Annotated in this window: 52 protein-coding genes, 4 tRNA genes, 1 other RNA gene and 1 riboswitch (2 of these 58 only partly in view); of the genes, 33 read left to right on the top strand and 24 right to left on the bottom strand. The window is 70.4% G+C overall.

Annotated features, from left to right (window positions below; translation table 11 throughout):
• The 3 genes from C7456_RS06915 to C7456_RS06905 all read left to right on the top strand — a co-directional run.
• On the top strand, positions 1-242 hold the 3' portion of the coding sequence (locus tag C7456_RS06915) for a LysR substrate-binding domain-containing protein (protein WP_109723004.1). The gene continues 727 nt to the left of window position 1, outside the view; 242 of the gene's 969 nt are visible here — the last part of the coding sequence; its start codon lies beyond the left edge, outside the window; the stop codon is at positions 240-242.
• 64 nt (positions 243-306) lie between these two features.
• Positions 307-1,452, top strand: a complete 1,146-nt coding sequence (locus tag C7456_RS06910) for a pyridoxal phosphate-dependent aminotransferase (RefSeq protein ID WP_109723003.1) — start codon at positions 307-309, stop codon at positions 1,450-1,452.
• Positions 1,453-1,454: 2 nt separating this feature from the next.
• Complete coding sequence (locus C7456_RS06905; protein ID WP_109723002.1) at positions 1,455-2,252, top strand: amidohydrolase; 798 nt, start codon at positions 1,455-1,457, stop codon at positions 2,250-2,252.
• A gap of 184 nt (positions 2,253-2,436) precedes the next feature.
• Here C7456_RS06905 and arsC read toward each other — a convergent pair whose 3' ends face one another.
• From arsC to C7456_RS06885, 4 genes are read right to left on the bottom strand one after another with little or no spacing between them, the layout of a single operon-like run.
• Complete coding sequence (arsC, locus tag C7456_RS06900) at positions 2,437-2,784, bottom strand: arsenate reductase (glutaredoxin) (RefSeq protein ID WP_109723001.1); 348 nt, start codon at positions 2,782-2,784, stop codon at positions 2,437-2,439.
• A gap of 6 nt (positions 2,785-2,790) precedes the next feature.
• Entirely contained in the window at positions 2,791-4,131 is a 1,341-nt protein-coding gene (locus C7456_RS06895) for a pseudouridine synthase (RefSeq protein ID WP_109723000.1), read from the bottom strand.
• Positions 4,128-5,081, bottom strand: coding sequence for an SMC-Scp complex subunit ScpB (gene scpB / locus C7456_RS06890; RefSeq protein ID WP_109722999.1), 954 nt, complete (start codon positions 5,079-5,081; stop codon positions 4,128-4,130). The genes C7456_RS06895 and scpB overlap by 4 nt, the downstream gene beginning before the upstream one ends.
• A 38-nt stretch (positions 5,082-5,119) precedes the next feature.
• Positions 5,120-6,025, bottom strand: coding sequence for a segregation and condensation protein A (locus C7456_RS06885; protein WP_109722998.1), 906 nt, complete (start codon positions 6,023-6,025; stop codon positions 5,120-5,122).
• Between the two features lie 743 nt (positions 6,026-6,768).
• Between C7456_RS06885 and C7456_RS06880 the strand changes: the two genes are divergently transcribed.
• Positions 6,769-7,134 (top strand): PilZ domain-containing protein, encoded by a 366-nt coding sequence (locus C7456_RS06880; protein WP_109722997.1) that lies wholly within the window; start codon positions 6,769-6,771, stop codon positions 7,132-7,134.
• A 91-nt stretch (positions 7,135-7,225) separates the two neighbouring features.
• On the opposite strand, the gene C7456_RS06875 is transcribed toward C7456_RS06880, so the two are convergent.
• Entirely contained in the window at positions 7,226-8,917 is a 1,692-nt protein-coding gene (locus C7456_RS06875; protein WP_109722996.1) for an AMP-binding protein, read from the bottom strand.
• 140 nt (positions 8,918-9,057) lie between these two features.
• On the opposite strand from C7456_RS06875, the gene C7456_RS06870 reads away from it, so the two are divergent.
• Complete coding sequence (locus C7456_RS06870) at positions 9,058-9,474, top strand: hypothetical protein (protein ID WP_245889795.1); 417 nt, start codon at positions 9,058-9,060, stop codon at positions 9,472-9,474.
• A 164-nt stretch (positions 9,475-9,638) separates the two neighbouring features.
• On the opposite strand, the gene acnA is transcribed toward C7456_RS06870, so the two are convergent.
• Positions 9,639-12,389 (bottom strand): aconitate hydratase AcnA, encoded by a 2,751-nt coding sequence (gene acnA / locus C7456_RS06865; protein ID WP_109722994.1) that lies wholly within the window; start codon positions 12,387-12,389, stop codon positions 9,639-9,641.
• 253 nt (positions 12,390-12,642) lie between these two features.
• On the opposite strand from acnA, the gene C7456_RS06860 reads away from it, so the two are divergent.
• Positions 12,643-13,554, top strand: a complete 912-nt coding sequence (locus C7456_RS06860; RefSeq protein WP_109722993.1) for a LysR family transcriptional regulator — start codon at positions 12,643-12,645, stop codon at positions 13,552-13,554.
• On the opposite strand, the gene hflD is transcribed toward C7456_RS06860, so the two are convergent.
• The 3 genes from hflD to C7456_RS06845 are packed head-to-tail and all read right to left on the bottom strand — an operon-like array spanning position 13,551 to position 15,790.
• Positions 13,551-14,174 (bottom strand): high frequency lysogenization protein HflD, encoded by a 624-nt coding sequence (gene hflD / locus C7456_RS06855; RefSeq protein WP_109722992.1) that lies wholly within the window; start codon positions 14,172-14,174, stop codon positions 13,551-13,553. The genes C7456_RS06860 and hflD overlap by 4 nt on opposite strands.
• 21 nt (positions 14,175-14,195) lie before the next feature.
• Entirely contained in the window at positions 14,196-15,308 is a 1,113-nt protein-coding gene (gene mnmA / locus C7456_RS06850; RefSeq protein WP_109722991.1) for a tRNA 2-thiouridine(34) synthase MnmA, read from the bottom strand.
• Complete coding sequence (locus tag C7456_RS06845; protein ID WP_109722990.1) at positions 15,305-15,790, bottom strand: NUDIX hydrolase; 486 nt, start codon at positions 15,788-15,790, stop codon at positions 15,305-15,307. Before C7456_RS06845 ends, mnmA begins: the two co-directional genes overlap by 4 nt.
• A gap of 129 nt (positions 15,791-15,919) precedes the next feature.
• Here C7456_RS06845 and clpS point away from each other — a divergent pair, with 129 nt between their 5' ends.
• Together clpS and clpA are read left to right on the top strand one after the other, a co-directional pair.
• Complete coding sequence (clpS, locus tag C7456_RS06840) at positions 15,920-16,246, top strand: ATP-dependent Clp protease adapter ClpS (RefSeq protein ID WP_109722989.1); 327 nt, start codon at positions 15,920-15,922, stop codon at positions 16,244-16,246.
• 63 nt (positions 16,247-16,309) lie between these two features.
• Entirely contained in the window at positions 16,310-18,580 is a 2,271-nt protein-coding gene (gene clpA / locus C7456_RS06835; protein ID WP_109722988.1) for an ATP-dependent Clp protease ATP-binding subunit ClpA, read from the top strand.
• A 245-nt stretch (positions 18,581-18,825) separates the two neighbouring features.
• Here the strand turns inward: clpA and infA are convergent, their stop codons facing one another.
• On the bottom strand, positions 18,826-19,044 hold the full coding sequence (gene infA, locus C7456_RS06830; RefSeq protein ID WP_072323067.1) for a translation initiation factor IF-1: 219 nt from the start codon (positions 19,042-19,044) through the stop codon (positions 18,826-18,828).
• A gap of 84 nt (positions 19,045-19,128) precedes the next feature.
• A complete protein-coding gene (locus tag C7456_RS06825) occupies positions 19,129-19,413 on the bottom strand; it encodes a polyhydroxyalkanoic acid system family protein (protein WP_109722987.1) in 285 nt (94 codons plus the stop codon).
• 488 nt (positions 19,414-19,901) lie between these two features.
• Here C7456_RS06825 and C7456_RS06820 point away from each other — a divergent pair, with 488 nt between their 5' ends.
• From C7456_RS06820 to C7456_RS06770, 11 genes are all read left to right on the top strand, one after another.
• Positions 19,902-20,672 (top strand): FHA domain-containing protein, encoded by a 771-nt coding sequence (locus C7456_RS06820; RefSeq protein WP_109722986.1) that lies wholly within the window; start codon positions 19,902-19,904, stop codon positions 20,670-20,672.
• 68 nt (positions 20,673-20,740) lie between these two features.
• Entirely contained in the window at positions 20,741-21,826 is a 1,086-nt protein-coding gene (serC, locus tag C7456_RS06815) for a 3-phosphoserine/phosphohydroxythreonine transaminase (RefSeq protein ID WP_109722985.1), read from the top strand.
• A gap of 79 nt (positions 21,827-21,905) precedes the next feature.
• Positions 21,906-22,994 carry a prephenate dehydratase gene (gene pheA, locus C7456_RS06810; RefSeq protein ID WP_109722984.1) on the top strand — a complete coding sequence of 363 codons (1,089 nt, stop codon included), beginning with the start codon at positions 21,906-21,908 and terminating at the stop codon, positions 22,992-22,994.
• Positions 22,991-24,316, top strand: coding sequence for a 3-phosphoshikimate 1-carboxyvinyltransferase (aroA, locus tag C7456_RS06805; protein ID WP_109722983.1), 1,326 nt, complete (start codon positions 22,991-22,993; stop codon positions 24,314-24,316). Before pheA ends, aroA begins: the two co-directional genes overlap by 4 nt.
• A 170-nt stretch (positions 24,317-24,486) precedes the next feature.
• On the top strand, positions 24,487-25,269 hold the full coding sequence (gene kdsB / locus C7456_RS06800) for a 3-deoxy-manno-octulosonate cytidylyltransferase (RefSeq protein ID WP_109722982.1): 783 nt from the start codon (positions 24,487-24,489) through the stop codon (positions 25,267-25,269).
• Positions 25,270-25,395: 126 nt separating this feature from the next.
• Positions 25,396-25,866, top strand: coding sequence for a low molecular weight protein-tyrosine-phosphatase (locus C7456_RS06795; RefSeq protein WP_109722981.1), 471 nt, complete (start codon positions 25,396-25,398; stop codon positions 25,864-25,866).
• A gap of 53 nt (positions 25,867-25,919) precedes the next feature.
• Complete coding sequence (gene uvrC / locus C7456_RS06790) at positions 25,920-27,746, top strand: excinuclease ABC subunit UvrC (RefSeq protein ID WP_109722980.1); 1,827 nt, start codon at positions 25,920-25,922, stop codon at positions 27,744-27,746.
• Positions 27,747-27,793: 47 nt separating this feature from the next.
• Positions 27,794-28,390, top strand: coding sequence for a CDP-diacylglycerol--glycerol-3-phosphate 3-phosphatidyltransferase (gene pgsA, locus C7456_RS06785; protein ID WP_109722979.1), 597 nt, complete (start codon positions 27,794-27,796; stop codon positions 28,388-28,390).
• A gap of 51 nt (positions 28,391-28,441) precedes the next feature.
• Positions 28,442-28,517, top strand: a tRNA-Gly gene (locus tag C7456_RS06780).
• Between the two features lie 153 nt (positions 28,518-28,670).
• Positions 28,671-28,746: transfer RNA gene (locus C7456_RS06775), tRNA-Gly, on the top strand.
• Positions 28,747-28,826: 80 nt separating this feature from the next.
• A tRNA-Cys gene (locus tag C7456_RS06770) sits at positions 28,827-28,900 on the top strand.
• Between the two features lie 138 nt (positions 28,901-29,038).
• On the opposite strand, the gene C7456_RS06765 is transcribed toward C7456_RS06770, so the two are convergent.
• A tRNA-Leu gene (locus C7456_RS06765) sits at positions 29,039-29,125 on the bottom strand.
• Between the two features lie 159 nt (positions 29,126-29,284).
• Between C7456_RS06765 and C7456_RS16820 the strand changes: the two genes are divergently transcribed.
• Entirely contained in the window at positions 29,285-30,232 is a 948-nt protein-coding gene (locus tag C7456_RS16820) for a hypothetical protein (RefSeq protein WP_139942804.1), read from the top strand.
• On the opposite strand, the gene C7456_RS16815 is transcribed toward C7456_RS16820, so the two are convergent.
• The 6 genes from C7456_RS16815 to smpB all read right to left on the bottom strand — a co-directional run bounded on the left by C7456_RS16815 (position 30,229) and on the right by smpB (position 35,194).
• Complete coding sequence (locus tag C7456_RS16815; RefSeq protein ID WP_139942805.1) at positions 30,229-30,426, bottom strand: hypothetical protein; 198 nt, start codon at positions 30,424-30,426, stop codon at positions 30,229-30,231. The genes C7456_RS16820 and C7456_RS16815 overlap by 4 nt on opposite strands.
• On the bottom strand, positions 30,423-31,133 hold the full coding sequence (locus C7456_RS06750) for an RHS repeat-associated core domain-containing protein (protein WP_245889794.1): 711 nt from the start codon (positions 31,131-31,133) through the stop codon (positions 30,423-30,425). Before C7456_RS06750 ends, C7456_RS16815 begins: the two co-directional genes overlap by 4 nt.
• A complete protein-coding gene (locus tag C7456_RS17185; RefSeq protein WP_170120191.1) occupies positions 31,090-31,437 on the bottom strand; it encodes a hypothetical protein in 348 nt (115 codons plus the stop codon). Before C7456_RS17185 ends, C7456_RS06750 begins: the two co-directional genes overlap by 44 nt.
• Positions 31,438-32,632: 1,195 nt before the next feature.
• The gene (locus C7456_RS06745) at positions 32,633-34,174 is read right to left on the bottom strand and encodes a site-specific integrase (protein WP_109722975.1); all 1,542 of its coding nucleotides are present in this window, start codon (positions 34,172-34,174) and stop codon (positions 32,633-32,635) included.
• 117 nt (positions 34,175-34,291) lie between these two features.
• Positions 34,292-34,643: a transfer-messenger RNA gene (gene ssrA, locus C7456_RS06740) on the bottom strand.
• A gap of 59 nt (positions 34,644-34,702) precedes the next feature.
• Positions 34,703-35,194, bottom strand: coding sequence for an SsrA-binding protein SmpB (smpB, locus tag C7456_RS06735; protein WP_109722974.1), 492 nt, complete (start codon positions 35,192-35,194; stop codon positions 34,703-34,705).
• A gap of 77 nt (positions 35,195-35,271) precedes the next feature.
• Between smpB and C7456_RS06730 the strand changes: the two genes are divergently transcribed.
• Both C7456_RS06730 and C7456_RS06725 read left to right on the top strand, forming a co-directional pair.
• Complete coding sequence (locus C7456_RS06730; RefSeq protein ID WP_109722973.1) at positions 35,272-35,700, top strand: type II toxin-antitoxin system RatA family toxin; 429 nt, start codon at positions 35,272-35,274, stop codon at positions 35,698-35,700.
• Positions 35,693-35,962 carry an RnfH family protein gene (locus C7456_RS06725; RefSeq protein WP_109722972.1) on the top strand — a complete coding sequence of 90 codons (270 nt, stop codon included), beginning with the start codon at positions 35,693-35,695 and terminating at the stop codon, positions 35,960-35,962. Before C7456_RS06730 ends, C7456_RS06725 begins: the two co-directional genes overlap by 8 nt.
• Before the next feature lie 8 nt (positions 35,963-35,970).
• Here the strand turns inward: C7456_RS06725 and C7456_RS06720 are convergent, their stop codons facing one another.
• Positions 35,971-36,414 (bottom strand): outer membrane protein assembly factor BamE, encoded by a 444-nt coding sequence (locus C7456_RS06720; RefSeq protein WP_109722971.1) that lies wholly within the window; start codon positions 36,412-36,414, stop codon positions 35,971-35,973.
• A 79-nt stretch (positions 36,415-36,493) separates the two neighbouring features.
• Here C7456_RS06720 and fur point away from each other — a divergent pair, with 79 nt between their 5' ends.
• Positions 36,494-36,898 carry a ferric iron uptake transcriptional regulator gene (gene fur, locus C7456_RS06715; protein ID WP_109722970.1) on the top strand — a complete coding sequence of 135 codons (405 nt, stop codon included), beginning with the start codon at positions 36,494-36,496 and terminating at the stop codon, positions 36,896-36,898.
• Between the two features lie 288 nt (positions 36,899-37,186).
• Here the strand turns inward: fur and C7456_RS06710 are convergent, their stop codons facing one another.
• A complete protein-coding gene (locus C7456_RS06710; protein ID WP_109722969.1) occupies positions 37,187-38,785 on the bottom strand; it encodes an MASE1 domain-containing sensor histidine kinase in 1,599 nt (532 codons plus the stop codon).
• 64 nt (positions 38,786-38,849) lie between these two features.
• On the opposite strand from C7456_RS06710, the gene C7456_RS06705 reads away from it, so the two are divergent.
• Positions 38,850-39,488 (top strand): response regulator, encoded by a 639-nt coding sequence (locus C7456_RS06705; RefSeq protein WP_109722968.1) that lies wholly within the window; start codon positions 38,850-38,852, stop codon positions 39,486-39,488.
• A 9-nt stretch (positions 39,489-39,497) separates the two neighbouring features.
• On the opposite strand, the gene recN is transcribed toward C7456_RS06705, so the two are convergent.
• On the bottom strand, positions 39,498-41,171 hold the full coding sequence (recN, locus tag C7456_RS06700; protein ID WP_109722967.1) for a DNA repair protein RecN: 1,674 nt from the start codon (positions 41,169-41,171) through the stop codon (positions 39,498-39,500).
• A 127-nt stretch (positions 41,172-41,298) separates the two neighbouring features.
• Between recN and hrcA the strand changes: the two genes are divergently transcribed.
• From hrcA to C7456_RS06670, 6 genes are all read left to right on the top strand, one after another.
• Positions 41,299-42,360 carry a heat-inducible transcriptional repressor HrcA gene (gene hrcA / locus C7456_RS06695; protein ID WP_109722966.1) on the top strand — a complete coding sequence of 354 codons (1,062 nt, stop codon included), beginning with the start codon at positions 41,299-41,301 and terminating at the stop codon, positions 42,358-42,360.
• Between the two features lie 90 nt (positions 42,361-42,450).
• Complete coding sequence (gene grpE / locus C7456_RS06690; RefSeq protein WP_109722965.1) at positions 42,451-42,987, top strand: nucleotide exchange factor GrpE; 537 nt, start codon at positions 42,451-42,453, stop codon at positions 42,985-42,987.
• A 114-nt stretch (positions 42,988-43,101) separates the two neighbouring features.
• On the top strand, positions 43,102-45,015 hold the full coding sequence (gene dnaK / locus C7456_RS06685; protein ID WP_109722964.1) for a molecular chaperone DnaK: 1,914 nt from the start codon (positions 43,102-43,104) through the stop codon (positions 45,013-45,015).
• Positions 45,016-45,145: 130 nt separating this feature from the next.
• Complete coding sequence (gene dnaJ / locus C7456_RS06680; RefSeq protein ID WP_109722963.1) at positions 45,146-46,270, top strand: molecular chaperone DnaJ; 1,125 nt, start codon at positions 45,146-45,148, stop codon at positions 46,268-46,270.
• Between the two features lie 267 nt (positions 46,271-46,537).
• Entirely contained in the window at positions 46,538-47,341 is an 804-nt protein-coding gene (gene dapB, locus C7456_RS06675) for a 4-hydroxy-tetrahydrodipicolinate reductase (protein WP_109722962.1), read from the top strand.
• A gap of 69 nt (positions 47,342-47,410) precedes the next feature.
• Positions 47,411-47,584, top strand: a riboswitch (yybP-ykoY riboswitch).
• 57 nt (positions 47,585-47,641) lie between these two features.
• Complete coding sequence (locus C7456_RS06670; RefSeq protein ID WP_109723093.1) at positions 47,642-48,646, top strand: sodium:calcium antiporter; 1,005 nt, start codon at positions 47,642-47,644, stop codon at positions 48,644-48,646.
• 9 nt (positions 48,647-48,655) lie between these two features.
• Here the strand turns inward: C7456_RS06670 and C7456_RS06665 are convergent, their stop codons facing one another.
• The gene (locus tag C7456_RS06665; protein ID WP_109722961.1) at positions 48,656-49,351 is read right to left on the bottom strand and encodes a 2OG-Fe(II) oxygenase; all 696 of its coding nucleotides are present in this window, start codon (positions 49,349-49,351) and stop codon (positions 48,656-48,658) included.
• A gap of 217 nt (positions 49,352-49,568) precedes the next feature.
• Between C7456_RS06665 and carA the strand changes: the two genes are divergently transcribed.
• Genes carA through greA form a run of 3 tightly spaced genes read left to right on the top strand, consistent with a single transcriptional unit; the run spans position 49,569 to position 54,398 of the window.
• Positions 49,569-50,705, top strand: coding sequence for a glutamine-hydrolyzing carbamoyl-phosphate synthase small subunit (carA, locus tag C7456_RS06660; protein WP_109722960.1), 1,137 nt, complete (start codon positions 49,569-49,571; stop codon positions 50,703-50,705).
• Complete coding sequence (gene carB, locus C7456_RS06655) at positions 50,698-53,925, top strand: carbamoyl-phosphate synthase large subunit (RefSeq protein ID WP_109722959.1); 3,228 nt, start codon at positions 50,698-50,700, stop codon at positions 53,923-53,925. Before carA ends, carB begins: the two co-directional genes overlap by 8 nt.
• Positions 53,922-54,398 carry a transcription elongation factor GreA gene (gene greA, locus C7456_RS06650; protein ID WP_109722958.1) on the top strand — a complete coding sequence of 159 codons (477 nt, stop codon included), beginning with the start codon at positions 53,922-53,924 and terminating at the stop codon, positions 54,396-54,398. Before carB ends, greA begins: the two co-directional genes overlap by 4 nt.
• Positions 54,399-54,611: 213 nt before the next feature.
• On the opposite strand, the gene ykgO is transcribed toward greA, so the two are convergent.
• On the bottom strand, positions 54,612-54,737 hold the full coding sequence (ykgO, locus tag C7456_RS06645) for a type B 50S ribosomal protein L36 (protein ID WP_008215056.1): 126 nt from the start codon (positions 54,735-54,737) through the stop codon (positions 54,612-54,614).
• A gap of 63 nt (positions 54,738-54,800) precedes the next feature.
• Positions 54,801-55,212, bottom strand: partial view of a LysR substrate-binding domain-containing protein gene (locus tag C7456_RS06640; RefSeq protein ID WP_109722957.1) — the final stretch only. Its footprint extends 500 nt past the window's final position; 412 of the gene's 912 nt are visible here — the last part of the coding sequence; its start codon lies off the right edge, out of view; it ends in the stop codon at positions 54,801-54,803.

Raw genomic sequence — 55,212 nt, 5'->3', positions numbered from 1 at the left:
GCATGGGCGTGACGCTGCTGCCGGAGTTCGTCTGCGCGCCGGCGATCACCGCCGGCGAGCTGGAGGTGGTACTGCCGGACTGGAGCGTGCCCGACGGCACCATGCACTTCGTCTACCCCAGCCGGCGCGGCATGCTGCCGGGCGTGCGCGCGCTGGTGGACTTCCTGGCCGAGCGCCTACCCGATGCCGCGCGCCGCAAGCACGAGGAGTGCAAGACGCGGCCGCTGGCGGCGATCGCCTAGCGGCGTGTCGGTCGGCGCGGCGCGCGTGCTAGGCTTCGCATTTGGACATCCATACGGCCACTCGATGAACCTCGAAACCAAGCTGCCCAAGGTGGGCACCACCATCTTCAGCGTGATGAGCCAGCTGGCGCTGGAGCACAAGGCGGTCAACCTGGGGCAGGGCTTCCCCGACTTCGAGCCGCCCGAGGCGCTGCGCGAGGCGCTGGCCCGCGCGATGGCCGAAGGGAAGAACCAGTACGCGCCGGGCATCGGCACCGCGCCGCTGCGCGAGCAGATCGCGCTCAAGACCGGGCGGCTGTACGGCCGCGAGCTCGACCCCGCCGCCGAGGTCACGGTGACCTCCGGCGCCACCGAGGCGCTGTTCGCCGCGATCGCCGCCACGGTGCGCGCGGGCGAGGAGGTGATCGTGTTCGACCCGGCCTACGACAGCTACGAGCCGGCGATCGAGCTGCAGGGTGCGCGCGCGGTGCACATCCCGCTGACCCTGCCGGACTTCGCCATCGACTGGCAGTGCGTGCGCGACGCCGTCACGCCGCGCACGCGGATGATCCTGGTCAACAGCCCGCACAATCCCTCGGGCGCGGTGCTGTCGGCGGCGGACCTGGACGAGCTGGCGGCGGTGGTGCGCGGCACGGACATCGTGGTGCTGTCCGACGAGGTGTACGAGCACATCGTCTACGACGGCGCGCCGCACCAGAGCGTGCTGCGCCACCCGGAGCTGGCCGCGCGCAGCATCGTGGTGTCCAGCTTCGGCAAGACCTACCACTGCACCGGCTGGAAGGTCGGCTACGCGGTGGCGCCGGCGGCGCTGTCGGCGGAGTTCCGCAAGGTGCACCAGTACCTCACCTTCTGCACCTTCCATCCCGCGCAGGCGGCGTTCGCCGAGTTCCTCGCCAGCGCGCCGGAGCACTACCTGGAGCTGCCGGCGTTCTACCAGGCCAAGCGCGACCGCTTCCGCGCGCTGCTGGCGCCTTCGCGGCTGAAGCTGCTGGACGTGCCGGGCGGCTATTTCCAGCTGGTGGACTACTCGGCCATCAGCGACAAGGACGACCTCGCCTTCAGCGAGTGGCTGGTGAAGGAGGGCGGCGTGGCGGCGATCCCGCTCGCCCCGTTCTACGAGACGCCGCCGGGCGCGCGCCTGCTGCGGCTGTGCTTCGCCAAGAGCGACGCCACCATGGAGGCCGCCGCGGAGCGGCTGTGCCGGCTGTGAGCATGGCGCCGCTGACCGTCTCGCTGGTGCAGGGCGCGACCCGCTGGCACGACGCGCCGGCCAACCGCGACTACTACGGCGCGCTGGTGCGCGGCGCCGGGCGCAGCGACCTGGTCGTGCTGCCGGAGACCTTCCTGTCCGGCTTCAGCAACGACACCCGCGCCAGCGCCGAGACGATGGACGGCGAGGGCGTGGCGTGGATGCGCGCGCTGGCGCGGGAAACCGGCGCGGTGCTGTGCGGCAGCCTGGCCATCCGCGAGGGCGGCACGGTGTACAACCGGCTGGTCTGGGCGCGCCCGGACGGCGGCCTGGCGCAGTACGACAAGCGCCACCTGTTCCGCATGGCCGGCGAGCACACGCGCTACGGCGGCGGCCGCGAGCGGCTGGTGGCGGAGCTGAGGGGCTGGCGCATCCTGCCGCAGGTCTGTTACGACCTGCGCTTCCCGGTGTGGCTGCGCAACCGCCGGCTGGAAGGCGCGGCGGGCGGCATGGACTACGACCTGGCCATCTTCGTGGCCAACTGGCCGGCGCCGCGCCGGCAGCCCTGGCGCACGCTGCTGCGCGCGCGGGCGATCGAGAACCTGAGCTACGTGATCGGCGTGAACCGCGTCGGCGTCGACGGCAACCAGTTGCCCTACGCGGGCGACAGCGCCGTGCTCGACCCGGTGGGCGAGCCGCTGGTGGAGCTGGGGCCGCAGGAGCAGGTGGTGACGGTGACGCTCGACCCCGCGCCGCTGCTGGCGCACCGCGAGCGCTTCCCGGCGTGGATGGACGCGGACGATTTCACCCTGGTCGATTGATCCCGCGACCTTGATTCCCTCTCCCCTTCGGGGAGAGGGTTAGGGTGAGGGGCCGGGGCTTGCGGTGGAGCCCGGGGCAGTGGCCTTCCGCGCGCTGATGACAACGACCGGGCGCAGATGGGACAGGGTGTCGCAAGAGCGACCCCTCACCCCGACCCTCTCCCCGGAGGGGAGAGGGAGAAGGTCAGAGGATCGCCAGCACGTTCTCGGGCGGCCGGCCGATCGCGGCCTTGCCGTTGGCGACCACGATGGGGCGCTCGATCAGGCGCGGGTGGGCGGCCATCGCCGCGATGATCGCCTCGTCGTCCAGCGCGGGATCGTCCAGGCCCAGCGCCTCGTACTCGTCCTCGCCGGTACGCAGCAGCCGGCGCGGCGCCATGCCGAGCAGGCCCAGCAGCTCCCTGAGCTCGGCCGCGCCGGGCGGCGTCTCCAGGTAGTGGACCACCTCGCAGGCGACGCCGCGCGCCTGCAGCAGCTCCAGCGTGGCGCGCGACTTCGAGCAGCGGCTGTTGTGGTAGATGCGGACGGCCATGGCCGTTCAGCCCTGGCGGTTGCCGCCGCGTCCGCCGCCGTGCGGGCGTCCGCCGCCGTGGCCCTGCGGACGGCTGCCCCCGCGGTTCTGCGGCCGCCCGCCCTGGCCCTGGCCGGGGCGGTTGCCGCGCGCGCGGTTGCCGCCGGGGTTGCCGCCGCCGAACGGCTTGCCGCCCTGGGGACGGCGGTTGCCGGCCGGCGCCGGGCCGCCGCGTCCACCCTCGCGGGTCTCGCCGGCGAACCAGGTGCGCACCGACGGCAGTTCCTGGCCCGGCGCCACGCCGCGCTTGTTCTTGCGGCGCTTGGGCGCGTGCTCCGGGCGGATCAGGTTGCCGTTGACTTCCTTGCCGGGTCGGCGCGGCTTGCTGCCGCGTCCGCGCGCCGGTTCCTCGTGGATGCGGTCGAACGCGCGCAGCTCGCGCGCCTCGTCGTGGTAGGTGCCGCTCCAGGCCGTGCCGGCGCCGCGCTCGGGGCGGTACTCGACCACGCCGCGGGGCGCGCGGCGCTGGTGCAGCACCGGGCTCAGCGTGAGCACCGGCTGCGGCGCGCCGAGGCCGGCGGTGCGGCGCAGCTCCTTCACCGCTTCCTCCCCGAGCGTCTCGCAGTCGCCGCGGCGCAGCGTGCGCGGCAGCTCCACGCTGCCGTAGCGGATGCGCTTGAGGCGGCTGACCAGGAAGCCCTGCGAATCCCACAGCCGGCGCACCTCGCGGTTGCGGCCCTCGCGGATCACCACGCGGAACCAGCTGTGGCTGCCGCCGCGGCTGATCACCGCGATCTCGTCGAAGCGGGCGGGGCCGTCCTCCAGCTCCACGCCGGCCTTGAGCTGCTCGATCACCTCGTCGGGCACCTCGCCGTGCACGCGGCACAGGTACTCGCGCTCCAGCCCGCTGCGCGGGTGCATCAGCGCGTTGGCCAGCTCGCCGTCGGTGGTGAGCAGCAGCAGGCCGGTGGTGTTGATGTCCAGCCGGCCCACCGCGACCCAGCGCGCGCCCTTCAGGCGCGGCAGCTGCTCGAACACGGTGGGGCGGCCCTCGGGGTCCTCGCGGGTGGTCACCACGCCCTCGGGCTTGTGGTAGACCAGCACCTCGGTGTCGTCGCGGCTGTCGGTGGCGACGACGAACTGCTTGCCGTCGATGGTCACGCGGTCGCCCGCGTGCACGCTGGCGCCGATGCCGGCGGGCGCTCCGTTCACCTCGACCTCGCCGGCCTGGATGCGCTGCTCCAGCATGCGGCGCGAGCCCAGGCCCGCGTTGGCGAGCACCTTGTGCAGGCGTTCCTCCAGCGTCGGGCCGGCGTCGTTGCGCGGTTCGCGTTTCAGGGTCAAGACGGCTTTCTGCGGCGCAGTCATGCGCGGTACTCCTCGGTGTCCTGCTCGGCGGCGCCGGGGTCGGCGTCCGCTGGGGTCGCTGCCTCGTCGGCAGTGGGGTGGTCGGGTTCGGCGCCGGCCTCGGGGGCGGGCGCCGCATCGGTGTCATGGGCGGCCGGGTCGGCCGCGGAGGGGTCGGCGTTGGCCTCGGCCAGTTCGTCGACTGCCGCGGCGAGCGCGGCGGCGTCGGGCTCGATTTCGCTGGCGGAAGGCGCCTCGCCGTCGTCGTTGCCCGCTCCCGCTTGTGCCGTTCCGGCGGCCGCATCCGCGGCTTCCGTGGCTGCGGCCGCGTCGTCCGTGGCCGCGGCGCCGGCATCGTCCGCGGCGTCCCCGTCGGGGTCGATCGGCAGGTCGCGCGCCACGCGGGCGGGCAGGGGCTCCTCGTCCAGCCGCAGCTGCGGGTCTTCCATCTCGCGGATTTCCGACAGCGGCGGCAGTTCGTCCAGCGACTTCAGGTTGAAGTAGTCGAGGAAGGCGCGGGTGGTGCCGAACAGCGCCGGCCGGCCGGGCACGTCGCGGTGGCCCACCACGCGGATCCACTCGCGCTCCTCCAGCGTCTTGATGATGTTGGAGGACACCACCACGCCGCGGATCTGCTCGATCTCGGGGCGGGTGATCGGCTGGCGGTAGGCGATCAGCGCCAGCGTCTCCAGCAGCGCGCGCGAATAGCGGCTGGGCTTCTCGGTCCACATCCGCGACACCCACGGGTGCACCGCCTGGCGGACCTGGTAGCGGAAGCCGGAGGCGACTTCCTTCAGCTCCACGCCGCGGCCCTCGCAGTCGGCGGCCAGCGCCTCCAGCGCGCGGGCGACGTCGTCGCGGCCGACCTCGTCCTCCTCGGCGAACAGCTCGCACAGCTGCACCACGCTGAGCGGCTGGCTGGCGGCGAGCAGGGCGGCCTCGACTATCGGTTTGAGTTGTTCGATCTGCATGACCCTGGTGGCTGCGGATGGAATTCGGTGGCGGGCGTTCAGTCGCCCGCGGAGGCGGAGAGCGGCGGCGCCTCGTCCGTCTCCGTGGCTTCCTCGGCCGTGCCGGCCTTGGCTTTCAGGTAGATCGGCGCCAGCGGCTCTTCCTGCACGATCTCGATCAGCATCTCCTTGGCCAGCTCCAGCATGGCCAGGAAGGTCACCACCACGCCGAGCCGACCCTCGCTGACGTCGAACAGGCTCTCGAAGCGGCGGAACTGGCGCTCGTCGAGCTTCTCCAGGAGCTCGCCCATGCGCTGGCGCACGCTCAGCGCCTCGCGCCTGATCGCGTGGTGGCCGAACAGCTCGGCGCGGTGCAGCACGTCCTTGAGCGCCAGCAGCATTTCCTTCAGGTCCAGCGGCGGCGGCAGCCGGACCACGGTGCGCTCGCCCACGTCGGCCTGCGCGACCACGGTGTCGCGCTCCAGGCGCGGCAGCGCGTCGATGTCCTCGGCGGCCTTCTTGAAGCGCTCGTACTCCTGCAGGCGGCGCACCAGCTCCGCGCGCGGGTCCTCCTCCACGCCTTCCTCGGCCGGCGGCCGCGGCAGCAGCAGCCGCGACTTGATCTCGCCGAGGATGGCGGCCATGAGCAGGTACTCGGCGGCCAGCTCCAGCCGCATCACGTCCCGCATCATGTCGATGTATTCCATGTATTGCCGGGTGATCTCGGCAATCGGGATGTCCAGGATGTCCAGGTTCTGCCGGCGGATCAGGTACAGCAGCAGGTCCAGCGGGCCCTCGAACGCCTCCAGGATGACCTCCAGCGCGTCCGGCGGGATGTACAGGTCCTGCGGCATCTGCAGCAGCGGTTCGCCGCGCACGATCGCCAGCGGCATCTCCTGCTGCTGGGGCACTGCCGCGAAGGCGTCCGGTTTGTCTGCGGGCTGAGGCGCTTGCTCAGTGGTCATCACTGCATGTCGTGGGGCCGCGCAGGGCGGCCGCAATGCTGCAACGTATCGTCGTCGCGGTGATGCTGCCCCCGTGACGGACTGCTGTCCCCCGTGTTCCGACCGCGAAGCGGCTTCGCGGCCTGCGAACCTTCCTCGTCGTGCGGCCCGGCCAGGCCCGGCGGGCATCGCCGCGGCGGCGAGACGAAACCTCTCGGACGAAGGTCACGGTCTGGCTGGCCGACGGCTGCGGGCGGGTTGCACCCGGACCCAGGTTTCGGCGCTGGCGCAATGCACGACGGGCGGCGCGCTCGCCGCCAGCACTGCAAGGGTCTGCCGGGTCCATCGCGGATGGTGGCGGCTGCCGGATTCTCCGGTGGGGCGCCACGCCGCGGTCCTGTGTCGGAGGCACAGGTTAGCGGCTGCGCTGCGGCAAGTCCAGCGCGGCCGGGCGCCGCGCCTGAACGCCGGACGGCCGCGATCGCCGTGGCGGGTGGTACGGTGCGGGGCAGATTGTGACCCTGGCCGTCGCCATGCACGCATGGGCGCCCGGCCGTTCGCGCGCGCGGGCGCATCGGCGCGTGCCCGGGGCTTGGCACGGCGGTTGCTAAAATGTTTCTCGATCCCGCCGGGCACCGTGCCGGTCGGGGAGAAACGTGGCGGCGGGGCTGGACAAACGGATCGTCCGAACGAGAATCGGCGGCTTGGCGTGGCGACGTGCAAGCCGGCCTGGCGGCAGCAGCGACGGAGGGCCGGGGAGACCCATGAGCATCGACGAAAAGGGCAGGGACGGCCTGTCCAGCGAATACCTTCGGCCGGCGCGCATGCGCATCGAAACCACGGTGCTGATGAGCCAGGGCGAACGGTCGCACCCCACCGAGCTGGTCGACATCTCGGCCACCGGCGTGCTGCTGCGGCGGCCGCGCGACTGGCAGGGGCGGCAGGGCGAGACCTGGGTGCTGGACATGATCTTCGCGCGCGACCTGCACATCCACCTGGAGGCGGTGGTGGCGCGCGTGTCGGAGCGGCACATCGGGCTGGCCTACTCGCGCATCCCGGAGGACAAGCAGGTGCCGCTGTGGAACCTGCTCGGCGGCTACGCCGACATCCTGGAGCACTGGCACGACTGACCGCGGCGTTTCCGGGATCGCGGCCGGAGGCCGCGAAAGAAAAACGCCCGCTGCGCAGCGGGCGTTTTCGTCTGGCGCGGCGCGCGGCCGGTCAGCCGGCGGCGGGCGCCGCCTTCTTCTCGTCGCGCAGCTCGCGGCGCAGGATCTTGCCCACGTTGGACTTGGGCAGCGCGTCGCGGAACTCGATGACCTTCGGCCGCTTGTAGCCGGTGAGGTTGTCGTGGCAGAACGCCTTGAGCGCCTCGACGGTGAGGCCGGGGTCCTTGCGCACCACGAACAGCTTGACCACCTCGCCGGAGTGCTCGTCCGGCACGCCCACCGCGGCCACCTCGGCCACGCCGGGATGCTGCATCACCACGTCCTCGACCTCGTTCGGATAGACGTTGAAGCCGGACACCAGGATCATGTCCTTCTTGCGGTCGACGATGTAGAAGTAGCCGTTCTCGTCCATCCGCGCGATGTCGCCGGTGTGCAGCCAGCCGTCGGGGCCGAGCACCTTGGCGGTCTCGTCGGGGCGGTTCCAGTAGCCCTTCATCACCTGCGGGCCGCGGATCATCAGCTCGCCCACCTCGCCGGGCGGCAGCGGCCGGTTGTCCTCCGACCAGATCGCCGCGTCGGTGGAGGAGATCGGCAGGCCGATCGAGCCGTTGTAGTCCTTGAGGTCGAGCGGGTTGATGCAGGCCGCGGGCGAGGTCTCGGTGAGGCCGTAGGCCTCGACCAGGGTACAGCCGGTGACCTTCTTCCAGCGCTCGGCCACCGCGCGCTGCACCGCCATGCCGCCGCCCAGGCTCAGGCGCAGCCGGGAGAAGTCCAGGTCGGCGAAGCCGGGCGTGTTGAGCAGGCCGTTGAACAGCGTGTTGACGCCGGTGATCGCGGTGAAGCCGGAGGCGCGCAGCTCCTTGACGAAGCCGGGCATGTCGCGCGGGTTGGTGATCAGCCAGCTCAGGCCGCCCAGGCGCATGAACACGAGGCCGTTCGCGGTGAGCGAGAAGATGTGGTACAGCGGCAGCGCGGTGATCACCACCTCCTGGCCCTGCTTGAGGTTGGCGCCGATCCAGGCGCCGGCCTGCAGCATGTTGGCGATCATGTTGCCGTGGGTGAGCATGGCGCCCTTGGCCACGCCGGTGGTGCCGCCGGTGTACTGCAGGAAGGCGATGTCGTCGTGGCTCTGCGCCACCTTCGGCAGCGGGTGCCGCGCGCCGCGCGCCAGCGCGTCGCGGAAGCGCACCGCCTGCGGCAGGCGGTAGGGCGGCACCATCTTCTTGACGTGCCTGACCGCGAAGTTGACCAGCGCGCCCTTGGGGAAGCCCAGCAGGTCGCCGATGCCGGTGGTGACGACGTGCCTCACCCCGGTCTCGGCGATCACTTCCTCCAGCGTGGCGGCGAAGTTGTCCAGCACCACGATCGCCTTGGCGCCGGAGTCCTCGAGCTGGTGGCGCAGCTCGCGCGCGGTGTACATCGGGTTGGTGTTGACCACCACCAGGCCGGCGCGCAGTGCGCCGAACAGCGCGATCGGGTACTGCAGCACGTTCGGCATCATGATCGCGATGCGGTCGCCCTTGGCCAGCCCGAGCTCGCCGGTGAGGTAGCCGGCGAACCGGCGGCTCATCGCGTCGATCTGGCCGTAGCTGAGCTTCCTGCCGAAGTTGGCGAACGCCGGGCGGTCGCGGAAGCGCTCGAAGGCTTCTTCCAGCACCGCGGTGACCGAGGCATATTCGTTGATGTCGATCTGCGCGGGGACACCAGCCGGATAATGGGCCAGCCACGGACGCTCATTGCTCATGTTCGATCCTGTTCCTGGAGAAAGTGCGGTGCGCCGCACGATGTGCGCGCCGCATTGGAGCATACGCTCGCGTATAGCGGCAAGCCGCGCCGCAGCGAGGTTTCCGGGTGATGGACAGGCGATGGAAAGGACGGTTCGCGGTGGCGTGCATCGTCGCCCTGCTGGCGCTCGCGGGCTGCCACCGCGCGCCGGCCGAGTCGCGCATCCGCGAGGCGATCCAGCGGATGGCGCAGGCTGCCGAGCGTGACGATGCCGGCGCGCTGGTCGAGCCGCTGACCGCCGATTTCGACGGCAACGGCGGCGAGCTCGACCGCCAGCGCCTGGGCGGCCTGCTGCGCCTGCTGCGGCTGCGCGGCGAGCATGCCGGCGTCGCGCCGGGGCCGATCGATCTGGAACCGCGCGGCTCGCGCTGGGTGGCCACGGTGACGGTGACGCTGACCGGCCACGGCAGCGGACTGCTGCCGGAGGAGGCCGGCGTGTACCGCGTCGAGTCGGCCTGGCGCGAGGAGGGCGGCGAGTGGCGGTGCTATTCGGCCAGTTGGCGGCGTGAGCTGTAGGCGAGGTCCAGGCCAGCGCGGCCGGAGGCCGCTCCCACAAGGTTGCCGCAGGCCCGTGGAAGCGGCCTCCGGCCGCGATGGACGGACGGGGACGGGCATGGCCCACCACGAAAAAGCCGCCCCGGTCGCCCGGAGCGGCTTGTCTTTCCGCGATGCAGGGGCGCTCAGGCCGCCTTCTTGCCCGCCAGCTGGCGCAGCACGTACTGCAGGATGCCGCCGTGGCGGAAGAACTCGCGCTCCTTCGGCGTGAGCAGCAGCACCTTCACGGTGAATTCCTTCTTGCTGCCGTCCGCCGCGGTGGCGACCACCTTGGCCTCCTTCGACTCGCCGCCCTCGAGGCCGGTGATCTCGAAGCTCTCCTTGCCGGTCAGGCCCAGCGACCTGGCGTTCTGGCCGTCCTGGAACTGCAGCGGCAGCACGCCCATGCCGACCAGGTTGGAGCGGTGGATGCGCTCGAAGCTCTCGGCGACCACCGCCTTCACGCCCAGCAGCAGCGTGCCCTTGGCCGCCCAGTCGCGGCTGGAGCCGGTGCCGTACTCCTTGCCGGCGATCACGATCAGCGGGGTCTTCTCCGCCTTGTACTTCATCGCCGCGTCGTAGATCGCCATCTGCTCGCCGCTCGGCACGTGCAGGGTGTAGCCGCCCTCGACGCCGTCCAGCATCAGGTTCTTGATGCGGATGTTGGCGAAGGTGCCGCGCACCATCACGTCGTCGTTGCCGCGGCGCGAGCCGTAGGAGTTGAAGTCCTTCGGGTCCACGCCCTTGGAGATCAGGAAGCGACCCGCCGGGCTGTCCTTCTTGATCGAGCCGGCCGGCGAGATGTGGTCGGTGGTGATGGAGTCGCCGAACAGGCCCAGCACGCGGGCGCCGTGGATGTCCTCCACCGTGCCCAGCTCCATGCTCATGCCGTCGAAGTAGGGCGGGTTCTTGATGTAGGTGGAATCGCCCCACTGGTACACCGCGCCGTCCGGCGAGGCGATCCGGTTCCAGCGGCTGTCGCCCTTGAACACGTCGGCGTAGTTCTTGTTGAACATCTCCGGGCTGATCGCGCCGGCGATGGTGTCGGAGATTTCCTTGTTGCTGGGCCAGATGTCCTTCAGGTACACCGGCTGGCCGTCGCTGCCGGTGCCGATCGGGTCCTTGGTGAGGTCGATGTCCAGCGTGCCGGCCAGCGCGTAGGCGACCACCAGCGGCGGCGAGGCCAGGTAGTTCATCTTCACCTCGGGATGCACGCGGCCCTCGAAGTTGCGGTTGCCGGAGAGCACCGAGGCCACGGCCAGGTCGCCCTCGGCGATGGCCTTGCTGATCTCGACCGGCAGCGGGCCGGAGTTGCCGATGCAGGTGGTGCAGCCGTAGCCGACGATGTAGAAGCCGACCTTCTCCAGCTCCTTCAGCAGGCCGGTCTTCTCCAGGTAGTCGGTGACCACCAGCGAGCCGGGGCCGATCGAGGTCTTCACCCACGGCTTGGCCTTCAGGCCCCTGGCGGCGGCCTTCTTGGCGACCAGGCCGGCGCCCAGCATCACCGCCGGGTTGGAGGTGTTGGTGCAGGAGGTGATCGCGGCGATCACCACCGAGCCGTCGCCGAGCGTGAAGCTCTGGCCGTCCTTCTCCACCCGCACGCCGCCGTTGGTGATCGAGTTGGCCGGGTTGCCGACCGCGGCCGAGCCGCCCTCGTTGATGAAGTCGGCGGTGGCCTGCGAGCGCGGCTGGCGGTTGGCGGTGAGCGGGCCGACGGCGTCCTTGAAGCTCTTCTGCACGCCTTCCAGCAGCACGCGGTCCTGCGGGCGCTTGGGGCCGGCCAGCGAGGGCTTCACGTCGGCCAGGTCCAGCTCCAGCACGGTGGTGAACTCGGGATGCGGGGTATGCTCGTCGTGCCACAGGCCCTGCGCCTTGGCGTAGGCCTCCACCAGCCGGATCTGCGCCTCGTCGCGGCCGGACAGGCGCAGGTAGTTCAGCGCCTCCTGGTCGATCGGGAAGATGCCGCAGGTGGCGCCGTATTCGGGCGCCATGTTGCCGATGGTGGCGCGGTCGGCCAGCGCCAGGTCCTTCAGGCCCGGGCCGAAGAACTCCACGAACTTGCCCACCACGCCGAGCTTGCGCAGCATCTGGGTGACGGTGAGCACCAGGTCGGTGGCGGTGACGCCCTCGGACAGCTTGCCGGAGAGCTTGAAGCCCACCACCTGCGGGATCAGCATCGAGGACGGCTGGCCCAGCATCGCGGCCTCGGCCTCGATGCCGCCCACGCCCCAGCCCAGCACGCCGATGCCGTTGATCATGGTGGTGTGGCTGTCGGTGCCGAACACGGTGTCCGGGTAGGCCCAGGCCTCGCCGTTCTTCTCCTTGGTGAACACCACGCGCGCCAGGTGCTCCAGGTTCACCTGGTGCACGATGCCGGTGCGCGGCGGCACCACCTTGAAGTTGTTGAACGCCTTCTGGCCCCAGCGCAGGAAGGCGTAGCGCTCCTGGTTGCGCTCGAACTCGATCTCGACGTTCTTCTCCAGCGCCGCCTCGCTGCCGTACACGTCGACCTGCACCGAGTGGTCGATCACCAGCTCGGCCGGCGCCAGCGGGTTGATCTGGGTGGCGTCGCCGCCCAGCTTCACCACCGCGTCGCGCATCGCGGCCAGGTCGACCACGCACGGCACGCCGGTGAAGTCCTGCAGCACCACGCGCGCGGGCATGAAGGCAATCTCGGTGTCCGGCTCCTTCCTGGCGTCCCAGTTGGCGACCGCCTCGATCTCCTTGGCCGTGACGTTGACGCCGTCCTCGTGGCGCAGCAGGTTCTCCAGCAGGATCTTCATCGAGTAGGGCAGGCGCTTGAGGTCGAAGCGCTCGCCCAGCTTGGTCAGGCTGGCGAACTGGTAGCGCTTGCCGTTGACCTCGAGGCTGTCGCGGACGGAAAACGAGTCTTTCATGGACTTAACTCCTGGCTGATCCTGCGGCTGGGATGCGGGCGGCGACGGCGCCGACGGCGTGCCGGTCGCTCCAAAAAGAGCGCGATTATCGCGCAAACCCCGTGCAGGATGCGCGGACGCGGCCAGCGGCGACGGTCGCGGCAGGTAGAATCGGCCCGCCGGCTCGGGGGAGGGGACGATCCCATCTGCGCGCCGCATAGGATGGAGCCGCCGGCTCCGGCGCACAAACGCATATGACGACACGCAGCATTCGATGATTTCGTTGAACCTCTCGGCGGTCTCGCTGCGCGACCTCGCCCTGGTGCAGGCGGTGAGCCGGCACGGCAGCTTCAACAGCGCCGCGCGCGCCATGCACATCAGCCCCTCCGGCCTGTCGCACCAGGTGCAGAAGGTGGAGCAGGCGCTGGGCACCACGCTGTTCGAGCGCGGCGGCCGCCGCGTGGTGCCCACCGCCGGCGGGCAGCGCCTGCTGGAGCAGATCGACGCGGTGCTCGCCGCCGCCGAGCACCTGCAGCAGGCCGCGCGCGCCGGCGCCACGGCCTTCGGCGGCGAGCTGCGGCTGGGCGTGCCGGTCTCGCTGGGGCCGTACCTGCTGCCGCACCTGGTCGACCCGTTCCCGCAGCATTTCCCCGGCGCGCGCCTGAGCCTGTCCGAGGGCAAGCCGCGCGGCCTGCTGCGCCGCCTGCACGAGGGCGAGCTGGACGCCGTGCTGGCGCCGCCGTCGCGGCCGGCCAGCGGCATCGCAATGCGGCCGCTGTTCTTCGAGCCGTGGGAGCTGATGCTGCGCGCCGACCACCCGCTGGCCGGCCGGCGCAGCGCGGCGCTGGACCAGCTCGATCCCGGCCAGGCGATCCTGATGGCCGAGAGCCACGCCGACGGCCTGGACGGCCAGGGCGGCCACGTGCAGGACGTCAGCCTGGAGAGCCTGGCCGCGCTGCTCGGCCTGCGCGGCGGCTACGCGCTGGTGCCGGCGCTGGCGCGCGAGCGGCTGGCCTCGATGCCGGGCATGGTGCTGCTGAAGATCCGCGGCGACGCGCCCGGCCGCGAGATCGCGCTGTACTGGCGCGAGGCCACGCCCTGGCACGCCGACCTGCAGGCGCTGGCCGAGCTGCTGCGCAAGCTGGCGCGGCAGCGGCCGGGGCTGCGCGTGCTCGGCGCGGCCTAGCCGTTTTCCAGCGTGGCGCCGGTCAGCAGGCCGCGCGCCAGCATGCAGCACTGGCGGCGGTGCAGCAGCAGCTGCCACTGGCGGCCGCCGAGCTGGCGCCACAGCACCGCCGAGCGCACCGCCGCCAGCAGGTTGGCGCGCACCTTCTCCACCACGGCCGGCTGCTGCAGGTACTGCGGGTGGCCGCTCACCATCACGCGCGGCTTCAGGGTGGACAGCGTCTCCGCGTACAGCTCGGCCAGCCGGCGGGCCACCTGCGGCGAATCCTGGCCGAAGTGCTCGACCTGGCGCCGCGCGGCCACGATGCCCTCCTGCAGCCGGGCCACGAGCGCCGGCTGGCGGGCCAGGCTGCGCTCCAGGCGCAGCACGGTCACCACCATGCGCGTCACCGCCATGTCGCGGCCGTCCTCGTCGAGCTGGGCGATCAGCTGGCGCAGGCCCAGCCGCACGCCCGAGACGCGGCCGTACACGGCGGCGACGCTGGGCGCGTCGATGCGGAACACGCTGGCGACGCTGGCCGCCATGGCGACGTCGTCGCAGCGGCCCTCGTTGGCGAGCTGCCGGGCCAGGGTGACGGCCTGGAACAGGCCGGCCAGCGCCAGCACGCGCTCCTCGGTCATGGAAAAGGCATCAAGCACGGATCATGGCTCTGCATCGGATGGGGAAAGGCCGCCGAACGGGGCGTCGGTGGCGGCGATCACCGCGCCGCCGAGACAGACCTCGCCGTCGTAGAGCACCAGCGACTGGCCCGGCGTCACGGCGCGCTGCGCCTCGTCGAAGGCCACCGCCAGGCCGTCGCCGAGCACGCTCACGGTGCAGGCCTGGTCGTGCTGCCGGTAGCGCGTCCTGGCGGTGCAGCGGAAGCGCGCCGCCGGCGGGTGGCCGGCCACCCAGCTGGGTGCCTCCGTGCGCAGGCGGCGCGAGTGCAGCCAGCGGTTCTCGCCGCCCTGCGCCACGTAGAGCACGTTGGCGGCCGCGTCCTTGCCCACCACGTACCAGGGTTCGCCGCTGGCGCCGTGGCGGCCGCCGATGCCCAGGCCGTTGCGCTGGCCCAGGGTGTAGTACATCGCGCCCTGGTGCTCGCCCACTACCCGGCCTTCGGGCGTGCGCATCTCGCCGGGGCGGGCCGGGATGTACTGCGCCAGGAAGCTGCGGAAGTCGCGCTCGCCGATGAAGCAGATGCCGGTGGAATCCTTCTTGGCGTGGGTGGGCAGGGCGGCCGCGCGCGCCAGCTCGCGCACCTGCGCCTTCTCGATCTCGCCGACCGGGAACAGCGTGGCGGCCAGCTGCGCCTGGCCCAGCGCGTGCAGGAAGTAGGTCTGGTCCTTGGCCGCGTCCACCGCGCGCAGCAGGCGGTACGCGCCGTCGCGGCGGTCCACCCGGGCGTAGTGGCCGGTGGCGATCTTCTCGGCGCCCAGCGCGCGCGCCTCGTCCAGGAAGGTCTTGAACTTGATCTCTCGATTGCACAGCACGTCCGGGTTGGGCGTGCGGCCGGCGCGGTACTCGGCGAGGAAGTGCTCGAACACGCCGTCCCAGTACTCGGCGGCGAAGTTGCGCGCGTGGAAGGGGATGCCCAGCCGCCCGCACACGGCCACCGCGTCCTTGCGGTCGGCGTCGGCGCTGCACGGGCCGCCGCGGCCATCCTCCTCCCAGTTCTGCATGAACAGGCCCTCGACCTCGTGGCCGGCCTGCTGCAGCAGCAGCGCGGCGACCGAGGAGTCCACGCCGCCGGAGACGCCCAGCATCACCTTCATGGCGCGGCCGGGTCCGGCAGCCGGCGCAGCGCGTCCAGCGGCAGGCGCTGGCCGGCCAGCCAGGCGTCGATGCTGGCGAGCACCAGCGGGCTGCGCAGGCGCTCGCCGAGCGCGGCGATCTCGCCGCGGGTCAGCCACAGCGCGCGGCGGATGCCTTCGTCCAAGGGGCGCGCCGGGTCGTGGCGCACCGGCGCGGCGGCGAAGCTGAAGCGCAGCACCGCCTCGCCGTGCTCGCTGCTGCGCCACTGGTGCACGCCGACGAGGTGGCGCAGCGCGACCGTCCAGCCGGTTTCCTCCAGCGCCTCGCGCACGGCCGCCTCGGCCAGGCTCTCGCCGTCCTCCAGGTGCCCGGCCGGCTGGTTGTAGGCGAGGCGGCCGTTCGCCTCCTCCTCCACCATCAGGTAGCGGTCGCCGTCGGCGACCACGCAGGCCACGGTGACGCGCGGGCGCCAGACGTCGGACGGGGAGCGGGGTTCGGACATGCGCGGAGGGAGGGTCATCGGGGGCACTGGAAATGGCGCCATTGTGCCATCACATCAAGCGGCCGCCGGCACGGTGCCGTCCGCATGCCGGCGTATACTGCCCATCAGCCCTCGGACACCCCGTAATCCATGGCCCACGAACCCGAACACGAGCGCGGCAACGAACACGGGCTGGCGGTGGAGACCGCCAAGCCGGAGGTGGTTCGCCCGCCGCTCTATCAAGTTGTGCTGCTGAACGACGATTTCACTCCGATGGACTTCGTGGTAGAGGTGCTGCGCGGTTTCTTCGGCATGGACCAGGAGAAGGCGGTGCAGGTGATGCTCCACGTGCATACCCGCGGCAAGGGCGTCTGCGGGGTGTTCACCCGCGAGGTGGCCGAGACCAAGGTCACCCAGGTCAACGAGTATTCACGCGCCCATCAGCACCCGCTGTTGTGCACTATGGAAAAACTCTGAGCGCCCCCATCTTGTGGCCATCGCGGCACCTGCCGCCCAAGCCTTGAAACGGAGACGGTCCGGATGTTCAGCAAGGATCTCGAAGTCACCATCGGCCAGTGCTACAAGCAGGCCCGCGAGCAGCGCCACGAGTTCATGACCGTGGAGCACCTGCTGCTGGCGCTCACCGAAAACCAGTCCGCCCTCGGCGCCCTGCGCGCCTGCGGCGTGGACCTGCCGCGGCTCGCCGCCGACCTGCAGCGCATCATCGCCGAGACGGTGCCGGTGCTGCCGCACGGCGACGAGCGCGACACCCAGCCCACGCTGGGTTTCCAGCGCGTGCTGCAGCGCGCGGTCTACCACGTGCAGTCGTCCGGGCGGAAGGAGGTCACCGGCGCCAACGTGCTGGTGGCGATCTTCGGCGAGAAGGACTCCCACGCGGTGTACTTCCTGCACCAGCAGGAGATCACCCGGCTGGACGTGGTCAACTACATCTCGCACGGCATCGCCAAGATCGGCGACGAGTCGGCGTCCGGCGCCGCCTCCGGCGAGCGCGAGGGCGAGGAGGGCGGCGAGCCGAAGGGCAACCCGCTCAGCGAGTACGCCAACAACCTCAACGAGCTGGCGCTGGAGGGCAAGATCGACCCGCTGATCGGCCGCGCCGACGAGATCGAGCGCACCATCCAGGTGCTGTGCCGCCGCCGCAAGAACAACCCGCTGTACGTGGGCGAGGCCGGCGTGGGCAAGACCGCGCTGGCCGAGGGGCTGGCCAAGCGCATCGTCGACGGCGAGGTGCCCGAGGTGCTGGAGAACGCCACCATCTGGGCGCTGGACCTGGGCGCGCTGGTGGCCGGCACCAAGTACCGCGGCGACTTCGAGAAGCGCCTGAAGGCGGTGATCAACCAGCTCAAGAAGCAGCCGGGCGCGATCCTGTTCATCGACGAGATCCACACCATCATCGGCGCGGGCTCCGCCTCGGGCGGCACCATGGACGCCTCGAACCTGATCAAGCCGATGCTGGCCTCCGGCGAGCTGCGCTGCATCGGCTCGACCACCTTCCAGGAATTCCGCGGCATCTTCGAGAAGGACCGCGCGCTGGCCCGCCGCTTCCAGAAGATCGACGTGGTCGAGCCCACCGTGGCCGACAGCATCGAGATCCTCAAGGGACTCAAGAGCCGCTTCGAGGAGCACCACAACGTGGCCTACACCAACGAGGCGCTGAAGGCCGCGGTGGACCTGTCGGTCAAGCACATCCCCGACCGCCTGCTGCCGGACAAGGCGATCGACGTGATCGACGAGGCCGGCGCGCGCCAGCGCCTGCTGCCCGAGGACCAGCGCACCGGCAAGGTGGACGTGGCCGAGGTGGAGTACATCGTGGCCAAGATGGCGCGCATCCCGGCCAAGCAGGTCTCGGCCTCCGACCGCGACGTGCTGAGGAACCTCGAGCGCAACCTCAAGATGGTGGTGTTCGGCCAGGACCCGGCCATCGAGGCGCTGGCCGCCTCGATCAAGATGGCCCGCTCGGGCCTGGCCGACCCGTCCAAGCCGATCGGCTGCTTCCTGCTGGCCGGCCCCACCGGCGTGGGCAAGACCGAGGTGACCAAGCAGCTGGCGATGCAGCTGGGCATCGAGCTGATCCGCTTCGACATGTCCGAGTACATGGAGCCGCACTCGGTGTCGCGCCTGGTCGGCGCGCCGCCGGGCTACGTCGGCTTCGACCAGGGCGGCCTGCTCACCGAGGCGATCACCAAGCATCCGCACGCGGTGCTGCTGCTGGACGAGATCGAGAAGGCGCACCCGGACGTGTTCAACATCCTGCTGCAGGTGATGGACCGCGGCGTGCTCACCGACACCAACGGGCGCGAGGCCAACTTCAAGAACGTGATCGTGGTGATGACCACCAACGCCGGCGCGGTGCAGGCCTCGCGGCGCAGCATCGGCTTCGTCGAGCAGAACCACGCCACCGACGCGATGGAGGTGATCCGCCGCAGCTTCACGCCGGAGTTCCGCAACCGCCTGGACGCGATCATCCAGTTCAACCCGCTGGACTTCGAGCACATCCTGCGCGTGGTGGACAAGTTCATGATCGAGCTGGAGTCGCAGCTGGCCGAGAAGCACGTGACGCTGGACGTGGACGCCGACGCCCGCCGCTGGCTGGCCGAGCACGGCTTCGACCCGCAGATGGGCGCGCGGCCGATGGCGCGGGTGATCCAGGAGAAGGTCAAGCGCGCGCTGGCCGACGAGCTGCTGTTCGGCAAGCTGGTGGACGGCGGCAAGGTGATGCTGAGCGTGCGCGACGGCGGGCTGAAGGTGGAGACCGAGGCCGCCGAGCGGATGCCGGCGGTGGTCGAGTAGTAGGGCCACCGGCCGGAGCCGGGACGCGAAAAAGCCGGGGCGGGCGACCGCTCCGGCTTTTTCTTGCCTGGCGCCTGCGTGGCCGGCGGTGCCTTCCCGCCTCGTCGTTCCGGCGAGGGCCGGGGTCCGGTGTGCCGTCAAGGGCGGATGCGTCCCGGCGTGGCGGCGCGGCGCCTGGTCCCGCCCGGGCAGGGCGCCGTCGCGGGCGGCACGGGAGGCCTCCGCGCCGGGCGCGCAGCGCAGGATTATTTCATGCGGTAGGTGATGCGACCCTTGGTCAGGTCGTACGGGGTCATCTCCACCTTCACCTTGTCGCCGGTGAGGATGCGGATGTAGTGCTTGCGCATGCGGCCGGAGATGTGGGCGGTGATCACGTGCCCGTTTTCCAGCTGCACGCGGAACATGGTGTTGGGCAGGGTCTCCAGGACCGTGCCTTCCATTTCGATGACGTCGTCTTTGGCCATGCGTTCCGGTCGGTTGGGAACGCGGCCGTCGTGGCCGCGTAAGCGCGCAAGTATGCCACGCCGCGGCGGATGGTTAAACAATCATCAGGCGGCCGGGCCGAAGTACTCGTCCAGCTTGCGGCGGATCTCCTGCTCGATCGTGCCCCGGAGCGGGCCGAGCAGCATGCCCAGCTCCGCGCTGACGCGGACCTCGTCGGCGCCCACCGCGATCGTCCCCTTCACGCCCTGGCGGGCGAAGCCGAAGGCGTCGCCTTCCCAGCGGCCGGCCAGGCCGAACTTCTCCTGCATGCGCGAGGCGATCCGGTCGACGGTCGCGCGCGCCTCGGCGGGCGGCAGCCGGTGGGGGTGGCGGATGTCGATGCGCGGCATGCGGAAATTCCTGGAATCGGGAAGGCGCATCTTAGAGCCTGTCCAGGATTTTCCGCGGGAGAGCGCCGGAAGGCCAGCTGCCGAATGAACCGCGGGCGGGGGGTGCAGATGCCGCTCGCCGCGCTTCCGTCGCCTTCCATGCTTACCCAGCCAGGCAAGGCGGCGTTCGGCCAGCGGGTGCCGGGCATCACCTCGACGGACATGGCATCGAGGCCGCGGGTGATCTCGCGCCAGGTCGATCGCAGCCGGAGGCCGCTCCCACCATGCTTGCGAAGCCTCGGTGGGAGCGGCCTCCGGCCGCGATGCCCGAGCCATCATCGCGCCAGGCCGCACGGTGGTGGACCAGCATCCACCCGCTAATTTCCCTTGCCCTGCGCGCAGGCAGCTCCCGGCGCGGGCAGGTGGATCGTAAACCGGCTTAATGTGACGCGGGCCTCGTCGCGGCGGGCTTCTGCTAGAGTCCCGCCCGATCATCGACCGGCCCACAGATGCGCATCGCCTTTCCCAACTCGACCCGCAAGGACTTCGCCTGGGAGCAGGCCCGGTTGCGCATCGGCAGCGCCCCCGACAACGACCTCGTGCTGGCGGCGCCGCAGGTGGCGCCGCATCACCTGCGCATCGAGCAGGACCGGCGCGGCTGGGTGCTGCAGGTGCTGCCCGAGGGCGGGCGCGTGTACGTGAACGCGCGGCCGGTGCGCGAGCGCGCGTTGCTGCGCGCGGGCGACATCGTCAGCCTCGGCGAGTGCCGCCTGCTGCTGTGCGCCGACGAGGCCCCCGGGCAGCGCGACGCGCAGCCGCTGGCCGGCGGCGCCCGCTGCACCGCCGCGCTGCGTGCGGTGGCCGGACCGCTGTCCGGGCGGGTGCTGCCGCTGCACGGACGCCTGGAGCTGGGGCCGCACGGCCAGCTGCCGCTGGAGCTGCCCCAGGGCGAGTCGGCCACGCTGGTGCTGGCCTGGCAGGACGGGCAGCTGCGGCTGGAGGCGAGGGACGTGCCGGAACGCCATCCGCTGCGGGTCAACGGCCTGCCCGTGGCGACCCCGGTCGCGCTGCGGCCGGACGACCAGATCGGCCTGGCCACCCACCGCTTCGTGCTGGACGCGCCCGGCCTGGCGCATGTCCCCGAGCCGCCCGCGCCGCCACCGGCGGCCGAGCCGCTGCCGGAGGAGGTCGCCGGCCCGCGCGGCGAGGTCTGGTGGCTGATCGTCACCGCCGCGGTGCTCGCGCTGGGCATCGCGCTGATGCTGCTGATCCGCTTCTGAGCCGCATTGACGGCGGCTTGCTGCAAAGCGTCATAATGCCGGCTCCGGTTTGCGGGAGCGACAGGCACGTGGGCAGGGTGTGGAATTTCAGCGCGGGGCCGGCGGCCCTGCCGCAGGCGGTGCTCGAGCAGGCGCAGCGCGAGCTCTTGGACTGGAACGGCAGCGGCGCCTCGGTGATGGAGCAGTCGCACCGCGGCAAGCGCTTCATCGCCATGGCCGAGCAGGCCGAGGCCGACCTGCGCGAGCTGGCCGCGATCCCGGACGACTACGCCGTGCTGTTCCTGCAGGGCGGCGCCACCCAGCACTTCGCGCAGATCCCGATGAACCTGGCCGGCGAGGGCGACGTGGCCGACTACGTGGTCACCGGCCACTGGGGCGAGAAGGCGGCCAGCGAGGCGGCGCCCTACGTGAAGGTGAACGTCGCCGCCAGCGGCAAGGCCGCGCAGTACCGCGCCCTGCCGCCGCGCGAGACCTGGCAGCTGGACCCGCGCGCGGCCTACGTGCACTACACCCCCAACGAGACCATCCACGGCGTGGAGTTCCACGAGGTGCCCGACACGGGCGAGGTGCCGCTGGTCGCCGACATGTCCTCGGACATCCTCTCCGCGCCCATCGACGTGAAGCGCTTCGGCCTGGTCTACGCCGGCGCGCAGAAGAACATCGGCCCGTCCGGGCTGGTGGTGATGATCGTGCGACGCGACCTGCTGGCGCGGCACGGCCGGCCGATGGCGAAGATCCTGCGCTACGCCGAGCACGCCGCGGCGGGCTCCATGCTCAACACGCCCAACACCTGGGGCTGGTACCTGGCCGGGCTCACCTTCCGGTGGCTGAAGGCGCAGGGCGGCCTGGCGGCGATGGCCGAGCGCAACCGCGCCAAGGCCGAGCTGCTGTACGCCGCGATCGACGGCTCCGGCGGCTACTACCGCAACCCGGTGGACCCGGCGGCGCGCTCGCGCATGAACGTGCCCTTCACCCTGCACGACGGCGCGCTCGACGCGGCCTTCCTCGCCGAGTCGGAGGCCGCCGGCCTGCTCGCGCTGAAGGGGCACAAGGCGCTGGGCGGCATGCGCGCCTCGCTCTACAACGCGGTGCCGCTGGAGGCGGTGCGGGCGCTGGTGGACTTCATGCGGGACTTCGCGAAACGTCACGGATGAAACTGTTGCGCGGGACGCGGCGGATCGGTGACCATCCGCGGTTCCCCGTTTGGACTTCTTTACTTCCGCGGCACACGACATGACCGAAGCGAAGAACCCGCTGGCCGAGGTGCGCGAGCGCATCGACAGCATCGACCGGCAGATCCAGGAGCTGATCTCCGAACGCGCCCGCTGGGCGCAGGAAGTGGCGCGGGTGAAGGGGGAGGGGCTTTCGGCGATCGACTACTACCGCCCCGAGCGCGAGGCGCACGTGCTGCGCATGGTGGTGGACCGCAACAAGGGCCCGCTGTCCGACGCCGAGATGGTGCGGCTGTTCCGCGAGATCATGTCCTCCTGCCTGGCGCAGGAGGAGCCGCTCAAGGTCGGCTACCTGGGCCCCGAGGGCACCTTCAGCGAGCAGGCGGTGCGCAAGCACTTCGGCCACGCCGCCTACGGCCTGCCGCTGGGCAGCATCGAGGAGGTGTTCCAGGAGGTGGCCGCCGGCCACGCCGACTTCGGCGTGGTGCCGGTGGAGAACTCCGGGCAGGGCATGATCCAGGTGACGCTGGACATGTTCCTGACCTCCGACGCGCGCATCTGCGGCGAGGTGGAGCTGCGCGTGCACCAGTGCCTGCATTCGCAGAGCGGCCGGCTGGAGGACATCAAGCGGGTCTACGCGCACGCGCAGTCGCTGCAGCAGTGCAAGACCTGGCTGCGCGTCAACCTGCCGGACGCCGAGCGCATCGCGGTGGGCAGCAACGCCGAGGCCGCGCGCCTGGCGCGGCACGCCGACGACGCCGGCGCCATCGCCGGGGAGACGGCCGGCAAGGTGTACGGGCTCAAGACGGTGGCCAAGGCGATCGAGGACCGCGCCGACAACACCACCCGCTTCCTGGTGATCGGCCGCTCGCTGTTCCCGCCCTCGGGCAACGACCGCACCTCGCTGCTGATCACCGTCAACGACAAGCCGGGCGCGCTGTACGACGTGCTCAGTCCCTTCGCCAGGCACGGCGTGAGCATGAACCGCATCGAGTCGCGCCCCGCCCACACCGGCAAGTGGCAGTACGCCTTCTTCATCGACGTCTCCGGCCACATCGACGACGAGCCGCTGCAGGCGGCGCTGCGCGACATGGGGCCGGTGGCGACCCAGGTGCGCGTGCTCGGCTCCTACCCGGTGGCGCTGCCGTGAGCGGCGCGGCGCGGGTCGACTGGCGCAGCCGCGCCGCCGGGCCGCTGCGCGGCGAGCTCGCGGTGCCCGGCGACAAGTCGGTGTCGCACCGCGCGCTGATGCTGGGCGCGCTGGCCGAGGGCCGCACGCGCATCCGCGGCTTCCTGGAAGGCGAGGACACCCGCGCCACCGCCGCGGTGCTGGCGCAGCTCGGCGTGCGCATCGAGGCGCCGGCCGACGGCGAGCGCATCGTCCACGGCGTGGGCCTGCACGGCCTGCGCGGCGCGGCGCGGCCGCTGGACTGCGGCAACGCCGGCACCGGCATGCGCCTGCTGGCCGGGCTGCTCGCGGGACAGGCCTTCGACAGCACGCTGGTGGGCGACGGGTCGCTTTCGCGCCGGCCGATGCGCCGCGTCACCGAGCCGCTGGCGCGGATGGGCGCGCGCATCGACACGCGGGACGGCCTGCCGCCGCTCGTCGTGCACGGCGGCCGGCGGCTGCACGGCATCCGCTACGAGCTGCCGGTGGCCAGCGCGCAGGTGAAGTCGGCGCTGCTGCTGGCGGGCCTGTACGCCGAGGGCGAGACCGAGGTGGTCGAGCCGCACCCGACGCGCGACTACACCGAGCGCATGCTGGCCGCCTTCGGCTGGCCCATCGAGTTCTCGCCGGGGCACGCGAAGCTCTCCGGCGGCCACGCGCTGCGCGCGATGGACGTGGACGTGCCGGCGGACTTCTCCTCGGCGGCGTTCTTCCTGGTCGCCGCCAGCCTCGTGCCGGGCTCCGAGCTGTGCCTGCGCGCGGTGGGCCTCAACCCGCGCCGCACCGGCCTGCTGCAGGCGCTGAAGCTGATGGGCGCGGACATCCGCGTCGGGAACGAGCGCAGCAGCGGCGGCGAGCCGGTGGGCGATCTCGTCGTGCGCCATGCGCCGCTGCGCGGCGTCGAGCTGCCCGAGGCGCTGGTGCCGGACATGATCGACGAGTTCCCGGCGCTGTTCGCCGCCGCCGCCGTGGCGGAAGGCGCGACGGTGGTGCGCGGCGCCGCCGAGCTGCGCGTGAAGGAGTCCGACCGCCTCGCCAGCATGGCGGCGGGCCTGCGCGCGCTGGGCGTGCCGGTGGACGAGACGCCGGACGGCGCGACCATCCACGGCGGCGCGCTGCATGGCGGGCGCATCGACAGCCACGGCGACCACCGCATCGCGATGAGCTTCGCCGTCGCCGGCCTGGTGGCCTCGGGCGCGGTGGAGATCGGCGACTGCGCCAACGTGGCGACCTCGTTCCCCGGCTTCATGGAGCTCGCCAACGGCTGCGGCTTCGACCTCGCGCCGCTCGACCGGCGCGCCTAGAGCCTGTTTGAACACCCACGCCGGGGGGCGTCTGGGGACGAGGGGCCGCGATGCGATCAACCCGATGCGAGACCGCGACGGCCGAGCGGGTGCGGTGGTCCTTCACGAGGGCCCGTTCGCGCAGGCCACGCTGCGGCGTGTACGCTGATGCGCCGACCCGCGAGGATTCCATGTCTACCGTGCCGCCCTTCATCGTCGCCATTCCCGCCCGCTACGGCTCCACCCGGCTGCCGGCCAAGCCGCTGCGCGCGATCGCCGGCGTGCCGATGGTGGCGCGCGTGGCGCAGCGCGCCTTGCAGGCCGGCGCGGCGCAGGTGGTGGTGGCGACCGACGACGCGCGCATCGCCGAGGCGCTGGCCGGGCAGGGCGTGGAAGTGTGCATGACGCGCGCGGACCACGCCTCCGGCAGCGACCGCCTGGCCGAGTGCGCCGCACGCTACGGCTGGGCCGACGACGCCATCGTGGTGAACCTGCAGGGCGACGAGCCGTTCGCGCCCGCCGCGGGCATCCGCGAGGTGGCGCGCGCGCTGGCCGAGGACGAGGCGCCGGTGGCGACGCTGGCCACGCCGATCGCCGAGGCGCACGAGCTGTTCGATCCCAACGTGGTGAAGCTGGTGCGCGACGCGCGCGGCCGCGCGCTGTACTTCAGCCGCGCGCCGCTGCCGTGGGCGCGCGACGCCTTCGCCGCCGAGCGGGGGAGGCTGCCGGAAGGCGTGCCGTTCCTGCGCCACATCGGCATCTACGCCTACCGCGCCGGGTTCCTCAAGCGCTACGCCACGCTGGCGCGCACGCCGCTGGAGCAGGCCGAGTCGCTGGAGCAGCTGCGCGTGCTGGAGCACGGCCATGCCATCGCCGTGCGGCTCACGCCCGAACCGTTCCCGCCGGGGATCGACACCGAGGCGGACCTGGCGCGCGCCGAGCGGTGGCTGGGCGCCGCTTCCTCGGAGGATTGAGGCGAGGGACCCGGCTTGCAGCGAGGCTTTCGTGCGAAAGCCGGTCTGTGATTGGCGACCGTCGCCAGTGCGTCCCCTCACCGGCCCTCTCCCCGCAGGGGAGAGGGAGAAGAAAAGCGGAGCTTCATGGTGCGCCCGAACTCGATCCTTTTCGTCTGCCTGGGCAACATCTGCCGCTCGCCGCTGGTGGAGGCGGTGGCGCGCCATCACCTGCGGGCCGCCGGGTTGGACGTGGCGGTGGCCTCCTGCGGTACGGGCGACTGGCACGTGGGCGAGGGCGCGGACCCGCGCATGGTCGCGGCGGCCGGGGCGGCGGGCTACGACCTGGCCGTGCACCGCGCGCGGCAGCTGCGGCCCGACGATTTCGGCCGGCACGACCTGCTGCTGGCGATGGACCGCGCCAACCTGCGCGAGCTGCGCCGCCTGGCGCCCGCCGCGGCCGCGGCCGGGACCGCGCTGTTCCTCGAATGGTCGGGCCTCGCCGCGCCGCCGGAATTTCCCGATCCCTACTTCGGCGACACGGCCGGCTTCGCGGAATCGGTGGCCCTGGCCGAGCGCGGCGTGGCCGCGCTGCTGCAGCGCCTGCGCGGGGACTGAACCGCCGGCACGGCCGGGACCGGCCGCGCGCCCAAACCGGCTAGAATCGCGGCATGCAGCCCGCTCCGCAGCCGGCCTTCGACGGCAAGGCCTTCGTCCGCACGCTCACCACCTCGCCCGGCGTCTACCGCTACTTCGACGCGGACGGCGAACTGCTCTACGTGGGCAAGGCCGGCAACCTCAGGAAGCGCGTCGGCAGCTACTTCCTCAAGCCCCGGATGGAGCCGCGCATCGCCGCGATGATCGCGCAGATCGCGCGCTGCGAGATCACCGTCACGCGCACCGAGGGCGAGGCCCTGCTGCTGGAATCGCAGCTGATCAAGTCGCTCAAGCCGCGCTACAACATCATGTTGCGCGACGACAAGAGCTACCCGTACATCTACCTGTCGGGCGGCGAGGACTACCCCCGGCTGGCCTTCCACCGCGGCGCGCGCAACCTGCCGGGGCGCTTCTTCGGGCCGTACCCCAGCGCCTTCGCGGTGCGCGAGAGCCTCAACCTGATGCAGAAGCTGTTCAAGGTGCGCCAGTGCGAGGACAGCTATTTCAGGAACCGCTCGCGGCCCTGCCTGCAGTACCAGATCGGCCGCTGCACCGCGCCGTGCGTGGGGCTGATCCCGGTGGAGGACTACCGCACCGACGTGCGCCACGCCGAGATGTTCCTGGAGGGGCGCAGCAGCGCGGTGATCGACGAGCTGGCCGCGGCGATGGAGCAGGCCAGCGCCCGGCTCGACTTCGAGCGCGCCGCCGCGCTGCGCGACCAGGTGGCGGCGCTGCGCAGGCTGCAGGCGCAGCACCACGTGCACGGCGCCAGCGCCGACATGGACGTGATCGCCTGCCGCATCGAGGCGGGCCTGGCCTGCGTCAGCGTGCTGTTCTTCCGCAACGGCATCAGCCTGGGCACGCGCGACTTCTTCCCGCGCCTGCCGCTGGACGCCGAGCCGGCCGACCTGCTGGCGCAGTTCGTGGCGCAGTACTACCTGGACCGGCCGGTGCCGCGCGAGCTGATCCTCGGCGAGGACATTCCCGACCAGGCCATGCTGGCCGAGATGCTGGCCCAGCAGAGCGGCCACGCGGTGGAGATCAAGAGCCGCGTGCGCGGCGAGCGCGCGCAGTTCCTGCAGCTGGCCGAGCGCAACGCGCAGGCCTCGCTGACCTCGCGGCTGGCCAGCCGGCAGACCCTGGGCGCGCGCTTCGAGGACCTGCAGCGCGTGCTGGGGCTGGACGAGGCGCCGCGCCGCATCGAGTGCTTCGACATCAGCCATACCCGCGGCGAGGCCACCGTGGCCTCCTGCGTGGTGTTCGGGCCGGAGGGGCCGGAGAAGTCGCACTACCGCCGCTTCAACATCGCCGGCATCACCCCGGGCGACGACTACGCGGCGATGCACCAGGCGCTGATCCGGCGCTTCCGCAAGCTGGCCGAAGGCGAGGGCGCCCGGCCCGACCTGCTGCTGATCGACGGCGGCAGCGGCCAGGTGGGGCAGGCGCTGGAGGTGCTGGAGGAGCTGGGCGTGGCCGGCATCCACGTGGTCGGCGTCGCCAAGGGGCCGGGCCGGCGGCCCGGCGAGGAGGTCCTGGTGCTGGCCGACTCCGGCCGCGAGATCCATCCGGGCACCTCGTCGCCGGCGCTGCACCTGGTCGCCGCGGTGCGCGACGAGGCGCACCGCTTCGCCATCAGCGGCCACCGCAAGCGGCGCGAGAAGGCGCGCGAGCGCAGCGTGCTGGAGGACGTGCCCGGCATCGGCGCGCGCCGCCGCGCGGCGCTGCTCAAGGCCTTCGGCGGGTTGGCCGGGGTGGAGGCGGCCGGGGTGGAGGAGCTCAGCCGCATCAAGGGCATCGACCGCGGCCTGGCCGAGCGCATCTACGCGGCCCTGCACGGTTGAAAAAGCCCCGCCCCGTGCCACACTCGACGGAAAACGGACAAGACCGCATGCGCATCAACCTGCCGACCTGGCTCACCCTGTTCCGCGTGGCGCTGCTGCCGGTGATGGTGCTGGTGTTCTACCTGCCGTTCCGCGGGCACAACATCACCGCCGCGATCGTCTTCATCCTGGCCGCGGTCACCGACTGGTTCGACGGCTACCTGGCGCGGCGGCTCAACATGACCTCGGCCTTCGGCGCCTTCCTCGACCCGGTGGCCGACAAGCTGATGGTGGCGGTGACGCTGTTCCTGCTGGTGGAGTCGCACCGCGACGGCTGGTCGAGCGTCGTGATGGCGGTGACCGCGGCGGTGATCGTGGGCCGCGAGATCAGCGTCTCGGCGCTGCGCGAATGGATGGCCGAGCTGGGCAAGCGCGCCACGGTGAAGGTGGCCTTCGTCGGCAAGCTCAAGACCGCGATGCAGATGGTGGCCCTGGTGGTGCTGATCGTGCAGCACGAGAAGGAGGCCAAGCTGCTCAGCCTCTACAACATCGGCGAGTGGCTGCTGGTGGTGGCCGGCGCGCTGACCATCTGGTCGGGCCTGCACTACCTCGCGGCGGCCTGGCCGTACCTGCGCGAGGACGCGCGGGCCGCGCGGCCGGAGTGAGCGGCGGGGCTTGACGCCCGACGATCAGCCGCTAGAATGCGCGGCTCCGATGCGGGAATAGCTCAGTTGGTAGAGCACGACCTTGCCAAGGTCGGGGTCGCGAGTTCGAGTCTCGTTTCCCGCTCCAAAGTTTCCCTGCGAAGCCCCGGCCCTGCCGGGGCTTCGTCGTTTCAGGGAGGCCGTCCCTTGCGGCTGTCCGCAAGCGGCGACGGAACGCCGTCGCGGGGTGCGGCGAGGTCTTCACATTCGCATTTCTTCTGCTATAGTTTCCAGCTCCGACGCGGGAATAGCTCAGTTGGTAGAGCACGACCTTGCCAAGGTCGGGGTCGCGAGTTCGAGTCTCGTTTCCCGCTCCAGTTCTTGCAAAACCTCGGATCGCCGGGGTTTTGTTTTTTAGGCGGATCGCAGTCGTTCGGTAGGGCGATCCGCGCGCAATGGCCAGGTGGCAGAGTGGTCATGCAGCGGCCTGCAAAGCCGTGTACGCCGGTTCGATTCCGACCCTGGCCTCCATTGCGCCGTTCGGCATGCCGCCCGACAGCAAGAAGCCCGCATCGAGCGGGCTTTTTTGTGCCCGCCGTTCATGGCGAGCATCTTTCGGGTTGTCGCCGCGCGACCCTTTTTGTGGCGGGCGCCGGCGCTGCTTCGTCTTGGTGCCCGGAGCGGGACTCGAACCCGCATGGCCGCGAGGCCGAGGGATTTTAAGTCCCTTGCGTCTACCGGTTTCGCCATCCGGGCCGGACGGGGCGAGCCCGCGGACGTGGCCCGCGGGGCCGTGCATCCTAGCACGCGCGCTTTCCGGGACCGCAGTCGTGCCACGACACGGCAAAAGAAAAGGTAATTCCTAAGCAACCCGGACCAAATCTGAGAGGATTTGGTTATGAAACGATGCCCGGAGTGCGGTGGTACACCACCACACGCAACGGCAAAACCGTGCAGATCGGCGGCTACGTCCGCCAGCAGCGCAGCGCCGCCCCCAAGGCCAGCCCTGCGGCTGGCCGCGGCCCGATCCTTCCGCGTGGCGTCAGCCACGCTCCATCCTCCCCGCCGTCGCGCAGCGGCGGCGGCTTGGAGCGCCAAGTCAGCGGCGGCGGGATCAAGACGAAGGAACAGCGCGCGGAAGAAGCCAGGCAGGCCGAAGCGCGGCGGCTAGTCATCCAGCAGATGAACCACGAACAGCGGCTGTTGGAGATGTATCTCGCCGGCTTGGAAGCCAGCGGCCAGAGCGTCCGCAAAGCCACCGAGGAAGGCTTGCGGTTGCTGGTCGACGACCATCAGCCCTTGACCCCACAAGCGGTGCGTTTCCGCGACTGGCTGGGTGAACGGGCTTTCATCGCTGGTGCTCTTGACCAAGCCCGCGCCGAGCCCGGCAAACGTCAGGCCGCGTTGACCGAGGCCACCGCATCACTGGAACGGCGTCGGCAACGGCTGGACGACCACAACGCGCAGCCCGAAGAAGCCAAGCCTGAGTGGTGGAAGTCCAAGCGGGCGTGGGCCGAACGCCGTCGGGAACGTGATACCTGGCAAAAGCAACTGGAACGGAAAGTCCGGCACGCGATCAAGCGTGAGGATGCCGCACGCGCCGGGTTGAGCACCGAAGCCCTGGACGAGATCGAACAGCAGATCGACGCCGCCAGCGTGGCACTGGCCCGGCACGACGCCAGCCGCGTGCGCCTGTTCCCGGATGCGGAACTTCCACGCCCAGCATCTACGACACCCGAGCCGTCGCCGCCTACCCCGACAGAGCCACAGCCCGACGATCCGGCCCAAGCACAGCGGCAACAGCAGCGGGCACGGGTCAACCTCACGCCACGGCCAGAACTCCGGCCAAGGTTGAGGCGTTAAATTTGACGTTTTTTTCTTGCGCGAGCCACTCTAAGCACCACAAGCACCTGAGCCACAATCAGCCAAAAGAAAAAAATCTTCCAAATCAATTCATATTTTTGGTAAATGAGGACAATCACCGCACTCATTGCAGCCGCCCACAGGAAGGCGATCAACTCTTGAAAGAGTATTGATTTTAGCACTTCACTACTCACTGATTTTGATTTGGGTTTTGATTTAATTTTTTCTCACCCACTGTGCTGATAATATCACCCACCCTGCCGGCCTGCGATGCAGCAGATTGTAATGCGCTGGGAGCCACGGTAGTGCTACCGATGGCCTTTGTCGTATTGGCAATAGTCGACCCAACACCCGCAGGGGTGTTGATTGCAGCATTCGACATATCCTTCATTGCATTGTTTGCTGACGCACCTGCAAAATCACCAGCTGCCGAGCTAAAACCAGAACTGACAAGACTGCCCGCAATACCTGCACCAGCCGCGTTCACTGCGGCTTGCCCAGACGGAGTTTTACCGTTGGCTACATCTCCGGCTGCCGATTGGGCAGCAGCTGTGGCACCACTTACCGCAGCCTGACGCAACACAGCCTGCCCGACCGTGATTGTTCCCGCAGAAGCTGCACCTGTCAGGACAGACGCACTTCCGCCGGTAACCGCACCTCCAACGGCAGAGATAGCAACCTCGGTTTTGTTAATGGGCTGGTTAGGATGGAAGTAGTGCTGGGCTGCCGCGTCAATCCCACCACCAATAACCGCGCCTATGACTATCGCTTCAAAAACACAACCATCCCATATGCACCGCCCGTCAGGATCGACGTGGTTAATGGGGTTGTTATTGGTATACGCATATCGGTTGAAGCTAAAGATGTTCCCAGGCGTTGGTCCCACCGGATCTGGGCTCAAAAACCTTCCGGTTGGCTGGTAGTATCGCGCCTGCATGTAAACCATGCCCCGTCTCTGGGTCGTCCACATGACCTGTGTAACCTGGCCCGTTCGGCGGGTTGCCCAGTGACGGCACTGAGGTGCCATAGGGCGTGTAGTCGTATTGGGCAATGATGTTGCCCTGCGCGTCCGTCTTCGCCAGCACGTTCCCTTGCGGGTCGGTGTAATAAAAATGCACCGTTCGTGTCTGCGCCCAGACATTCAACCCCAAGCACCAAAAACCAAGCACGAGAAACCCGCGCAGGATGTGCCAGCCAGCCTTCATGACGTCCCCTTCCCTGTTGCTCCCCAGCGGTCAGCCTACATGACCGCGGGGCGATGGCTCAAATGCCACTTTCGCGGCCCCGTTTCAAATAGCGCCGGTGTGGCTGTGAACATCCCATCCATGCCGGCCCAGCCGGCGGGCGGCCTTCGGCCCTTGGCGCGCGTCCTGCGCGCTGGCCGCTGTCGCGGCAGGTCGGCGGGGAGAAAAGAAGAAACCGCCGGGGGCTTGCGCACTCGGCGGTTTCGTCTACAAGAAAAGGAGGCCCCAAGTGTTAGCAGCACCCGAGGCGGCTCGATGTAGGGAACGCTACAAGGAACCAGGCCACCGCCCCACAGGGCCAGCCTAACGAAACGGGACCGAAGCGCAACCCTACAAGACCGCCAAGGACAAGCGAGCACCGACGGGCCGCGCGGTGCCTGCTATACGTCCCCAGGTCGCTCCGGACACGGTTCTCAGGTGCCAGCCCCTTAGCCGGGCAAGCGCGTGGCAATCGGCCTAAGTGGATTTGGAATATGGCACCACGGCAAGCCGGACGACAGACTAGCCTTCTGGCGTTGAACGACCCAGGCCACAGGACCCAGAGAAACCCCGGCGATCAACAGACCGGGTGCACGGACGGGGGGCAGCAGCGGCAACGTTGTGAACCGTGCTAGGTGTAGGTTGTTGCAACGGCCTGCATCCACCGCCAGCCCGGCAGGGCACCACAAGCGGCGGCAGTGATTTCAAGTCTCAATATTTTTTACCCTGGCATGGGTAGGGGCCGCGCCGCCCGCAAACGGCGAAGCCGTTGAGGGTTTCCCAGAGCGAATGCGAGGGGAGCCCGCCGGGAGCGCTGGGCCTCTGGCCCCAGCAAGCGCTCACGGAGTTTGCGCGGAGCCGGAGCGCGCCCCGCGCGCGAAGGCGGAGCGACGGGGGGTGTGGGGGTGGCGGTTCCACCCCCACGGGGTTCGGGGGTTTCCCCCGATGAGGCGCGCAACCGCGCAGCGGATACGGTGGGCAAACGAGGGTTGGTGGGAGTAGGCAAACGAAGGGCGCTTAGGAGGCGGCGCCCCGCCAGGGTTGCGCCTTTCATCCGCATTCCCCGCCACCCACCCCGGAAAGGCCAGAGCAAAAGCCGAGCCCAAAAGCGCTCATGGGGCGGCTGACGCCGCCCGTTTCACCACATGCGCGGCGTGGCAATGCCACGCCCGGTGCCTCATCCCTTGGCGGGTTTCTGTTTCTTCGCCACACGCTTGGCCGCCATCGACCGCGCCCGCTTCAACGCCTTGGGATAGGTGTTCAAGTAATCCACAAACAGCGCCTTGGGATAATGCGCGGATGGAGGCATGGAGGGCTGCACAGCCCGCAGGGTCTCACACTTCTGCCGCACCGTGCCGGGGTCGATGTAGTGCCAGCGCAGGATGGAACCGCGTGCGCTGTGGCCGGTGATTTCGGCGATGCGCGCGTCGATGATGCCCGCCCGGTCGGCCAGCGTGGCGAAGGTATGCCGGAAGCAGTAATAGACCAGTTTGGGATCCGTCAGGCCACACACCTTGCGCAGGTAGGTGCGATTGAACCAATCGCCCAGGGCGTCCACGGGATCGGCGGACAGTGATGGAAACAGTGGCGCTTCTGGGCCAAGCGCTTGTTCCACCAAACGCCGGTATTCGGTGATACCGACGCGCAGCAACTCAATGTGGAGTGGCACGAACCGCCGGGAGTTGGCGTTCTTGACCTTCCAGTGAAACTGAAAGCCGTAAGCGCCATCAACCTGCACCAGGTCACTCACCCGCAGCAAAGCCACCTCAGCCACGCGCGCGCCAGTGAACAAAGCCACCAGCGGGCACCACCACTGAGCCGGCGTGGTGCAGTGTTCGGCACGGCGGTCGGGATCGAAGATGATGGCCAGTTCTTCGGGGGTGAACGCACGACGATCGCGGGTTTCCTCTTGCTCTCGGCTGAGGAAATGAAGCGATGCCGCCGGGTTGCGCTTGATGTCTTCGCGCTCAATCGCCCAGTTGAAGAAGGCCCGCAGGCGATCCAGATGTTTCTCCCGTGTCCGAAACGCAATCGGTTCGATGCCTTCGCGTTTGGCCTTGGCGATGACTTCTTGCGGGGACAAATCCCGCAACACACGATCTTTGCTGGCATTGGGTGGCAGGTTCGCCAAGGCATCCATGAGGATGTCCATGTCAGGCGCGGCCACCTCGGCCAGCGGTTTGTCACCGACCAAGCCCAACAGCAAGCGCAACGTGTAGGCCGTGTCCAGCACGTTGCCGGCGGAGACCTTCCTTGCCTTGAACTGGGTGAGGAACAAATCGATGCGTTCGGACAGCAGCGGTTTAGATGATTCCGGTGCTGGGGGCGGTGGTGCAACCGCGTAACTTTGGGCAGCGCGATTGGCGCGTAGATCGGCCAGCATGTGGCGCAGTTCGCGGGCTTCGTGTTCGCTGCCGTCTGTCTTGAAGTGGTAACCCTCAGGCGTGGTCACTTCCAGACGCCGAAGGCTGCGCAGGTAGTCGTCCAGCTCATCCTTGCTTTTCGTGAACGACACGCCCGCCCCCTGTTTCGCTGCACTGAACCACTGGCCCAGAGCATAGCCGAGGCGAGCGGCTTCCAGCCTTGCACTGTCGGCATCGAAGCCGGCCAGGCTGCGCACCAGGTAGCGCCCCAGGCCCAGGGAGGCCCGCCAACGGGCGGGCACGTAGAAACGGACGTAGAACCCCGACGGGCGGCGCAACAGGAGCGGCTTGGGCACTTTTGATACCTTTTTTGATACCTGTCTGGAACCAAAAAAGGGGTCGATTTGCCATCGACCAAAAGCACCAAAATCATCGACAGAACAGCAGGTTAGTGCTATTCTGTCGATGGAACGTGGTGGAGGTGGGCGGAGTCGAACCGCCGTCCGAAGGCGCTTGACGCCCGGTACTACATGCTTAGCCCGCCGTTCGATCTCGTCCCCGGCAGCACGACGTGCGAAGCGCACCGGAAGACCAGCCTGCTTGATTTGACCCGGCGCCGGCAGGCGGCAACGACAGGCGATCCCGTGATGATGACCCTACATCCACGAGCACGGGCACAAGTGGGTTCGGGGCTAGGCCTTAGGCGGCCAGAGCGTAGACGTCGTCGTTGGCGTCTGTTTTTTTGCCGCTGGATTTACGAGGAAAGCTGCCCCCTCGGCATGCACCAAGCCATCTCACTACCCCCGTCGAAGCCATGACACCCCCGGGGAAAAGAGCTGGTCAGTCGGTGGAGTATATGGGGCCGGCCGGCCGGGCTTCAATGCTCAGGCGGCGCGGTTGTGCGAGCGCAGGGCGCGCTGCTTCTCGCGCTGCCAGTCGCGCTCCTTCTCGCTCTCGCGCTTGTCGTGGGCCTGCTTGCCACGCGCCAGGCCGATCTCGACCTTGACCTTGTTGCCCTTCCAGTACATCGCAACCGGCACCAGCGTGTAGCCCTTGCGCTCGATCGCGCCGATCAGCTGGTCGATCTCCTCGCGGTGCAGCAGCAGCTTGCGCGTGCGGCGGTCCTCGGCGACCACGTGGGTGGAGGCGCTGATCAGCGGCGGGATGGAGGCGCCGAACAGGTAGATCTCGCCCTTGCTGACGATCGCGTAGCTGTCGCCGAAGTTGATCCGCCCGGCGCGCAGCGCCTTGACCTCCCAGCCCTGCAGCTCGATGCCCGCCTCGAAGCGGCGGTCGATGTGGAACTCGTGGCGCGCGCGCTTGTTGAGCGCGATGGTGCCGCCGCCCTGCTTGTCCTTGTCCTTCGCTTTTGCCATGTCCGCTAAACTTCGGGCCTTGGCCCGGCGCAGGCACGGCCGCCGCGGGCCGCCGCCTGGATGAATGGAAAACCCGCGTGATCGAAATTCGCCGCAGTGCGTTGGTGCGCTACACGCCGGCGCAGATGTTCGAGCTGGTCAACGATGTCGAAGCATACCCAAAGCGCTTCGGCTGGTGTGCCGCCGCGCAGGTGCTGGAGCGTCACGGCGATGTGCTGGTGGCGCGGCTGGATCTCAAGTTCGCCGGCCTGCGGCAGAGCTTCACCACCCGCAACGCCGCCGAGCCGCCGCAGCGCCTGCGCATGAGCCTGGTGGAGGGGCCGTTCCGCCACCTGGAAGGGCTGTGGGAGTTCCTGCCGCTGGGCGCGCATGGCTGCAAGATCGTGTTCTCGCTCGATTTCGAGTACACCGGGCTGGCGGCCGGGGCGCTGCGGCTGGGGTTCCAGGGGCTGGCCAGCCGCATGGTGGAGGATTTCGGCAAGGCCGCCGAGCGCGTCTATGGCTGAGCCGCTGATCCGGGTCGAGGTGGTGCTGGCCCTGCCGGGGGAGCAGCACGTGCGCCGGCTGGAAGTGCCCGGGGGAACCACCGCCGGGCAGGCCGTGGCGCTCGCCGGCTGGGCCGGCGATCCGGCCGGGGCGCCGCCACTGGGCATCTTCGCCAGGCGGGTGGCGGCCGACCACGTGCTGCGCGACGGCGATCGCGTGGAGATCTACCGGCCGCTGCTGCGCGACCCGAAGGAAGCGCGCCGGCAGCGCGCCTCCCGCTGAGCGCCGCTTCAGGGCTTGCCGTCCCCGCTGTCGCCGCCGGAGTCGTTGCCGGAGGTGCTCTTGTCGCCCTTGGTCTCGTCCACCGGGTAGTTGGCGCGGTACTTCTGGCTGACCTTGAGCAGCTGCTCCGGGTCCTGCGCGAAGAAGTCGCCCTCGGTGCGCACCAGGGTGTCGTTGTTGAAGGTGAGGCTGAAGGTGCGGATCTGGATCGGGCCGCCGCGATGCTGCTGGGTGGAGACGTAGTCCCAGCGGTCCTGGTCGAACGGCGTGGCGACCGAGGGCGAGCCCAGCAGCACCAGCACCTGGCGCTTGGTCATGCCCGGCTTGAGCTGGTCCACGGCCTTCTTGTCCATCAGATTGCCCTGGTGCACGTCGGGAACATAGACCAGGTGGCAGCCGGCCAGCGCGAAGGCCAGCGTGGCGGAACCCAGCGTGCGGATCAGCTTTTGCATGCGTGTTGGCGTCCGGATCGTGAAGGTGTCGGATGATACACTAAGCGCTTGGCAGCGCCGTCGTGCGGGGAGTGAGCTCATGGAACAGGAAACCCAAGAACTGCGCCGGGCCGGCCTCAAGGTCACCCATCCGCGCATGCGCATCCTGCAGATCTTCGAGGAGGTTCGCCACCTCACCGCCGAGGACGTCTACAAGCGCCTGCTCGCGAGCCAGGAGGACATCGGGCTGGCCACCGTGTACCGCGTGCTGACCCAGTTCGAGGCGGCCGGCATCCTGGTCAAGCACAACTTCGAGGGCGGCCAGGCCGTATACGAACTCGATCGGGGCAAGCACCACGACCACATGATCGATGTGGACAGCGGAAAGGTGATCGAGTTCGTCAGCGAGGAGATCGAGCGCCTGCAGCAGGAGATCGCCGCGCGCCACGGCTACGTGATCGAGGACCACAGCCTGGTGCTCTACGTGCGGCCCAAGCGCAAGTAGCCGGCCGCGCGGGCGGGGCGCTCCGCCAGCGGCGCGGGATCGGGCCCGGAAAGAAAAAAGCCGCGGGAGGACTCCTGTCCACCCACGGCTGACCCGGTTGCCACGACGCTTCGGCTGGGCGAATTGCTCGCTGCCCCTTGCGTCGAGGGCCGGTGGAACGGCTTCCTGCCGTCCTTCAGGTCCACCGTCCCCACGGCGGACCTGGCTCATCACCTTGCGGTGATGGCTCCCCCACATCGATGGGAGGATGCTAACGGGGCTTTCACAGGGGTGGTATTGGAAAAATTCCTATGCCAGCCGGCCGATATCCGTACTGGCATTGCTGCTGCGCAGCAGGATGCGCAGGTGCACGCCCTGGCGGTCGGGGCGCAGCCGGAACAGCCCGCCCAGCGAGGTGACCCGGTCGCGCATGCCCTGCAGGCCGCGGCCGCCGCGGGGCAGGCGGTCGGGCAGGCCCACGCCGTCGTCGCGGATGTCCAGCAATGCCAGCGCCGTGCCGTGGCGCTCGCCGATGCGCAGGCGCAGGCGGAACTCGCTGGCCTGGGCGTGCTTGACCGCGTTGGTGGCGCTTTCCTGCACCAGGCGGTAGATCGCGGTGCGGGTGTCCTCGTCGAGCAGGCGCGGGTCGCCGTGCAGCTCGGTGACGTAGTCGATGCCGGCGGTGTTGAGCAGGTCGCGGATCGGGCCCTCGTCCAGCGCGCGCAGCAGGCCGAACTCGTCGAGCACCGCGGGCCGCAGGTCGTCCAGCAGGCGGTGCAGGGCGCGGCGCATGTGGCCGAGGATGGTGTTGATCGAGATGCTGATGTCCTCCAGGCCGGCCTCGCGCAGGCGCGACTGCGCCAGCTTCACGTGCGTCTGGATCGCGGTGATGTTCTGCCCCAGCTCGTCGTGCAGCTCGGCGGCCATGTGCCGGCGCTGGCTTTCCTCCGCCTGCAGGTTGCCGCGGGCGGCCTGGCGCAGCTGCCGAGCCAGCTGGTCCAGGCGGCGGTTCACCGCGCCCAGGTAGGCGTTCTGCTCGGCCACGCGCTCGCTGCTGCGGCGCAGGGCGTCGCTGGCCGAGCCGAGCATCAGCGCGCCGGTGCCGGCGACGGCGAGGAACAGGTAGCCGGCCGCGCCGGGCGGCTGGCCGCCGCCATGCCGGTCGGCCAGCGCCATCGCCACGCTGGAGACCAGCATCGACAGGCAGGCGCCGCGCCAGCCGTGGCGGAAGGCGAAGAACAGCACCGGCGCCAGCGACAGCACCCGCGCGAACTGCGGCTGCGGGTCGGCGTGGCGCGACAGCATCAACAGCATGGCGATGGCCGGCAGCATCACCAGCATGCCGTCCATCACCAGCGCGGCCAGGGTCTTCCGGCCCGGGCGCGCGCGCAGCAGCATGACCAGCAGCGGCGTCACCAGGAGGATGCCCAGGTAGTCGCCCAGCATCTCCTGGCCGAGCATCTGCAGCATCGCGCTGGAGGCGGTGGCGTTGTGGATCAGCGAGAGCACCGTGGCGTCGACGGCGGTGCTGGCGGCCACCACCAGCACGGCCGAGAGCAGCAGCCGGATGGCGTCCTCGGGGTCGCGCAGGCTGGCGTGCAGGTTGGCGCGGCGCAGGATGCCCAGGCCGAGGGCGACCACCAGCGGGGTCGGCAGGTCGCCGGCGAAGAACTCCATCCAGCCCAGCGGCATGCCCGCGTGCATGTCGATGATCGCGGTGGCCGCCAGCTCCAGCCCCAGCAGCCAGGGCCAGTGCCGCACCGGGGTGAGCAGCAGGGCGCCGAAGCGCAGGCCGTACGGCAGCGCCCAGTACGGCTGCTCGGTCGGCTGCAGCGCGGCCCACAGCAGCACGTAGACGGCGCCCAGCAGGGGGCCGGAGTCGGGCAGGGCGAGACTTTTCGATTGCATGCGGGGATGTTACATGTGCGATGCTCGCCGCAACGATGGCGGCACGGGGCTGCAGGGTTTGCGCATGTACAGCATCGTTCTCGTCGATGACCACGCGATCGTCCGCGAGGGCTTCAAGCGCCTGATCGAGATGGAGCCGGACCTGGAGGTGATCGCCGAGTGCCGCTGCGCGGACGACGCGGTTGAGGTGATCAACCAGCACCGCCCGGACCTGGTGGCGCTGGACCTGTCCCTGCCGGACGGCAGTGGCCTGCCGCTGATCGAGCACCTGCGCAGCGTCTCGCCCTCCACCCGCATCGTGGTGCTGAGCATGCACGACGGCGAACCCTACGTCTCCGAGGCGCTGCGCCGCGGCGCCAGCGGCTACGTGACCAAGGGCGTGGCGCCGGAGGAACTGGTGGCCGGCCTGCGCGCGGTGATGGTGGGCGGGAACTACCTGAGCTCGGACCTGCGCCAGCGCCGCGCCGAGCGGCCCAGCGAGGCGCTGGACCCGGTCAGCCGGCTCACCGCGCGCGAGCGCGAGGTGTTCCTGCTGCTGGCGGCCGGGCGGGCGCCCAAGCAGGTGGCGGCCGAGCTCGGCGTGGGCCAGAAGACCATCTACATCCACCGCGCCAGCCTGATGAGCAAGCTCGGCGCCGGCTCGGAGCTGGACCTGTACCGCATGGCCACCGAGCGCGGCCTGCTGCCGCACGGTCACGGCTGACGCCGCGGCTCAGCCGGTCTGGGCGCGCTCCAGCATCTGCTTGGCGTGCGCCTTCGTCTCGCGGGTGATCTCCACGCCGCCGAGCATGCGCGCCAGCTCGTCGCGGCGCCCCTCCGCGGACAGCGTCTCGATGCAGGTGCGGGTGACCCCGTCCTCGCTGCGCTTGCTCACCTTCAGGTGTGCGTGCCCCTGCGCGGCGACCTGCGGCAGGTGGGTCACGCAGAGCACCTGGCGCTGGGCGCCCAGCGCGCGCAGTTTCTGGCCGACCACCTCGGCCACGGCGCCGCCGATGCCGCTGTCGACCTCGTCGAAGACCATGGTGCCCACGCTGTCCTTGCCCAGCGCGGCCACCTCGATGGCCAGGCTGATGCGCGCCAGCTCGCCGCCGGAGGCCACCTTGCGCAGCGGCCGCGGCGGCTGGCCGGGGTTGGCGCTGACCAGCAGCTCGCAGCGCTCGCGGCCCTGGGCGTCGGGCTCGTCGTCCCCGGCGGGCTCGAGCTCGACCAGCAGCCGGCCGCCGGGCATGCCGAGCTCGCCCATCAGCGCGCCGACCTCCGCGCCCAGCCGCTGCGCGGCGGCCCGGCGCGAGGCGCCGAGCGCCGCGGCGGCCTGGTCGTACTCGCGCCGCAGGCGGTCGCGCTCGGCTTGCAGGCCGGCGAGGGTGGCGCCGGCGCCTTCCAGTTCCTCCAGCTCGGCGCGCAGGGCGGCCAGCCTGTCGGTCAGCTCGGCGGCGGGCAGGCGGTGGCGGCGGGCCAGCTCGTGCAGGCGGGCGAGATGGGCGTCGACCTCGGCGTAGCGCTCGGGGTCCAGGTCGACGTCCTGCGCGTAGCGCTGCAGACCGTCGCTGGCCTCGCCGAGCTGGATCGCCGCGCTGTCGAGCAGCTCGACCATCCCGTTGAGGCGCTCGTCGAGCGCGGCCAGCCTGGCCAGCTCGGCCTGCGCGCGGCCCAGCGCGCGGCGCAGGGCGAAGTCGCCGTCGCCGTCGATCAGCTCGGCCACGCCGGCGACGCCCTCGGCGAGCCGGCCGGCGTTGGCCAGCCGCTTGTGGCTGGCCTCCAGCTCGGCCAGCGCGGCGGGCGGCAGCGCCCATTGCTCCAGTTCGGCCAGCTCGTGGCGCAGCAGCTCCAGCCGCTGCTCGCGGTCCTCGCCGCCGCCGAGCTTGCGGATGCGCGCGCCCAGCTCGCGCCACTGCGCCGCCAGCGCGCGCACCTGCCCGGCGAGCGCCTCGTGGCCGGCGTAGGCGTCCAGCAGGGCCAGCTGGTGGGCGCGCGAGAGCAGGGCCTGGTGCTCGTGCTGACCATGGATCTCCACCAGCAGCGAGGCCAGCTCGCCGAGCTGGCTGGCGTTGGCGGGCCGGCCGTTGATCCAGGCGCGCGAGCTGCCCTCGGCGCGGATCACCCGGCGCAGCTGGCAGGCGCCGTCCTCGTCCAGCGCCTCGCGCTCCAGCCAGGCGCGCGCCTCGGGCAGCCCGGCGAGGTCGAACTCGGCGGCCAGCTCGGCGCGGTCGCAGCCCTCGCGCACCATGCCGCTGTCGGCGCGGGCGCCGGCCAGCAGCAGCAGCGCGTCCACCAGCAGCGACTTGCCGGCGCCGGTCTCGCCGCTCACCACGGTCATGCCCGGCCCGAAGGCGACCTCGGCTTCCTCGACGACGGCGAAATGGCGAACGTAGAGCGACGTGAGCATGTCCGGAGCGCGTGTGGGATCGGCCGATTGTAAGGGCAGGGCCGGCCGGCGCGGCAGGGCCCCGCGGTTGTTGCAAAGCGCCGCGGCAGACCTTATTTCTTTGTCGTCCCACGGATTGCCACAGCGCATGCCCCATCTCGACGGCCACAACCTCGACGCCCGCGCCCGACGCCTGCTGCGCACGCTGATCTCGCAGTACCTGGCCGACGGCGAGCCGGTGGGCTCGCGCACGCTGTCGCGCTCCTCCGGCCTGGACGTGAGCCCGGCCACGATCCGCAACATCATGGCCGACCTCGAGGAGGCCGGCCTGGTCGCCTCGCCGCACACCTCGGCCGGCCGCGTGCCGACGCCGCGCGGGCTGCGCCTGTTCGTCGACAGCCTGATCGAGCTGCAGCCGCTGCCGCGCGAGGAGATGGCCCGGCTCAAGCGCGAGCTGCCGCCGGGCCCGACCACCGTGCGCGACCTGCTCGGCAACGCCTCGGCGCTGCTGTCGGCGGTGACCCGCTTCGCCGGCGTGGTGACGGTGCCGCGGCAGGCCGACTTCCCGCTGCGCCACATCGACTTCGTGCCGCTGCCGGAGTCGCGCGTGCTGGTGATCCTGGTGTTCTCCGACAGCCAGGTGCAGAACCGCGTCGTGCAGCTGGCGCGGCCGCCCGACGCGCGCGGGCTGGAGCAGGCGGCCAACTACATCAACGCCCACTTCGTCGGCCTGCGCGTGGACGACATCCGCGCCCACCTGCTGCGCGAGCTGCGCGAGGCGGGCAGCGAGCTCAACCGCATGCTGGCCAGCGCGATGGAGCTGGCGGCGGCCTCGTTCGCCCCGCGGGGGCAGGGCGAGGACGTGCTGGTGAGCGGCCAGACCAACCTGATGGGCTACGCCGAGCTGGCCGACCTGGAGCGCCTGCGCGAGCTGTTCGATGCGTTCCAGAAGAAGAACGAGCTGCTGCAGCTGATGGAGGTCTGCGCGCGGGCGCCCGGCGTGCGGCTGTTCATCGGCGAGGAGTCCGGCTTCGCCGCGCTGGACGGCTGCAGCGTGGTGACCGCCAGCTACGGCGCGCAGGGTCGCCTGCTCGGCGCGGTCGGGGTGATCGGGCCGACCCGGATGGCCTACGAGCGGGTGATCCCGGTGGTGCAGGCCACCGCCGGCCTGCTCAGCGATGCCTTGAATCGCGCCGCGACGGCCCAATAACGCCCGCGGGAGGCGGGATTTCCCCCGCATGGCTTTTTTCGTCGGGCGGCCTGGCGGCCGGCCGGCCCGTTTGCTTGTTGGAGTGGATGCATGCAGAACAACGAACCGCAATCGCCCGGTGCGGCAGCGCAGGGACAGCCGGAGCAGCAGCCGGACGGGTCCGGCGAGCTGGAGCGCCTGAAGGCCCGCGTGGCCGAGCTGGAGGCGAGCAACGCCGAGCTGCGCGAGACCGTGCTGCGCGAGAAGGCCGAGCTGGAGAACCAGCGCCGCCGCCTGCACCGCGACCTGGAGCAGGCCCGCCGCTTCGCCAACGAGAAGCTGCTGAACGACCTGCTGCCGGTGTACGACGGCCTGGAGATGGGCCTGCAGAGCGAGGGCGGCGACGCCGCCGCGGTGCGCGAGGGCCTGGCGCTCACCCTGAAGTCGCTGCTCAAGGTGGGCGAGAGCAACGGCCTGGTGCAGATCGACCCGCTGGGCCAGCCGCTCGATCCGGAGCGGCACCACGCGGTGAGCATGGTCGAGGCGCCGGGGCAGGCGCCGGGCACGGTCGTCAGCGTGCTGCAGAAGGGCTACGTGCTGAACGAGCGCCTGCTGCGGCCGGCGCTGGTGGCGGTGGCCAAGGACTGAAGACGCACGACGCAACGCACGCGGGGCCGCGCCGGCATTGAATCGCCGGGCCAGGACCCCATCTGGAAGCCAGTCGCGGCCGCGGGGCCGCATAAGAGATTTCGGAGCACTCACATGGGCAAGATCATCGGCATCGACCTGGGCACGACGAACTCCTGCGTGTCCGTGATGGACGGCAGCACGACCAAGGTCATCGAGAACTCGGAGGGCGACCGCACCACGCCCTCGATCGTCGCGTTCACCAAGGACGGCGAGGTCCTGGTCGGCGCCCCGGCCAAGCGTCAGGCCGTGACCAACCCCAAGAACACCTTCTACGCGGTGAAGCGCCTGATCGGCCGCAAGTTCACCGACGCCGAGGTGCAGAAGGACATCCACATCGTGCCGTACAAGATCGTGCAGCACGACAACGGCGACGCCTGGGTGGAGACCAGCGACGGCAAGAAGATGGCCCCGCCGGAGATCTCCGCCAAGGTGCTGATGAAGATGAAGAAGACCGCCGAGGACTACCTCGGCGAGCCGGTCACCGAGGCCGTCATCACGGTGCCCGCCTACTTCAACGACAGCCAGCGCCAGGCCACCAAGGACGCCGGCCGCATCGCCGGCCTGGAGGTCAAGCGCATCATCAACGAGCCGACCGCGGCCGCGCTGGCCTACGGCCTGGACAAGAAGGGCGGCGACCGCAAGATCGCGGTGTACGACCTGGGCGGCGGCACCTTCGACGTGTCGATCATCGAGATCGCCGAGGTCGACGGCGAGAAGCAGTTCGAGGTGCTGGCCACCAACGGCGACACCTTCCTCGGCGGCGAGGACTTCGACCTGCGCGTGATCGACTACCTGGTCGAGGAGTTCCAGAAGGACTCGGGGCTAGACCTGCGCAAGGACCCGCTGGCCCTGCAGCGCCTCAAGGACGCGGCCGAGCGCGCCAAGATCGAGCTGTCCTCCAGCCACCAGACCGAGGTGAACCTGCCGTACATCACGGCCGACGCCTCCGGCCCGAAGCACCTCAACATCAAGCTCACCCGCGCCAAGCTGGAGGCGCTGGTGGAGGACCTGATCAAGCGCACCATCGACCCGTGCCGCACCGCGCTCAACGACGCCGGCCTGCGCGTGTCGGACATCGACGAGGTGATCCTGGTCGGCGGCCAGACCCGCATGCCCAAGGTGCAGGAGGCGGTGAAGGACTTCTTCGGCAAGGAGCCGCGCAAGGACGTCAACCCGGACGAGGCCGTGGCCGTGGGCGCGGCGATCCAGGGCGGCGTGCTGGGCGGCTCGGTGAAGGACGTGCTGCTGCTCGACGTGACCCCGCTGTCGCTGGGCATCGAGACCATGGGCGGCGTGATGACCAAGCTGATCGAGAAGAACACCACGGTGCCGACCAAGGCCTCGCAGATCTTCTCCACCGCCGACGACAACCAGACCGCGGTGACCGTGCACGTGCTGCAGGGCGAGCGCGAGCGCGCCAGCGCCAACAAGTCGCTGGGCAAGTTCGACCTCGCCGGCATCGAGCCGGCGCCGCGCGGCATGCCGCAGATCGAGGTGACCTTCGACATCGACGCCAACGGCATCCTGCACGTGTCGGCCAAGGACAAGAAGACCGGCAAGGAGCAGCGCATCGAGATCAAGGCCGGTTCCGGCCTGTCCGACGAGGAGATCCAGCGCATGGTGGCCGACGCCGAGGCGCACCGCGAGGAGGACCGCAAGTTCCACGAGCTGGTCAACGTCCGCAACAAGGCCGACCAGCTGGTGCACGCCACCCGCAGCGCGCTGAAGGAGCACGGCGGCAAGGTCGGTGCGCAGATCGGCGGCATCGAGGAGGCGCTGGCCGAGCTGGAGAAGGTCAAGGACGGCGACGACAAGGCGGCGATCGAGGCCAAGATCGGCAAGCTCGAGCAGGCCGCGCAGGCGCTCTACGCCGCGGCGCAGGGCGGGCCGCAGGCCGCCGAGGCCGGCGCGCAGCCGGGCGGCTCGGCGCAGGCCGACGACGTGGTCGATGCGGAGTTCACCGAGGTCAAGGACGACAAGAAGTAAGATACGGCGATCGGCGCTGTCGATCCGATCTGCAGCCCGCGCCTCGGCATGTCCCCTGGCGCGGGCTGTTTCATGAAGGGGGCATGGATCGGCAGCGGTTCGTGCGAGGGGTCCGTATCCGGATGCAGTGATGAGCAAGCGTGACTACTACGAAGTCCTCGGCGTCGAGCGCACGGTCACCGAGGCCGAACTGAAGAAGTCCTTCCGCCGGCTGGCGATGAAGTACCACCCGGACCGTTGTCCCGACGATCCGCACGCGCAGGAGAAGTTCAAGGAGGCCAAGGAGGCCTACGAGGTGCTTTCCGACCCGCAGAAGCGGGCGCTGTACGACCAGCACGGCCATGCCGCCTTCGAGCACGGCATGGGCGGCCACGGCGGGGCCGGCTTTGCCGACGTGGGCGACATCTTCGGGGACATCTTCGGCGACATCTTCGGCATGGGCGGCGGCCGCGGCCGGCCGCGGCGCGGCGCCGACCTGCGCTACATCCTGGAGCTGGACCTGGAGGAGGCGGTGTTCGGGGTCGAGCGCAAGATCGAGATCCCCACCCAGGTCAACTGCCACCACTGCAACGGCACCGGCTCGGCCGACGGCCGGACGGTCACCTGCCGCACCTGCCACGGCCACGGCCGCGTGCGCATGCAGAACGGCATCTTCTCGATCCAGCAGGCCTGCCCGCACTGCGGCGGCGCCGGCCAGGTGATCGAGAAGCCGTGCAAGGCCTGCCACGGCGAGGGCCGGCTGGAGGACACCCGCACGCTGTCGGTGAAGATCCCCGCCGGCGTGGACAACGGCGACCGCATCCGCCTGGCCGGGCAGGGCGAGGCCGGCCCGGCGGGCGCCGAGGCGGGCGACCTCTACGTGGAGGTGCGTGTGCGCGAGCACGCGATCTTCCAGCGCGACGGCAACGACCTCTATTGCGAGGTGCCGATCCGCTTCTCGCAGGCCGCGCTGGGCGCGGAGCTCGCCGTGCCGACGCTGGACGGCGAGGTGGCGGTCAGCATCCCGCCCGAGACCCAGACCGGGCAGCAGTTCCGCCTGCGCGGCCGCGGCGTGAAGTCGGTGCGCAGCGGCCGCGTCGGCGACCTGATCTGCCGCGTGGTGGTGGAGACGCCGGTGCGGCTGACCCGCCAGCAGCGCGAGCTGCTGGAACAGCTGGAGGCGACCTTCGCCGAGGGCGAGGCGGAGCGGCACATGCCGCGCGCCAAGAACTGGGTCGACGGCGTCAAGCAGTTCTGGTCGCGGGTCACGTCCTGATCGATCGCGGCCGGAGGCCGCTCCCGCATGAGCCTCGCAAGCCTTGTGGGAGCGGCCTCCGGCCGCGATGTCCGGATCCTCCCGCCACTCTTGCCACGCCGCGCCGCCGTGAACCGGCGTCCACGCTTTCGCCCTTCCTTGCCCGCTCGCGCACGGCTCCCGGCGCAGGGCGCGCGGAAATCGTGAACGGGCTGCGGGCGCCGCCTAGGTGAACGGCGCCGGGTGCTGGCATCATCGGCGCTTTCGTCCCCCGTTGGAGCATCGTCCATGAGCCGTCCCGTCCGCGTTGCCGTCAATGGCGCCACCGGCCGCATGGGGCGGCTGCTGGTCGAGCTGCTGCGGCGCGACCGCCGCTTCGAGCTGGCCGCCGCGCTGACCGCGCCGGATGCGCCGGAGATGGGCGCGCCGGTCGCCCCCGGCAGCACCGTGCGCTACTCGCACGACTGGTCGCAGGCCGGCGCGCTGGACGTGGCGATCGACTTCAGCAGCCCGGCCGGGCTCGCCGAGGCGCTCGCGCACTGCGAGGCGCGCGGGGTGGCGCTGGTGGTCGGCACCACCGGGCTGGACGCCGCCATGCTGCGGCGCCTGGAGGCGGCCGGCCGCGCCATCCCCCTGTTGCGCTCGGCCAACTTCAGCCTCGGCGTGGCGGTGCTGGCCCGCCTGTTGCGCGAGGCCGCCGCGGTGCTGCGCGACTGGGACCTGGAGATCGTCGAGGCGCACCACGGCCGCAAGGTGGACGCGCCTTCCGGCACGGCCCTGCTGCTCGGCGAGGCCGCCGCCGCGGCACGCGGCACCACGCTGGCGCGCGCGGGCGTGTACGCGCGGGAGGGGCAGACCGGCCCGCGCGAGCCCGGCGCCATCGGCTTCGCGGTGGTGCGCGGCGGCGACGTGGTGGGCGAGCACACCGCGCTGCTGCTGGGGCAGGGCGAGCGCGTCGAGCTGGGCCACCGCGCGACCGACCGCTCGATCTTCGCGCGCGGCGCGATCGAGGCGGCGCACTGGCTCGCCGGCAAGTCCGCCGGGGCCTACGCGCTGGATGCCATGCTGGCGGAGCGGATCGCCGGCGGCTGAGTCTTCGCGGCCGTCCCGGCGCGGCCGGTCCGGCTTGCCGCTGCGCGGCGGTTGCCGCTAGCATGGCGCGCCGTTGTCATCGGGGAGTAGCCATCCTCGCTCCCGGGAAGCGCCGCTTCCATCCGCGAGGAATCCGCGTCAACAGACTTGGGGTTTCGCCCCATGGCGCGGATGGCCGGTCGCACTGCCCGGCGGTGCGCAGCGGTCCGGCGAGACCTTTGGCCACGACGTGCTCACCCGGCCGGGCGGGCGGCGTCGTTGCGCCATCGGTTTCGCGCCCGCCCGGTCATGGATACCGCGATGCTTTCCGTCGTCCTGCTGTTCCTGCTTTCTGCGGGCGCGATCTACTTCGCCTGCGAGTACTTCGTCAACGGCATCGAATGGCTGGGCCGAAAGTTCGAGCTGGGCGCCACCGCGGTGGGCACGGTGCTGGCGGCGTTCGGCACCGCGCTGCCGGAGAGCGCGGTGACCTTCGTCGCGGTGGTGCTCGGCAAGACGGGCCGGCAGCGCGACATCGGCGTGGGCGCCGCGCTGGGCGGCCCGCTGGTGCTGGCCACCATCGCCTACGCGGTGGTCGGGCTGGCGCTGTGGCAGGTGCGCCGCCGGCAGCGGCGCGACGACTGCCGGCTCGCGGTCGACCACCGGCGCCTGGCGCGCGACCAGTTCTGGTTCCTGGCGATCTTCGTGGCCAAGTGCGCGCTCGGCCTGGTGGCGTTCGCGCTCAAGCCGTGGCTGGGCGTGCTGTTCCTGGCGGCCTACGCGCTGTACGTCTGGCGCGAGCTGCGCGACAGCGACACCGCCCCCGAGGAGGAGGAGCTCGAACCGCTGAAGCTGCAGCCGCGCGCGGCCGACCCGCGGCTCTCGCTGGTGCTGCTGCAGGCCGCGCTGGCGCTGGGCGTGATCGCGCTGGCCTCGCACGTCTTCGTGGCGCAGCTGGAGGCCATCGGCCATGCGCTGCGCCTGTCGCCGCACCTGGTCGCGCTGCTGCTGAGCCCGGTGGCCACCGAGCTGCCGGAGACGGTCAACGCGCTGATCTGGGTGCGCCAGGGCAAGGAGCGCCTGGCGCTGGCGAACATCTCCGGCGCGATGATGATCCAGGCCACCATCCCCAGCGCGCTCGGCCTGTTCGCCACGCCCTGGCTGTTCGACGCGCCGCTGGTCGCGGCCGGCGCGGTCACCACGCTGGCGATCGTCTTCCTCTGGCGGCTGTTCCGGCGCGGCGGGGTGGACGCGCGCCGGCTGGTGCCGGTGGGCCTGCTGTACGTCGCCTTCGCGGCGTTCGTGGCCTGGCACTTCGCGCGCTGAGCGCCGCGCTCAGTCCCGGTGCGAGGCGTTGCGGTCGCGGCCGGCGCCGAGCCGGGTGTCCAGCTTGCCGAAGAGCTTCTTGAAGGCGCGCGAGAAGTTGCCGCGCTTGGTCTTGCGCAGCTTCTCCTCCTCGCTGGTGAGCCAGGCCACCTGGATCACCCGGCGCTCGCCCTCGTAGGGCAGGTGGCCGTGGAAGGAGTTGTCGCAGCGCTTGAACACGGCGAACTCGCCGTACAGCGGCTTGAGCTCGGGGGCGACCAGCGCGTCGATGTCGTCGATCCGGCTCAGGAAGCGCAGGCAGCCGTCGCTGGTGTCGGGCCACTGCGTGTTGAGGTAGAGCAGGGCGGTGGCCACCTTCGAGCGGCTGTCGGTGTGGATGGTGCCGTGGCGCTTGTTGAGGAAGCGGCACAGGGTGACCAGGGTCGGGTACCGGCCGAGGTTGTCGATGCCCAGGCGCCGGCCGATCGCGTCGGCGAAGGCCGGCGTGGTGAGCTGCTCGACCAGCGCGTTCACCGAGGGGCCGCAGTCGGCCGGATCGTAGGGGAAGAAGCCGGCGCTGCTGTAGCGCGGGAAGTCCTGCTCCAGGGCGGCACGCGCCTCGTCCGGCAGCTGGCCGTGCGCCACCAGGAACGGGAACGGCTCCAGCCGGACCTCGGTGTCCGCACGGTCGAGGCGGGCGGGGTCGAGCAGGGCGGCGTTGTTCATGGGCTGGCGGTTCACGGCTGACGGCTGGCTGCGCGAGTCTAACCCGGCGACGTGCGTTTGGAACGCTGAATGCAGCGCCTCGTTTACCTCGCATCGGTGGACAGGAAGCCCCCCGCGCGCCTATCATTTCGTCCCGCCCAAGACTTTTCCTCGACCCAAGGTCCACAAGCCTGCCAAGCGCGGCTTGCGGACCTTGCTGCACCCAAAGGCGGCCTCCATGCCCATTCCCGCTCTGCTTGCCCTCGAAGACGGCAGCGTGTTCCACGGCTACGCCGTGGGCGCGGCCGGCGAAACCGTCGGCGAGGTGGTCTTCAACACGGCGATGACGGGCTACCAGGAGATCCTCACCGATCCTTCCTACGCCCGTCAGATCGTCACCCTGACCTATCCGCACATCGGCAACACCGGCGTCAACGCCGAGGACGCCGAGTCCGACCGCGTGCATGCGGCCGGCCTGATCGTGCGCGACGTACCGCGCCGGCCCAGCAACTGGCGCAGCACGGAAAGCCTGCCCGATTACCTCGGACGCCACGGCATCGTGGCGATCGCCGGCATCGACACGCGCCGGTTGACCCGCATCCTGCGCGACAAGGGCGCGCAGAACGGCTGCATCGCCGTCGGCGAGGGGATCGACGCCGAGGCCGCGCTGGCCAAGGCGCGCGCCTTCCCCGGCCTGAACGGCATGGACCTGGCCAGGGAGGTCAGCGTCGCCGCGCCGTACCCCTGGAACGAGGGCGTCTACGACCTCGACCGCACCGCCTTCCGCCAGCCGGCCAGGCGCTTCAAGGTGGTGGCCTACGACTACGGCGTGAAGCGCAACATCCTGCGCCTGCTCGCCGAGCAGGGCTGCGAGATCACCGTGGTGCCCGCGCAGACGCCCGCCGCCGACGTGCTGGCGATGCGGCCGGACGGCGTGTTCCTCTCCAACGGCCCCGGCGACCCGGCGGCCTGCGGCTACGCGGTCGAGGCCGCGCGCGCCTTCCTGGACGCCAAGGTGCCGCTGTTCGGCATCTGCCTGGGCCACCAGATCATGGGCCTGGCGCTGGGCGCCAGGACGCTGAAGATGAAGTTCGGCCACCACGGCGCCAACCACCCGGTGAAGGACCTGGACGACGGCCGCGTGCTGATCACCAGCCAGAACCACGGCTTCGCGGTGGACCCGGCCACGCTGCCGGCCAACGCGCGGGTGACCCACACCTCGCTGTTCGACGGCTCGCTGCAGGGCTTCGCGCTGACCGACCGCCCGGCGTTCTGCTTCCAGGGCCATCCGGAGGCCAGCCCGGGGCCGCACGACATCGGCTACCTGTTCGACCGTTTCGCCGCCCTGATGCAGGAGGCCCGCACGCATGGCTAAGCGCACCGACATCAAGAGCGTCCTGATCATCGGCGCCGGCCCCATCGTGATCGGCCAGGCCTGCGAGTTCGACTACTCCGGCGCGCAGGCCTGCAAGGCGCTGCGCGAGGAGGGCTACCGCGTCATCCTGGTCAACTCCAACCCGGCCACCATCATGACCGACCCGGAGATGGCCGACGCGGTCTACATCGAGCCGATCAACTGGCCGACGGTGGAGCGCATCATCGCCAAGGAGCGCCCGGACGCGCTGCTGCCCACCATGGGCGGCCAGACCGGCCTCAACTGCGCGCTGGACCTGGCCGACCACGGCGTGCTGGACAAGTACGGCGTGGAGCTGATCGGCGCCTCGCGCGAGGCGATCCGCATGGCCGAGGACCGCGAGCTGTTCCGCGTGGCGATGGGCGAGATCGGCCTGGAGTGCCCCAAGGCCGAGGTGGCCAGGAGCTTCGAGCAGGCGCTGGAGATCCAGGCCAAGGTGGGCTTCCCCACCATCATCCGCCCCAGCTTCACCCTGGGCGGCTCCGGCGGCGGCATCGCCTACAACGTCGAGGAGTTCGAGGAGATCGTCAAGCGCGGCCTGGAGCTTTCGCCGGTGCACGAGGTGCTGGTGGAGGAGTCGGTGCTGGGCTGGAAGGAATTCGAGATGGAGGTGGTCCGCGACAGGGCGGACAACTGCATCATCGTCTGCTCGATCGAGAACCTCGACCCGATGGGCGTGCACACCGGCGACTCGATCACCGTGGCGCCGGCGCAGACGCTCACCGACAAGGAATACCAGCGCCTGCGCGACGCCTCCATCGCGGTGCTGCGCAAGATCGGCGTGGACACCGGCGGCTCCAACGTGCAGTTCGGCGTCAACGCCGAGACCGGCCGCGTGGTGGTGATCGAGATGAACCCGCGCGTGTCGCGCTCCTCGGCGCTGGCCTCCAAGGCCACCGGCTTCCCGATCGCCAAGGTGGCGGCCAAGCTCGCCGTCGGCTACACGCTGGACGAGCTGAAGAACGACATCACCGGCGGCCTGACCCCGGCCTCGTTCGAGCCGGCCATCGACTACGTGGTCACCAAGATCCCGCGCTTCGCCTTCGAGAAGTTCCCGCAGGCCGACGCGCGCCTCACCACCCAGATGAAGTCGGTGGGCGAGGTGATGGCGATCGGCCGCAGCTTCCACGAGTCGCTGCAGAAGGCGCTGCGCGGCCTGGAGATCGGCAAGACCGGGCTCAACCCGACCGGGCTGGACCTGTCCACCGACGAGGGCCTGGCCACGCTCAAGCGCGAGCTGCGCGAGCCGCGGCCGGACCGCGTGTTCCACCTGGCCGACGCCTTCCGCGCCGGGCTGTCGCTGGAGGAGGTCTACGGCCTGAGCCGCGTCGACCCTTGGTTCCTCGCCGCGTTCGAGGACATCGTGCTGGCCGAGCAGGAAGTGCAGGCGCGGGGCCTCACCGCGCTCGACGCCGCGCGCCTGCGCGAGCTCAAGCGCCTGGGCTTCTCCGACGCGCGCCTGGCCGAGCTGGTGGGCACCGACGAGGCGGCGATCCGCCACCTGCGCCACACCCTGGGCGTGCGCCCGGTGTACAAGCGGGTGGACTCCTGCGCCGCCGAGTTCGCCACCACCACCGCCTACATGTACTCCACCTACGAGGAGGAGTGCGAGGCGAACCCCAGCGGCCGCGAGAAGATCATCGTGCTCGGCGGCGGCCCCAACCGCATCGGCCAGGGCATCGAGTTCGACTACTGCTGCGTGCACGCCGCGCTGGCGCTGCGCGAGGACGGGTTCGAGACCATCATGGTCAACTGCAACCCGGAGACGGTCTCCACCGACTACGACACCTCCGACCGCCTGTACTTCGAGCCGCTGACGCTGGAGGACGTGCTGGAGATCGTCGCGCTGGAGCAGCCCAGGGGCGTGATCGTGCAGTACGGCGGGCAGACCCCGCTGAAGCTGGCGCGCGCGCTGGAGGCGGCCGGTGCGCCGATCATCGGCACCACGCCGGACTCGATCGACCTGGCCGAGGACCGCGAGCGCTTCCAGCGGATGATCGAGAAGATCGGCCTGAAGCAGCCGCCCAACCGCACCGCGCGCAACGCCGACGAGGCGCTGGCGCTGGCGCGCGAGATCGGCTACCCGCTGGTGGTGCGCCCGAGCTACGTGCTGGGCGGCCGCGCGATGGAGATCGTCTACGGCGACGCCGACCTGGCGCGCTACATCCGCGAGGCGGTGCAGGTCTCCAACGACTCGCCGGTGCTGCTGGACCGCTTCCTCGATCACGCGGTCGAGGTGGACGTGGACGTCGTCGCCGACGCCGAGGGCGAGGTGCTGGTCGGCGGCATCATGGAGCACATCGAGGAGGCCGGCGTGCACTCGGGCGACTCGTCCTGCTCGCTGCCGCCGTACTCGCTGTCGCCGGCGGTGCAGGACGAGCTGCGCCGCCAGGTCGCGCTGATGGCCAAGGAGCTCGGGGTGGTCGGCCTGATGAACACCCAGTTCGCCATCCAGGGCGAGACGGTGTACATCCTGGAGGTGAACCCGCGCGCCTCGCGCACGGTGCCGTTCGTCTCCAAGGCCACCGGCGTGCCGCTGGCCAAGATCGCCGCGCGCGCGATGGCCGGCCGCTCGCTGCAGGCGCAGGGCGCCACCCGCGAGGTGATCCCGTCCTACTACTCGGTGAAGGAGGCGATCTTCCCGTTCCTGAAGTTCCAGAACGTGGACCCGATCCTCGGCCCCGAGATGCGCTCCACCGGCGAGGTGATGGGCTTAGGGCCCAGCTTCGGCGCCGCCTTCGCGCGCGGCCACGACGCGGCGGGCATCAAGACGCCGCCGAAGGGCAAGGTGTTCGTGTCGGTGCGCGACGCCGACAAGGAGCGCCTGCTGCCGGTGGCGAAGGAGGTGCTGGCGCGCGGCTTCAGCCTGGTCGCCACCGAGGGCACCGCGCGCTACCTGGGCGAGCACGGCGTGGCCTGCGAGCGCATCAACAAGGTGATCGAGGGCCGGCCGCACATCGTCGACCTGATCAAGAACGGCGAGATCGTCTACATCGTCAACACCACCGAGGGCAAGCAGGCGATCGCCGACTCGTTCTCGATCCGGCGCGAGGCGCTGCAGCATCGCGTCACCTATTCCACCACCGTCGCAGGCGCGCGCGCGCTCGTGCATTCGCTGGATTTCCACGGCGCGGGCGAGGTGCACAGCCTGCAGGAACTGCACAAGGAGTTGAGCGCATGAGTCGCGCCCCCATCACCAAGGCCGGTTCGGAGCGCCTGCGCGCCGAGCTGGAACGCCTCAAGTCGGTCGAGCGGCCGCGCATCATCGCGGCGATCGCCGAGGCGCGCGCGCACGGCGACCTGAAGGAGAACGCCGAGTACCACGCCGCGCGCGAGCAGCAGAGCTTCATCGAGGGCCGCATCGCCGAGCTGGAGGCCGCGCTGTCCACCGCCGAGGTGATCGACGTGTCGCGCCTATCCGCCGGCAGCAAGGTGGTGTTCGGCGCCACCGTGGACCTGGAGGACGAGGACACCGGCGAGGCGGTGACCTACCAGATCGTGGGCGACCTGGAGGCCGACATCAAGAAGCGGCTGATCGCGGTGTCCTCGCCGATCGCGCGCGCGCTGATCGGCAGGAGCGAGGGCGACAGCTTCGAGTTCAGGGCGCCCAATGGCGTCAAGCGCTACGAGATCACGGGCGTGCGCTACGAGTAGGGGTAGGGCGCGGCAATTGCGGGAGCCGGCGGCTTCTCGCGCCGAGCAGGTCCATCGCGGCCACAAGGTCGCGGCAAGCCTGTGGGAGCGGCCTCCGGCCGCGATGCCTTCCCATCCCATCGGGCCAAGGCGCTCCCCTGCCGAAGGAAAACGCCGGACAACAAAAAGGGCCGCTCGCGCGGCCCTTTCCGTTTCGCTCGTCGCGGCTGAGGCTCAGCGCTGACGGGCCTTGAAACGCGGGTTGCTCTTGCAGATCACGAATACCTTGCCGCGACGGCGCACAACCTTGCAGTCACGGTGCCGCTGCTTGGCGGACTTCAAAGAGGAAAGCACCTTCACGGCCAGCTCCTGGAACTAATCGAAGAAATACAAGCGCGTAAGTGTAGCGGCTCGCCGGCCCGTTCACAAGTCCGCGCCGTCGTCGGCGCCGGTGACGATGTCCAGGAATTTGGCCAGCGCCGGCGAGGGATTGTCGCGGCGGCTGGCGACGGCGAGCAGCAGGTAGGCGTCGGGGTCCTCCAGCGAGACGTAGCTGACGCCGCCCAGCTGCACCGCGCGCATGCTGGCCGGCACCAGCGCCAGGCCCATGCCGGCGGCGACCAGCGCGATCAGGCCGTTGATCTGCTGCGCCTGCAGGCGGATCGTCGGGTGGAAGTCCGCCTTGGCGGCCAGCTGCAGCAGGCGGTCGTGCAGGTTGGAGGCCAGCTCGCGCGGCTGGATCACGAAGCTCTCGCCGGCCACCTCGCCCAGCTCCAGGCTGTCGCGCCCCGCCAGCCGGTGCCCGGAGGGCAGGGCGAGCAGCAGCGGCTCGTAG

It is taken from the genome of Fulvimonas soli (genome assembly GCF_003148905.1).
Classification (GTDB): Bacteria; Pseudomonadota; Gammaproteobacteria; order Xanthomonadales; family Rhodanobacteraceae; genus Fulvimonas; species Fulvimonas soli.
Note: the sequence above shows the minus strand (reverse complement) of the source record. Positions and strands in the feature narration are given on the sequence as shown.

What these genes read in the sequence shown, in the direction of transcription:
- C7456_RS06910 (WP_109723003.1), top strand. Translation starts at nt 307, where the DNA reads ATGAACCTCGAAACCAAGCTGCCCAAGGTGGGCACCACCATCTTCAGC.
- C7456_RS06905 (WP_109723002.1), top strand. Translation starts at nt 1,455, where the DNA reads ATGGCGCCGCTGACCGTCTCGCTGGTGCAGGGCGCGACCCGCTGGCAC.
- arsC (WP_109723001.1), bottom strand. Translation starts at nt 2,784, where the DNA reads ATGGCCGTCCGCATCTACCACAACAGCCGCTGCTCGAAGTCGCGCGCC.
- C7456_RS06895 (WP_109723000.1), bottom strand. Translation starts at nt 4,131, where the DNA reads ATGACTGCGCCGCAGAAAGCCGTCTTGACCCTGAAACGCGAACCGCGC.
- scpB (WP_109722999.1), bottom strand. Translation starts at nt 5,081, where the DNA reads ATGCAGATCGAACAACTCAAACCGATAGTCGAGGCCGCCCTGCTCGCC.
- C7456_RS06885 (WP_109722998.1), bottom strand. Translation starts at nt 6,025, where the DNA reads ATGACCACTGAGCAAGCGCCTCAGCCCGCAGACAAACCGGACGCCTTC.
- C7456_RS06880 (WP_109722997.1), top strand. Translation starts at nt 6,769, where the DNA reads ATGAGCATCGACGAAAAGGGCAGGGACGGCCTGTCCAGCGAATACCTT.
- C7456_RS06875 (WP_109722996.1), bottom strand. Translation starts at nt 8,917, where the DNA reads ATGAGCAATGAGCGTCCGTGGCTGGCCCATTATCCGGCTGGTGTCCCC.
- acnA (WP_109722994.1), bottom strand. Translation starts at nt 12,389, where the DNA reads ATGAAAGACTCGTTTTCCGTCCGCGACAGCCTCGAGGTCAACGGCAAG.
- C7456_RS06860 (WP_109722993.1), top strand. Translation starts at nt 12,643, where the DNA reads ATGATTTCGTTGAACCTCTCGGCGGTCTCGCTGCGCGACCTCGCCCTG.
- hflD (WP_109722992.1), bottom strand. Translation starts at nt 14,174, where the DNA reads ATGACCGAGGAGCGCGTGCTGGCGCTGGCCGGCCTGTTCCAGGCCGTC.
- mnmA (WP_109722991.1), bottom strand. Translation starts at nt 15,308, where the DNA reads ATGAAGGTGATGCTGGGCGTCTCCGGCGGCGTGGACTCCTCGGTCGCC.
- C7456_RS06845 (WP_109722990.1), bottom strand. Translation starts at nt 15,790, where the DNA reads ATGTCCGAACCCCGCTCCCCGTCCGACGTCTGGCGCCCGCGCGTCACC.
- clpS (WP_109722989.1), top strand. Translation starts at nt 15,920, where the DNA reads ATGGCCCACGAACCCGAACACGAGCGCGGCAACGAACACGGGCTGGCG.
- clpA (WP_109722988.1), top strand. Translation starts at nt 16,310, where the DNA reads ATGTTCAGCAAGGATCTCGAAGTCACCATCGGCCAGTGCTACAAGCAG.
- infA (WP_072323067.1), bottom strand. Translation starts at nt 19,044, where the DNA reads ATGGCCAAAGACGACGTCATCGAAATGGAAGGCACGGTCCTGGAGACC.
- C7456_RS06825 (WP_109722987.1), bottom strand. Translation starts at nt 19,413, where the DNA reads ATGCCGCGCATCGACATCCGCCACCCCCACCGGCTGCCGCCCGCCGAG.
- C7456_RS06820 (WP_109722986.1), top strand. Translation starts at nt 19,902, where the DNA reads ATGCGCATCGCCTTTCCCAACTCGACCCGCAAGGACTTCGCCTGGGAG.
- pheA (WP_109722984.1), top strand. Translation starts at nt 21,906, where the DNA reads ATGACCGAAGCGAAGAACCCGCTGGCCGAGGTGCGCGAGCGCATCGAC.
- kdsB (WP_109722982.1), top strand. Translation starts at nt 24,487, where the DNA reads ATGTCTACCGTGCCGCCCTTCATCGTCGCCATTCCCGCCCGCTACGGC.
- C7456_RS06795 (WP_109722981.1), top strand. Translation starts at nt 25,396, where the DNA reads ATGGTGCGCCCGAACTCGATCCTTTTCGTCTGCCTGGGCAACATCTGC.
- uvrC (WP_109722980.1), top strand. Translation starts at nt 25,920, where the DNA reads ATGCAGCCCGCTCCGCAGCCGGCCTTCGACGGCAAGGCCTTCGTCCGC.
- pgsA (WP_109722979.1), top strand. Translation starts at nt 27,794, where the DNA reads ATGCGCATCAACCTGCCGACCTGGCTCACCCTGTTCCGCGTGGCGCTG.
- C7456_RS17185 (WP_170120191.1), bottom strand. Translation starts at nt 31,437, where the DNA reads ATGAAGGCTGGCTGGCACATCCTGCGCGGGTTTCTCGTGCTTGGTTTT.
- smpB (WP_109722974.1), bottom strand. Translation starts at nt 35,194, where the DNA reads ATGGCAAAAGCGAAGGACAAGGACAAGCAGGGCGGCGGCACCATCGCG.
- C7456_RS06725 (WP_109722972.1), top strand. Translation starts at nt 35,693, where the DNA reads ATGGCTGAGCCGCTGATCCGGGTCGAGGTGGTGCTGGCCCTGCCGGGG.
- C7456_RS06720 (WP_109722971.1), bottom strand. Translation starts at nt 36,414, where the DNA reads ATGCAAAAGCTGATCCGCACGCTGGGTTCCGCCACGCTGGCCTTCGCG.
- fur (WP_109722970.1), top strand. Translation starts at nt 36,494, where the DNA reads ATGGAACAGGAAACCCAAGAACTGCGCCGGGCCGGCCTCAAGGTCACC.
- C7456_RS06710 (WP_109722969.1), bottom strand. Translation starts at nt 38,785, where the DNA reads ATGCAATCGAAAAGTCTCGCCCTGCCCGACTCCGGCCCCCTGCTGGGC.
- C7456_RS06705 (WP_109722968.1), top strand. Translation starts at nt 38,850, where the DNA reads ATGTACAGCATCGTTCTCGTCGATGACCACGCGATCGTCCGCGAGGGC.
- recN (WP_109722967.1), bottom strand. Translation starts at nt 41,171, where the DNA reads ATGCTCACGTCGCTCTACGTTCGCCATTTCGCCGTCGTCGAGGAAGCC.
- hrcA (WP_109722966.1), top strand. Translation starts at nt 41,299, where the DNA reads ATGCCCCATCTCGACGGCCACAACCTCGACGCCCGCGCCCGACGCCTG.
- grpE (WP_109722965.1), top strand. Translation starts at nt 42,451, where the DNA reads ATGCAGAACAACGAACCGCAATCGCCCGGTGCGGCAGCGCAGGGACAG.
- dnaK (WP_109722964.1), top strand. Translation starts at nt 43,102, where the DNA reads ATGGGCAAGATCATCGGCATCGACCTGGGCACGACGAACTCCTGCGTG.
- dnaJ (WP_109722963.1), top strand. Translation starts at nt 45,146, where the DNA reads ATGAGCAAGCGTGACTACTACGAAGTCCTCGGCGTCGAGCGCACGGTC.
- dapB (WP_109722962.1), top strand. Translation starts at nt 46,538, where the DNA reads ATGAGCCGTCCCGTCCGCGTTGCCGTCAATGGCGCCACCGGCCGCATG.
- C7456_RS06670 (WP_109723093.1), top strand. Translation starts at nt 47,642, where the DNA reads ATGCTTTCCGTCGTCCTGCTGTTCCTGCTTTCTGCGGGCGCGATCTAC.
- C7456_RS06665 (WP_109722961.1), bottom strand. Translation starts at nt 49,351, where the DNA reads ATGAACAACGCCGCCCTGCTCGACCCCGCCCGCCTCGACCGTGCGGAC.
- carA (WP_109722960.1), top strand. Translation starts at nt 49,569, where the DNA reads ATGCCCATTCCCGCTCTGCTTGCCCTCGAAGACGGCAGCGTGTTCCAC.
- carB (WP_109722959.1), top strand. Translation starts at nt 50,698, where the DNA reads ATGGCTAAGCGCACCGACATCAAGAGCGTCCTGATCATCGGCGCCGGC.
- greA (WP_109722958.1), top strand. Translation starts at nt 53,922, where the DNA reads ATGAGTCGCGCCCCCATCACCAAGGCCGGTTCGGAGCGCCTGCGCGCC.